General features: G+C 70.1%; 35 protein-coding genes, 3 tRNA genes and 1 pseudogene. 34 read left to right on the top strand and 5 right to left on the bottom strand.

Features of this window, described 5'->3' with window-relative positions; genetic code table 11:
* A pseudogene (locus E2C05_RS09115) lies at window positions 1–732 on the bottom strand (hypothetical protein); the annotation flags it as partial.
* 444 nt (window positions 733–1,176) lie between these two features.
* Between E2C05_RS09115 and E2C05_RS09110 the strand changes: the two are divergent.
* On the top strand, window positions 1,177–3,582 hold the full coding sequence (locus tag E2C05_RS09110) for a 1-deoxy-D-xylulose-5-phosphate synthase N-terminal domain-containing protein (RefSeq protein WP_456306487.1): 2,406 nt from the start codon (window positions 1,177–1,179) through the stop codon (window positions 3,580–3,582).
* A 7-nt stretch (window positions 3,583–3,589) separates the two neighbouring features.
* On the opposite strand, the gene E2C05_RS09105 is transcribed toward E2C05_RS09110, so the two are convergent.
* Both E2C05_RS09105 and E2C05_RS09100 read right to left on the bottom strand, forming a co-directional pair.
* Complete coding sequence (locus E2C05_RS09105; RefSeq protein WP_158292028.1) at window positions 3,590–4,006, bottom strand: type II toxin-antitoxin system VapC family toxin; 417 nt, start codon at window positions 4,004–4,006, stop codon at window positions 3,590–3,592.
* Window positions 4,007–4,010: 4 nt separating this feature from the next.
* The gene (locus E2C05_RS09100; protein WP_133219296.1) at window positions 4,011–4,271 is read right to left on the bottom strand and encodes a type II toxin-antitoxin system Phd/YefM family antitoxin; all 261 of its coding nucleotides are present in this window, start codon (window positions 4,269–4,271) and stop codon (window positions 4,011–4,013) included.
* Between the two features lie 121 nt (window positions 4,272–4,392).
* On the opposite strand from E2C05_RS09100, the gene E2C05_RS09095 reads away from it, so the two are divergent.
* From E2C05_RS09095 to E2C05_RS08950, 30 genes are all read left to right on the top strand, one after another.
* Window positions 4,393–4,477 (top strand) — tRNA-Leu (locus E2C05_RS09095).
* Between the two features lie 38 nt (window positions 4,478–4,515).
* A complete protein-coding gene (gene tig, locus E2C05_RS09090; protein WP_133219295.1) occupies window positions 4,516–5,865 on the top strand; it encodes a trigger factor in 1,350 nt (449 codons plus the stop codon).
* 335 nt (window positions 5,866–6,200) lie between these two features.
* The gene (clpP, locus tag E2C05_RS09085) at window positions 6,201–6,845 is read left to right on the top strand and encodes an ATP-dependent Clp endopeptidase proteolytic subunit ClpP (RefSeq protein WP_133219294.1); all 645 of its coding nucleotides are present in this window, start codon (window positions 6,201–6,203) and stop codon (window positions 6,843–6,845) included.
* Between the two features lie 232 nt (window positions 6,846–7,077).
* Entirely contained in the window at window positions 7,078–8,334 is a 1,257-nt protein-coding gene (gene clpX / locus E2C05_RS09080; protein ID WP_133219293.1) for an ATP-dependent Clp protease ATP-binding subunit ClpX, read from the top strand.
* A 168-nt stretch (window positions 8,335–8,502) separates the two neighbouring features.
* Entirely contained in the window at window positions 8,503–10,917 is a 2,415-nt protein-coding gene (lon, locus tag E2C05_RS09075; RefSeq protein ID WP_133219292.1) for an endopeptidase La, read from the top strand.
* A gap of 201 nt (window positions 10,918–11,118) precedes the next feature.
* Window positions 11,119–11,391, top strand: coding sequence for an HU family DNA-binding protein (locus E2C05_RS09070; protein ID WP_133219291.1), 273 nt, complete (start codon window positions 11,119–11,121; stop codon window positions 11,389–11,391).
* Window positions 11,392–11,515: 124 nt separating this feature from the next.
* Window positions 11,516–11,587 (top strand) — tRNA-Val (locus E2C05_RS09065).
* A gap of 113 nt (window positions 11,588–11,700) precedes the next feature.
* A tRNA-Asp gene (locus E2C05_RS09060) sits at window positions 11,701–11,777 on the top strand.
* A gap of 253 nt (window positions 11,778–12,030) precedes the next feature.
* On the top strand, window positions 12,031–12,399 hold the full coding sequence (locus E2C05_RS09055) for an NADH-quinone oxidoreductase subunit A (protein WP_133219290.1): 369 nt from the start codon (window positions 12,031–12,033) through the stop codon (window positions 12,397–12,399).
* A gap of 62 nt (window positions 12,400–12,461) precedes the next feature.
* Window positions 12,462–13,028, top strand: coding sequence for a NuoB/complex I 20 kDa subunit family protein (locus E2C05_RS09050; RefSeq protein ID WP_133219299.1), 567 nt, complete (start codon window positions 12,462–12,464; stop codon window positions 13,026–13,028).
* A 43-nt stretch (window positions 13,029–13,071) separates the two neighbouring features.
* Window positions 13,072–13,713, top strand: a complete 642-nt coding sequence (locus E2C05_RS09045; RefSeq protein ID WP_274607227.1) for an NADH-quinone oxidoreductase subunit C — start codon at window positions 13,072–13,074, stop codon at window positions 13,711–13,713.
* A gap of 14 nt (window positions 13,714–13,727) precedes the next feature.
* On the top strand, window positions 13,728–14,957 hold the full coding sequence (locus E2C05_RS09040; RefSeq protein WP_240046668.1) for an NADH-quinone oxidoreductase subunit D: 1,230 nt from the start codon (window positions 13,728–13,730) through the stop codon (window positions 14,955–14,957).
* Entirely contained in the window at window positions 14,957–15,592 is a 636-nt protein-coding gene (locus E2C05_RS09035) for a complex I 24 kDa subunit family protein (protein WP_133219288.1), read from the top strand. Before E2C05_RS09040 ends, E2C05_RS09035 begins: the two co-directional genes overlap by 1 nt.
* A gap of 4 nt (window positions 15,593–15,596) precedes the next feature.
* Complete coding sequence (gene nuoF, locus E2C05_RS09030; RefSeq protein WP_133219287.1) at window positions 15,597–16,910, top strand: NADH-quinone oxidoreductase subunit NuoF; 1,314 nt, start codon at window positions 15,597–15,599, stop codon at window positions 16,908–16,910.
* 6 nt (window positions 16,911–16,916) lie between these two features.
* Entirely contained in the window at window positions 16,917–18,965 is a 2,049-nt protein-coding gene (gene nuoG, locus E2C05_RS09025) for an NADH-quinone oxidoreductase subunit NuoG (RefSeq protein WP_133219286.1), read from the top strand.
* A 5-nt stretch (window positions 18,966–18,970) separates the two neighbouring features.
* The gene (nuoH, locus tag E2C05_RS09020; protein WP_133219285.1) at window positions 18,971–19,981 is read left to right on the top strand and encodes an NADH-quinone oxidoreductase subunit NuoH; all 1,011 of its coding nucleotides are present in this window, start codon (window positions 18,971–18,973) and stop codon (window positions 19,979–19,981) included.
* Between the two features lie 12 nt (window positions 19,982–19,993).
* Window positions 19,994–20,482 carry an NADH-quinone oxidoreductase subunit NuoI gene (gene nuoI, locus E2C05_RS09015; protein ID WP_133219284.1) on the top strand — a complete coding sequence of 163 codons (489 nt, stop codon included), beginning with the start codon at window positions 19,994–19,996 and terminating at the stop codon, window positions 20,480–20,482.
* A gap of 117 nt (window positions 20,483–20,599) precedes the next feature.
* Window positions 20,600–21,286, top strand: coding sequence for an NADH-quinone oxidoreductase subunit J (locus tag E2C05_RS09010; RefSeq protein ID WP_133219283.1), 687 nt, complete (start codon window positions 20,600–20,602; stop codon window positions 21,284–21,286).
* The gene (gene nuoK / locus E2C05_RS09005) at window positions 21,286–21,597 is read left to right on the top strand and encodes an NADH-quinone oxidoreductase subunit NuoK (protein WP_133219282.1); all 312 of its coding nucleotides are present in this window, start codon (window positions 21,286–21,288) and stop codon (window positions 21,595–21,597) included. The genes E2C05_RS09010 and nuoK overlap by 1 nt, the downstream gene beginning before the upstream one ends.
* A gap of 5 nt (window positions 21,598–21,602) precedes the next feature.
* Window positions 21,603–23,591: an NADH-quinone oxidoreductase subunit L gene (nuoL, locus tag E2C05_RS09000; RefSeq protein WP_133219281.1), complete on the top strand. Its 1,989-nt coding sequence runs from the start codon at window positions 21,603–21,605 to the stop codon at window positions 23,589–23,591.
* Window positions 23,592–23,593: 2 nt separating this feature from the next.
* The gene (locus tag E2C05_RS08995) at window positions 23,594–25,108 is read left to right on the top strand and encodes an NADH-quinone oxidoreductase subunit M (RefSeq protein WP_133219280.1); all 1,515 of its coding nucleotides are present in this window, start codon (window positions 23,594–23,596) and stop codon (window positions 25,106–25,108) included.
* A 2-nt stretch (window positions 25,109–25,110) separates the two neighbouring features.
* Window positions 25,111–26,532, top strand: a complete 1,422-nt coding sequence (nuoN, locus tag E2C05_RS08990) for an NADH-quinone oxidoreductase subunit NuoN (protein WP_133219279.1) — start codon at window positions 25,111–25,113, stop codon at window positions 26,530–26,532.
* Window positions 26,529–27,326 (top strand): biotin--[acetyl-CoA-carboxylase] ligase, encoded by a 798-nt coding sequence (locus E2C05_RS08985; RefSeq protein WP_240046666.1) that lies wholly within the window; start codon window positions 26,529–26,531, stop codon window positions 27,324–27,326. The genes nuoN and E2C05_RS08985 overlap by 4 nt, the downstream gene beginning before the upstream one ends.
* On the top strand, window positions 27,310–28,110 hold the full coding sequence (locus tag E2C05_RS08980) for a type III pantothenate kinase (RefSeq protein WP_133219278.1): 801 nt from the start codon (window positions 27,310–27,312) through the stop codon (window positions 28,108–28,110). The genes E2C05_RS08985 and E2C05_RS08980 overlap by 17 nt, the downstream gene beginning before the upstream one ends.
* 291 nt (window positions 28,111–28,401) lie before the next feature.
* The gene (locus E2C05_RS08975) at window positions 28,402–30,078 is read left to right on the top strand and encodes a ribonuclease J (protein WP_408901614.1); all 1,677 of its coding nucleotides are present in this window, start codon (window positions 28,402–28,404) and stop codon (window positions 30,076–30,078) included.
* An 86-nt stretch (window positions 30,079–30,164) separates the two neighbouring features.
* On the top strand, window positions 30,165–30,425 hold the full coding sequence (locus E2C05_RS08970; RefSeq protein ID WP_133219276.1) for a DUF1467 family protein: 261 nt from the start codon (window positions 30,165–30,167) through the stop codon (window positions 30,423–30,425).
* A gap of 533 nt (window positions 30,426–30,958) precedes the next feature.
* Window positions 30,959–32,272 (top strand): proline--tRNA ligase, encoded by a 1,314-nt coding sequence (gene proS / locus E2C05_RS08965; RefSeq protein ID WP_133219275.1) that lies wholly within the window; start codon window positions 30,959–30,961, stop codon window positions 32,270–32,272.
* Window positions 32,273–32,282: 10 nt separating this feature from the next.
* On the top strand, window positions 32,283–33,536 hold the full coding sequence (locus E2C05_RS08960) for a lipoprotein-releasing ABC transporter permease subunit (RefSeq protein ID WP_133219274.1): 1,254 nt from the start codon (window positions 32,283–32,285) through the stop codon (window positions 33,534–33,536).
* On the top strand, window positions 33,529–34,794 hold the full coding sequence (locus E2C05_RS08955; protein WP_133219273.1) for a lipoprotein-releasing ABC transporter permease subunit: 1,266 nt from the start codon (window positions 33,529–33,531) through the stop codon (window positions 34,792–34,794). The genes E2C05_RS08960 and E2C05_RS08955 overlap by 8 nt, the downstream gene beginning before the upstream one ends.
* The gene (locus E2C05_RS08950; protein ID WP_133219272.1) at window positions 34,787–35,473 is read left to right on the top strand and encodes an ABC transporter ATP-binding protein; all 687 of its coding nucleotides are present in this window, start codon (window positions 34,787–34,789) and stop codon (window positions 35,471–35,473) included. The genes E2C05_RS08955 and E2C05_RS08950 overlap by 8 nt, the downstream gene beginning before the upstream one ends.
* Before the next feature lie 3 nt (window positions 35,474–35,476).
* On the opposite strand, the gene E2C05_RS08945 is transcribed toward E2C05_RS08950, so the two are convergent.
* Window positions 35,477–35,899: a hypothetical protein gene (locus tag E2C05_RS08945; RefSeq protein ID WP_133219271.1), complete on the bottom strand. Its 423-nt coding sequence runs from the start codon at window positions 35,897–35,899 to the stop codon at window positions 35,477–35,479.
* Window positions 35,900–35,997: 98 nt separating this feature from the next.
* On the opposite strand from E2C05_RS08945, the gene dnaE reads away from it, so the two are divergent.
* Window positions 35,998–39,453, top strand: coding sequence for a DNA polymerase III subunit alpha (gene dnaE / locus E2C05_RS08940; RefSeq protein ID WP_133219270.1), 3,456 nt, complete (start codon window positions 35,998–36,000; stop codon window positions 39,451–39,453).
* A gap of 55 nt (window positions 39,454–39,508) precedes the next feature.
* Here dnaE and E2C05_RS08935 read toward each other — a convergent pair whose 3' ends face one another.
* On the bottom strand, window positions 39,509–39,763 hold the full coding sequence (locus tag E2C05_RS08935) for an Lrp/AsnC ligand binding domain-containing protein (RefSeq protein ID WP_133219269.1): 255 nt from the start codon (window positions 39,761–39,763) through the stop codon (window positions 39,509–39,511).
* A gap of 216 nt (window positions 39,764–39,979) precedes the next feature.
* On the opposite strand from E2C05_RS08935, the gene E2C05_RS08930 reads away from it, so the two are divergent.
* Together E2C05_RS08930 and E2C05_RS08925 are read left to right on the top strand one after the other, a co-directional pair.
* Complete coding sequence (locus E2C05_RS08930; RefSeq protein ID WP_133219268.1) at window positions 39,980–41,071, top strand: methionine ABC transporter ATP-binding protein; 1,092 nt, start codon at window positions 39,980–39,982, stop codon at window positions 41,069–41,071.
* Window positions 41,068–41,733: a methionine ABC transporter permease gene (locus E2C05_RS08925; protein ID WP_133219267.1), complete on the top strand. Its 666-nt coding sequence runs from the start codon at window positions 41,068–41,070 to the stop codon at window positions 41,731–41,733. Before E2C05_RS08930 ends, E2C05_RS08925 begins: the two co-directional genes overlap by 4 nt.
* Window positions 41,734–41,864: the final 131 nt, after the last annotated feature.

The following is a 41,864-nucleotide window of genomic DNA, read 5'->3' as shown; positions in this document are numbered from 1 at the left end:
GCAGGCGGCGAGGCCGAGCAGCGGCGCCCGCCGCGGCGCCGGCAGCCGGCCCAGCAGCGCCGCGCCGGTCCCCAGCGCCAGCAGCGCCGCCAGGGTCAGCAGGTGGCTGGCATGCGCCATGGCGGCGAAGGCGGTCAGCAGCAGCAGCGCCAGCCGCTCCCCCTGCCGCAGCGCGCCCCAGAAGCCGAGCAGCAGCCCGGCGCCGAGGATGCCGAGGGCGGCGAAGAGGTCCGGCATGACATAGGCGATGTAGAGGGGCAGGGGGGTGGCGAGGGTCAGCCCGGACAGCGCCCCGGCATACCAGCCCGGCCCCAGCCGCAGCAGCCGGAGCAGCAGCAGGTCGAGCAGCCAGGCGACCAGCGCCGCCTGGAGCACCACCAGCCCCCAGAAGCCGCCGGCGAACCAGCCGAGATAGGCGAGGCTGCCCCAGTAGATGGACCGCCCGGCCTCGATATGGCGCTCGGCCTTCTCGGCGGGGGTGGCGGCCGGGGGCGCCGCGACCGGCGGGGCGACCGGCGCGGGTGCCGCGGCCGCCGTTTCGGAGGCGGGCGGGCCCATGCGGGACCAGGCATTCTGGAAGCGCGGGCCGCCGGCCTGGGCCAGCAGCACCGCCGGGCCGCGCAGATAGGCGAAGATGTCCTCGTAGAGCAGCGGCTGCCGGTTCAGCATGGCCGGCGCCGCGAGCAGCAGGGTGCCGAGGAGGAGCCGGACCAGCAGGCCGGGATGTCGCATGCGATACACAATTCCCTGGAAGCGCGCGGGACGATAGCGGCGCGGTCCCGGGCCCGGGATGACGTCCCGTTTGCCTGACCCCCCTGTGATGGGCCGCGATGGGGCGCGGCGGCAATGGCCCGGCCAGGCGGCGGCGGGTCGGGGGCGCCGAGCGGGCCTGCGCCGCGACGGGGCGGAAGCCGCCTCCGGGGGGGGTGCCGGCATGCCGTTCGTCGCGCCGCGCGCCGGGGACGCCCCCGCCGTGGCGGCCGGATGTACCGCTGCCGCTGCCGCCGCGTCCCGCGCCGGCATGCCCGCATGGCGCGGGGCGCGCCTGCCCGCCCGGCAGCGGCCAGGGCCGGAGGGCCCCTGGCGACGCGGGCCAGGCAGCGGGCGGAGGGGCCTTGCGGGCTGGCCCAAGGCCGGGCCACAAGCCATGCCAAGACGTGTCGTGGGAGAAGCAGGGTGAACGTCCTGACCTCGAGCGGGCCCGGGCCCGTCACCAATCCGGACGACCGCGACCCGGAGGCGCCGCGCCTCCGCCTGCTGCATGCCATCGAGCGCAAGCTGCTCTGGCTCTCGGCCTGGATGATCCATCACGCCAACCACATCCGGCCGAACCGGGACGGGCTGAAGGTGGGCGGCCATCAGGCCTCCTCGGCCTCCGTCGTCTCAATCATCACGGCGCTCTACTTCGAGATCCTGAAGCCGCAGGACCGCATCGCCATCAAGCCGCATGCCGGCCCGGTCTTCCATGCGGTGAACTACCTGTTCGGCCGGCAGCAGCGGGAGAAGCTGGAGACGCTGCGGCAATTCGGCGGCATCCAACCCTATCCGTCGCGGGTCAAGGACGGGACGGAGGTGGATTTCTCCACCGGCTCCGTCGGCCTCGGCGTCGCGCTGACCAGCTTCGGCAGCCTGGTGCAGGACTATGTGAAGCTGCACGGGCTGGGCCGGCCGGAGATCCCGGCGGGGCGCCATGTGGCGATCGTCGGCGACGCCGAGCTGGATGAGGGCAACATCTACGAGGCCCTGCTGGAGGGCTGGAAGCACGACATCCGCAATGTCTGGTGGATCATCGACTACAACCGCCAGAGCCTGGACAGCGTGGTGCAGGACCGGCTCTTCGGCCGGATCGAGGGCCTGTTCCGCGACATGGGCTGGAATGTCGTCACCCTGAAATACGGGCGGCGGCTGGAAGCGGCCTTCGCGCGGGAGGGCGGGGAGTCGCTCCGCCGCTGGATCGACGACTGCCCGAACAGCCTCTACTCCGCGCTGACCTTCCAGGGCGGCGCCGCCTGGCGCGCGGCGCTGCTGACCGACCTGGGGCGGGAGCCGGGGATCCGCGCCATCATCGACCCGCTGTCGGATGACGAGCTGGGCGCGCTGATGACCAACCTGGGCGGCCAGGACGTGGCAACGCTGCTGGAGGCCTTCCGCGCCCAGGACGCCGCGGGCGACCAGCCGACCTGCTTCATCGCCTACACCATCAAGGGCATGGGCCTGCCCTTCGCCGGGCACAAGGACAACCATGCCGGGCTGATGACCCGGGAGCAGATGGCCGTCTTCAAGGCGGAGATGCGCATCCGCGACGGGCATGAATGGGACCCCTTCGAGGGCCTCGACATCCCCGAGGCGGAGATGCGCGCCTTCGTGGACGGCGTGCCCTTCGCCCGCCCGGTCGCGCCCGAGGGGCGGCGGCTGCAGGCCGACCCGGTGCCCGTGCCGGGCGCCGGCTTCCCGGTGCCGCGCGTCGCTGCCGGGCGGAAGATGTCCACCCAGCAGGCCTTCGGCGAGGTGCTGGCCGAGCTGGGCCGCGGCCATGGGGAGGCGGCGGCGCTGGCCCGGCGCATCGTCACCACCAGCCCGGACGTGACGGTCTCGACCAATCTCGGCCCCTGGGTGAACCGGCGCGGCATCTTCGACCGGCACCTGAAGAACGACGTCTTCCGGGATGCCAAGCTGGCCTCGGCGCAGCGCTGGGGCATGTCGCCCGAAGGCCAGCACATCGAGCTCGGCATCGCCGAGCAGAACCTGTTCCTGCTGCTGTCGGCGCTGGGCCTCGCGCATGACCTGTACGGGGCGCGGCTGCTGCCGATCGGGACGGTCTACGATCCCTTCGTCAACCGCGGCCTCGATGCGCTGATCTATGGCTGCTACCAGGATGCGCGGTTCATGCTGGTCAGCACGCCCTCCGGCCTCACCCTGGCGCCGGAGGGCGGGCAGCACCAGTCGCTGAACACCCCGCTGATCGGCATGGCGCAGGACCGGCTGGCGAGCTTCGAGCCGGCCTTCGCCGACGAGGTGGCGGCGCTGATGCGCTGGGGCTTCGGCCATATGCAGGCGCCGGACGGCTCCTCGGTCTGGCTGCGGCTCTCGACCCGCGGGCTGGAGCAGGCGCCGCGGCCGCTGGACGCCGAGGCGGTGGTGGCGGGCGGCTACTGGCTGGTGCCGCCGGCGCCGGGCGCTCGCATCGCCATCGCCTATCAGGGCCCGGTGGCGCCGGAGGCGATGGCCGCCTTCGAGCAGCTGCGGGAGGAGGAGCCGGGGGCCGGGCTGCTGGCCATCACCTCCCCCGACCGGCTGCATGCCGGCTGGCTGGCGGCGCGGCGCAAGGCGCGGCAGGGCTTCGGCGGGCCGTCCTGGGTGGAGCAGCTGCTGGCGCCGCTGGCGCCGGACGCCGCGCTGGTGACGGTGCTGGACGGCCACCCGGCGGCGCATGCCTGGCTGGGCGCGGTGCGCGGCCAGAAGGTGGTGCCGCTGGGCGTGGACCATTTCGGCCAGGCCGGCGACATCCCCGACCTGTACCGGGAATACGGGCTGGACGTGGACGCCATCCTGGATGCCTGCGCCCAGGCGCTTCTGGGGTGATGCAGCGTCAGGCCGGTTGCAGCGCCACGCCCTCGGCCGCGGCGGCCCGGCGCAGGGCCGCGTCCAGGGTCGCCAGGGCAGCGCCAAGCCGCAGCGCGAGTTCGAGATAGGTTGCGTCGTAGAGGCTGAGGCGATGCCGTTCGGCCAGGGCCGTCGTCGCCGTCCAGGCGAACAGCCGTCCCTCCGCATCGGTCTCGATCGGCAGCCGGGCGAGGCGCGCCAACCCGTCGCGTCGCTCCGCCTCCGTCATCCGGCCGTGGCGAACCGCCTGCAGGGCGGCGTGTCCCACCTCGATCCACCAGAGTTCCGGGACGGTCAGGCCGAGCACCGCGGCTCCGGCCAGCGCCTCGCCCGGCAGCGGCTGTGCCTCGTCGGGCAGCATAAAGGCGAGCGCGAAGGAGGCGTCGAGGACGACCCCCGGCATGGCGTCAGCGCCGCCCGTCTTCGATCCAGCCGCGGATCTCCGCCCGGGTGACCTGCGCGCCCTTCGACCGCAACGCTTCCCGGAAGGCGAGGAGGGAGGCGACGGCCTGCGCCGCATCCGGCGCCGCCTGCGCCGCCTCCACCGGCACCAGCCGCGCGACCGGCCTGCCGTTGCGCGTGATGGTCAGGCTCTCGCCCTTCTCCACCCGGTCGAGCAGGGCGGAGAGATGGGTCTTCGCCTCATAGGCGCCGATGCTGCCGTCCATGGCGGATAGACTAGTCGGCCGACCAGTCGGCTGCAACCGGCATGGTCGCCGCCCCGCCCTCCTTTCAAACCCGCCATGCCTGCGCTACACGCGGCCCCTTCGATCTTCGCGGGCTGGCCGCGCGGGCGTGGTGGAATTGGCAGACACGCTGGATTTAGGTTCCAGTGGCGCAAGCCGTGGGGGTTCAAGTCCCTCCGCCCGCACCAGGCTGCCTGTCCTTCTCTGGGCTGATGGAAACGATACGATGCAGGTGACCGAGGTCGCGAACGAGGGTCTGAAGCGGGCCTTCACGGTGGTGGTCCCCGCCGGCGACATCGCGGCCGAGCGCAGCAAGCGCCTGGCCGAGCTGGGCCGCGACCTCCGCCTGCCCGGCTTCCGCCCCGGCAAGGTGCCCGCCAAGGTGGTGGAGCAGCGCTACGGCCAGGCGGTGATGGGCGAGGTGCTGGAGCAGTCCGTCAACAAGGCGACCGACCAGGTCGTCACCGACCGTGGCCTGCGCCCGGCCCTGCAGCCGAAGATCGAGCTGGTGAATTTCGCCCCCGAGGCCGACCTGGAGTTCAAGGTCGAGCTGGAGGTGATGCCCGACATCGCCATGCCCGACTTCGCCGGCATCGCGGTGGAGCGGCTGAAGGCCGAGGCGTCCGAGGAGCAGGTGCAGAAGGCGCTGGAGACCATCGCCTCCCGCAACCGCAAGCTCGAGGAGGTGGCCGAGCCGAAGCCGACCGAGAAGGGCGACATCCTGGTCTGCGACTTCGTCGGCCGCATCGACCCGGCCGAGGGCGAGGAGGGGCCGGGCGAGGCCTTCCCGGGCGGCACCGCGACCGACATGCCGGTCGAGGTGGACGGGCCGGGCTTCATCCCCGGCTTCACCGAGCAGCTGGTCGGGATGAACATCGGCGACGAGCGGCTGGTGAAGGTGACCTTCCCGGAGGACTACGGCTCGAAGGACCTGGCCGGCAAGGCGGCGACCTTCACCGTGACCGCCAAGGCGCTGAAGCGCGCGGTGACGCCGCCGGCCGACGAGGAGTTGGCGAAGTCGATCGGCTTCGAGACGCTGGACGCGCTGAAGGATGCCGTGAAGGGCAGCCTGCAGCAGGAATACGACCAGCTGGCCCGGCTGAAGGTGAAGCGCGCCCTGCTGGACGGGCTGGCGGAGAAGGCCGATTTCCCGGTGCCGCAGGGCATGGTGGAGGCGGAGTTCGGCCAGATCTGGCAGCGGGTGGAGCAGGACCTGAAGGCCGGCCGCCTGGACGACGACGACAAGGGCAAGGACGAGGAGACGCTGAAGGCGGAGTACCGCGGCATCGCGGAGCGCCGCATCCGGCTCGGCCTGCTGCTGTCCGAGATCGGCCGGACCAACAACATCACCGTCACCGGCGACGAGCTGGCCCGCGCCATGCGGCAGGAAGCCGCGCGCTACCCGGGGCAGGAGCAGCAGGTGATGGAGTTCTTCCGCAAGAACCCCGAGGCGGCGAACAACCTCCGCAGCCCCATCTTCGAGGAGAAGGTGGTGGATTTCATGCTGGAGCTGGCCCAGGTCACGGACAAGCAGGTCTCCCCCGAGGAGCTGACGGCGCCCCAGACCACCGCTTGATGCCGGGGGGCGCTGCTTCCCCGGCGACCCCCGGCCGGGGGCCGAAAGGCCCCCCGAGATCCGCGAGTCCCCGCCCGCCGGGCATTCCCCGGCGGGCGATTCGTCCCGGCCGGCGGGCCGCGTGGCCCGGGGCGCCGGGCGGTGCGGCGGCCGCCCCGCCCTGAAGCGGCAGCGGTTCAGTTTCCAGCCACCCCGGCATGCGACCCCCGCCGAACGGCCGGGGCTTCCGGCGGCGGTGCCGATGCACCACATTAACCCCTGCCGGTTAGCCTTGCCCGCCGGCCGGCATCGGTTGCCATCGCCGTGTCGAGCCTTTGAGTCGAAGAGGAATTCCCATGCGGGATCGTGATCCGGTCGAGGTCTACAACAACACCCTGGTGCCGATGGTCGTCGAGCAGACGGCGCGGGGCGAGCGGGCCTTCGACATCTATTCGCGCCTGCTGAAGGAGCGGATCATCTTCCTGACCGGCCCGGTCTTCGACCAGGTCTCGGCCCTGATCTGCGCCCAGCTGCTGTTCCTCGAGAGCGAGAATCCGAACAAGGACATCGCCTTCTACATCAACAGTCCGGGCGGCGTGGTCTCCTCGGGCCTCGCGATGTACGACACCATGCAGTATATCCGCAGCCCGGTGAGCACGGTGTGCATCGGCCAGGCCGCCTCCATGGGATCCCTGCTGTTGACCGCCGGCGCCAAGGACAAGCGCTTCGCCCTGCCGAACAGCCGCATCATGGTCCACCAGCCCTCCGGCGGCGCCCAGGGCCAGGCGACGGACATCGAGATCCAGGCGCGCGAGATCCTGAAGCTGCGGCAGCGGCTGAACGAGATCTACGTGAAGCACACCGGCCAGCCGATCGAGGCGATCGAGCGGAAGCTGGAGCGCGACACCTACATGTCGGCCGAGGAAGCCCGGGATTTCGGCCTGATCGACCAGGTGGTCGAGCAGCGGCCGGCCGCCCCCGGCGCCGAGACCAAGGCCTGATCCCGACCGGCCCCGGTCGCCGGCCCGGGCGGCATCCTGACGCGATGTTGCCGTCCCGGTTGCGACCGGCGGCCGCCGGCGCCTGCCGTTATGCTTCCCCCCTGATGACAGGGGGGCTACAGTCCCACCCCAGGTCCCCCCTCGGCTACGGGGGTCGGAGCCGGGACCGGCTGCGCCTTCCCGACCCGGAAGGCCGCGGCGGCCCCGGTCAGCCCATCCAGGCGGAGTGCCCATGAGCAAGTCCGGCGACTCGAAGAACACCCTCTACTGCTCGTTCTGCGGCAAGTCGCAGCACGAGGTCCGCAAGCTCATCGCCGGACCCACCGTGTTCATCTGCGACGAATGCGTCGAGCTGTGCATGGACATCATCCGCGAGGAGCACAAGACGCACCTCGTGAAGTCGCGCGACGGCGTGCCGACGCCGAAGGAGATCTGCAAGGTCCTCGACGACTACGTCATCGGGCAGGACCATGCGAAGCGCGTGCTGTCGGTGGCGGTGCACAACCACTACAAGCGGCTGGCGCACGGCGCGAAGAACAACGACGTCGAGATCGCGAAGTCGAACATCCTGCTGCTCGGCCCCACCGGGTCCGGCAAGACGCTGCTGGCGCAGACCCTCGCCCGCATCCTCGACGTCCCCTTCACCATGGCGGATGCGACCACGCTGACCGAAGCCGGCTATGTCGGCGAGGATGTGGAGAACATCATCCTCAAGCTGCTGCAGGCCGCCGACTACAACGTGGAGCGCGCCCAGCGCGGCATCGTCTACATCGACGAGGTCGACAAGATCAGCCGCAAGTCGGACAACCCCAGCATCACGCGGGACGTCTCCGGCGAGGGCGTGCAGCAGGCGCTGCTGAAGATCATGGAGGGGACCGTCGCCTCCGTCCCGCCGCAGGGCGGCCGGAAGCACCCGCAGCAGGAATTCCTGCAGGTGGACACCTCCAACATCCTGTTCATCTGCGGCGGCGCCTTCGCCGGGCTCGAGCGCATCATCGGCGCCCGCGGCAAGGGCTCGGGCATCGGCTTCGGCGCCGAGGTCCGTTCCCCGGACGACCGCCGCGCCGGCGCCATCCTGCGCGAGGTCGAGCCCGAGGACCTGCTGAAATTCGGCCTGATCCCCGAGTTCATCGGCCGCCTGCCGGTGATCGCCACGCTCGAGGACCTGGACGAGAAGGCGCTGATCGAGATCCTGACCAAGCCGAAGAACGCCCTGGTCAAGCAGTACCAGCGTCTGTTCGAGATGGAGGGGACGAAGCTCACCTTCACCGAGGACGCGATGCGGTCGGTCGCCACCCGCGCCATCCAGCGTAAGACCGGCGCGCGCGGCCTCCGCTCCATCATGGAGACCATCCTGCTGTCGACCATGTTCGACCTGCCGGGCATGGACGACGTGGACGAGGTCGTCGTGAACCGCGAGGTGGCCGAGGGCCGCGCCACCCCGCTCTTCATCTATGGCGAGCGGGCGGCGGAGCAGTCCTCCGCCTGAGCCTGCCAGCCGCAATGCCGGACCGGGGCGGCCGATGCACGGCCGCCCTCCATTTCAAGGGATTGTTGGGGACTGCCGGGTTCCCATCTCATCGGCAATCCCGTGACGCCTGGCAGCATGCCGAATGCGGGTGGTGCCGGCGTCGACTGTCCTTCAGCGAGGTCCACAATGGCGGAAAAGCCTGAAACCCTCCGCGGCGAATTGCTCCCCGTGCTGCCGCTCCGCGACATCGTCGTCTTCCCGCACATGATCGTCCCGCTCTTCGTCGGGCGCGAGAAGTCGGTGCGCGCCCTGGAAGCGGTGATGCGCGACGACAAGCAGATCCTGCTGGTCGCCCAGAAGAATGCCGCCCAGGACGACCCGGGCGCGGACGACCTCTTCGCCGTCGGCACCGTCTCCACCGTGCTGCAGCTGCTGAAGCTGCCGGACGGCACCGTGAAGGTGCTGGTCGAAGGCGGCCGCCGCGCGCGGATCGCCGGCTGGAAGGAGACCCAATCCCACTTCGAGGCCTATGCCACCCCGCTCGAGGAGCCGGCCGGCCAGGCGTCGGAGACCGAGGCGCTGGCCCGCACGGTGGTCGGCCAGTTCGAGCAGTACATCAAGCTCAACAAGAAGATCGCGCCGGAGGTGCTGGTCTCGATCAACCAGATCGACGACCCGAACAAGCTGGCCGACACCGTCGCCGCCCATCTCTCGCTCAAGATCCCGGAGAAGCAGGAGCTGCTGGAGACGGCGGCGACCTCCGCCCGGCTCGAGCGGGTCTTCGCCCACATGGAATCCGAGATCGGCGTCCTGCAGGTGGAGAAGCGGATCCGGAACCGCGTGAAGCGGCAGATGGAGAAGACCCAGCGCGAGTACTACCTGAACGAGCAGCTCAAGGCGATCCAGAAGGAGCTGGGCGAGGGCGAGGACGGCAAGGACGAGGCCGCCGAGCTGGAAGCCCGGATCAAGGCCACCAAGCTGAGCAAGGAGGCGCGCGAGAAGGCGATGGCCGAGCTGAAGAAGCTCCGGACCATGAGCCCGATGAGCGCCGAGGCGACGGTGGTGCGCAACTACCTCGACTGGATGCTGAGCATCCCCTGGAAGAAGCGCAGCAAGATCAAGAACGACATCATCGAGGCCGAGAAGGTGCTCGATGCCGACCACTATGGCCTGGAGAAGGTCAAGGAGCGGATCATCGAGTACCTGGCGGTGCAGTCGCGCTCGCCGAAGATCAAGGGCCCGATCCTCTGCCTCGTCGGGCCGCCCGGCGTCGGCAAGACCTCGCTCGGCAAGTCGATCGCCAAGGCCACCGGCCGCAACTTCGTGCGCATGTCGCTGGGCGGCGTGCGGGACGAGGCGGAGGTGCGCGGCCACCGGCGGACCTATATCGGCTCCATGCCCGGCAAGGTCATCCAGGGCATGAAGAAGGCGAAGACCTCCAACCCGCTCTTCCTGCTGGACGAGATCGACAAGCTCGGCGCCGACTGGCGCGGCGACCCGTCCTCGGCCCTGCTGGAGGTGCTGGACCCGGAGCAGAACGGCACCTTCGCCGATCACTACCTCGAGGTCGACTACGACCTGTCGGACGTGATGTTCGTGACGACCGCCAACAGCCTGCGCATGCCGCAGCCGCTGCTGGATCGCATGGAGATCATCCGCATCCCCGGCTACACCGAGGATGAGAAGGTCGAGATCGCCAAGCGCCACCTGTTCAAGAAGCAGTCCGAGGCTAACGGGCTGAAGGATGGCGAGTGGAGCGTGAGCGAGGACGCCGTGCGCGACCTGGTCCGCTACTACACGCGGGAAGCCGGCGTCCGTAACCTCGAGCGCGAGATCGGCGGCTTGGCCCGCAAGGCGGTGCGCGAGATCGTCTCGAAGAAGGCGAAGAAGGTCGCGATCAACGTCAAGAACCTCGACAAATTCGCCGGCGTGCGGAAGTTCCGCTACGGCGAGGCCGAGGCGGAGGACATGGTCGGCGTGGTCACTGGCCTGGCCTGGACCGAGGTGGGCGGCGAGATCCTGACGATCGAGTCGATCACCGTACCCGGCAAGGGCAAGGTGCAGCACACCGGCAAGCTCGGCGACGTGATGCAGGAGAGCGTGTCGGCGGCGATGTCCTATGTCCGGTCGCGCGCGACTAGCTTCGGCCTGAAGCCGACCCTGTTCGAGAAGCGCGACATCCACGTCCATGTGCCGGAAGGCGCAACGCCGAAGGATGGACCGAGCGCGGGCATCGCCATGGCGACCAGCATCGTCTCCGTCCTCACCGGCATTCCGGTGCGCCGGGACGTGGCGATGACGGGGGAGATCACGCTGCGCGGCCGCGTCCTGCCGATCGGCGGCCTGAAGGAGAAGCTGCTGGCGGCGCTGCGCACCGGCACCACCACGGTCTTCATCCCGAAGGACAACGAGAAGGACCTGGCGGAAATCCCCGACAATGTCCGGAAGGGGCTGACCATCATCCCCGTCTCGCATGTGGACGAGGTGATCTCGAAGGCGCTGGTCCGACCGCCGGAGGCGATCGACTGGGAAGAGCCGGCGGAACCGACGGCGCCGCGCGCCGCGGATGGCGACGGGGCGAAGCCTGCGCTGGCCCACTGACCGCCGGCGCAGCACGGAACCTTGGAACGGGGCGGGCCTGCGGGCCCGCCCCGTTTCGTATTGCGGGCGCCACAATCAACCGTGAAGCGCCGGCGGCCAGCCTCGCTCGCGTTGACGCGGGCGACCCCGCTGCACAGATTCGAATCGACAGGAGGCGCCCGGCCGGACGCGGCCAGGGCCGCCCGAGCGAGGGGCTGTCCGATGAACAAGCATGATCTTATCGCGGTGGTGGCGGAAGCCGGCGACCTGCCCAGGGCCAAGGCGGGCGAGGTGGTGGACGCCATGTTCGCCGCCATCACCGGGTCGCTGAAGCGGCAGCAGGATGTGCGGCTGGTGGGCTTCGGGACCTTCTCCACCTCGACCCGCAAGGCCGGCAAGGGCCGCAATCCCCGCACCGGCGAGGAGATGGTGCTTCCGGCCAGCACGACGGTGCGATTCAAGGCCGGCAAGGGGCTGAAGGACGCGGTGGGCTGACCCGCCGGGCATGGGCCGCGGCATCGCCGGCGCTTTGCCTTTGCCGCGCAACGGCGGCATGCTGGGCTGCCGGGGCAGGGCCCCGGTACAACATCCCGCGCCGGCAGGCCGGGTGGTTCGCGGCGGGCGCTTAGCTCAGCGGTAGAGCGCTTCGTTTACACCGAAGATGCCGGGGGTTCGAATCCCTCAGCGCCCAGTCCCCGCAGCGGCGAACCCCGCCGCCATTCATCCTCCCGCCGCCTGCGAAGAATCTGCCGGCGGGCGTTGACACCCCTGGGTCCGCGGCATACACCCCGCGTCACGTCGCAAGCGGGTGTAGCTCAGTTGGTTAGAGCGCCGGCCTGTCACGCCGGAGGTCGCGGGTTCGAGCCCCGTCACTCGCGCCAAGCGACGAACCCAGCGGAAGGCCAGAAGCCGTATACGGTTTCTGGCCTTCGCCGCATTTTGGGCCCTTTTCGTTCTGCAAAAAAATCACCACCTCGCTCTTGAGTAGGACGCTTCGGCCTCTATGCGAAGCGCGCGCGCCGTGGCTAATGTCCGCCCGCGCTGCGCTGCGGCAAGAGCCGGGGCGGGGCCTGCCGCGGGGCTCTGCGGGCCCCTGCATGGCAGGCTGAGGGCGCCACGACAGGCGGAGCAAGCATGACCCAGCCGCTGCTGGCCGAGTATTTCCCGATCCTGGTCTTCCTGGTGATCGCCGGGGTGATCGCGGCGGCGATGGTGGGCGGCAGCCTGCTGGTCGCGCGGCAGAAGCCGAACCCGGAGAAGCTTTCGGCGTATGAATGCGGGTTCGAGCCCTTCGACGACACCCGCCGGCGCTTCGACGTGCGCTTCTACCTGGTCGCGATCCTCTTCATCATCTTCGACCTCGAGGTGGCCTTCCTCTTCCCCTGGGCCGTCGCGCTGGGCGACATCGGCTGGTTCGGTTTCCTGTCGATGATCGCTTTCCTTGGCGTGCTCACGGTCGGCTTCATCTACGAATGGCGCAAGGGCGCCCTGGACTGGGAGTGACGGCCGCGCCGTCGCCCCGACCGGAGAGCATCATGAGCGGAAACACCGACAGCGTCGCGCCGATGGGATCCACCCCCGGCGCGCCAGGCACGATCGCCTGGAACCGCGACCACCTGCCGCCTGGTTCGGCACAGGATGCGGTGGTGAAGGGCATCACCGGCGAGATCGAGGAGAAGGGCTTCGTCGTCGCCAACCTCGACAAGGTGGTGAACTGGGCGCGCACCGGCAGCCTGTGGCCGATGACCTTCGGCCTGGCCTGCTGCGCGGTGCCGATGATCCATGCCTACATGGCGCGCTACGACCTCGACCGCTTCGGCATCATCCCGCGCGGGTCGCCGCGGCAGTCGGACGTGATGATCGTGGCCGGCACGCTGACCAACAAGATGGCCCCCGCGCTGCGCAAGGTCTACGACCAGATGTCGGAGCCGCGCTGGGTCATCTCCATGGGCAGCTGCGCCAATGGCGGCGGCTACTACCACTATTCCTACAGCGTGGTGCGCGGCTGCGACCGCATCGTGCCGGTGGATGTCTATGTGCCCGGCTGCCCGCCGACGGCGGAAGGCCTCGTCTACGGCATCCTGCAGCTGCAGAAGAAGATCCGGCGGACGGGGACCATCCTGCGTGGCTGATACGACCGAGACGCAAGCGGCGGCCCCGACCCGCGCCGAGGCGCTGCAGGCCCTGGGCGAGGCCGTGCGCATGGCGCTGCCCAATGGCACGGTGGAGGCGATCGCGGTGGAGCGCGGCGCCGAGCTGGTGTTGCGCATCCGCCGCGACGGGCTGCTGGACACGATGACGCTGCTGCGCGACGCGCCGCACCTCGCCTTCGAGCAGCTGATGGATCTCTGCGGCACCGACTGGCCGGAGAAGCCGCTGCGGTTCGAGGTGGTGTACAACCTGCTGTCGCTGTCGCTGAACCAGCGCATCCGCGTCGTCGTCGCGACCGATGCGGCGACGCCGGTGCCCTCCGTCGTGCCCATCTGGCCCTGCGCCACCTGGTACGAGCGCGAGGCCTGGGACATGTACGGCATCGTCTTCGAGGGACAGACCGACCTGCGCCGGCTGCTGACCGACTATGGGTTCGAAGGCCATCCGCTGCGCAAGGACTTCCCGCTGACCGGCTATGTCGAGGTGCGCTACGACGAGGAGCGCAAGCAGGTCGTCTACGAGCCGGTGACGCTGACGCAGGATTTCCGCAATTTCGACTTCCTCAGCCCGTGGGAGGCGATGACGACGCTTCCGGGCGACGAGAAGGTGCATCTGAACCGCATCGAGGGGCCGAAGCCCCCGGCGGATAAAGGAACCCAGCCATGAGCGGCAGCTCCGCGATGGCGTCCGAGGCCGGCCCGCTGGCGGCCGCCGCGGAACCCGCCACCCGCACCGTCGAGGTGGACAGCCACACCATCAATTTCGGCCCGCAGCATCCGGCGGCGCATGGCGTGCTGCGCCTCATCCTCGAGATGAAGGGCGAGGTGGTGGAGCGCGCCGATCCGCATATCGGCCTGCTGCATCGCGGCACCGAGAAGCTGATGGAGTACAAGACCTACCTGCAGGCCATGCCCTACATGGACCGGCTCGACTATGTGAGCCCCATGTGCATGGAGCACAGCTTCGTCCTGGCGGTGGAGCGGCTGCTGCGGATCGAGGACCAGATCCCCGAGCGGGCGCGGGTGATCCGCACCATGTTCGCGGAACTGACCCGCATCCTGAACCACCTGCTGAACGTCACGACCTATGCGCTGGATTGCGGCGCCATCACCCCGGCGCTTTGGGGCTTCGAGCAGCGCGAGCACCTGCTGGAATTCTACGAGGCGGTGGGCGGCAGCCACTACCACGTGAACTACTTCCGCGCCGGCGGCGTCAGCCGCGACATCCCGAAGGGGCTGGAGGACCGCATCGGCAATTGGTGCCGGCAGTTCCCGAAATTCCTCCAGGACCTCGAAGGGCTGCTGACCGAGAACCGGATCTTCAAGCAGCGCACCGTCGATATCGGCGTCATGACCGCCGAGATGGCCATGGAATGGGGCTTCTCCGGCCCCTGCCTGCGCGCGTCCGGCGTGCCCTGGGATTTGCGCAAGGCGCAGCCCTACGAGATCTATGCCGATCTCGACTTCGACATCCCCGTGGGTCGCCACGGCGACTGCTATGACCGCTACCTCATCCGCATCCAGGAGATGAAGCAGTCGCTGCGGCTGGTGGAGCAATGCCTGGCCCGGCTGAAGCCCGGCCCGGTGAAGATCCTGGACAACAAGATCGTCCCGCCGAAGCGGGGCGAGATGAAGCGGTCCATGGAAGCGCTGATCCACCACTTCAAGCTCTACACCGAGGGCTATCACGTGCCGGACGGCGCGACCTACACGGTGACCGAGGCGCCGAAGGGCGAGTTCGGCGTGTACATGGTGGCCGACGGCACCAACCGGCCCTATCGCTGCAAGATCCGCGCGCCGGGCTTCGCGCATCTGCAGGCGATGGAGGTGCTGTCGAAGGGCCATATGCTGGCCGATGCGGTGGCGATCATCGGCTCGCTCGACATCGTCTTCGGGGAGATCGACCGCTGATGACCGAGGACGTCTCGACCAGCAACGAGATCCCGCAGCCCGAGAGCTTCGCCTTCGATGCGGAGAGCGAGGCGGCGATCGGGACCATCGTCGCCCGCTACCCGGCGGGCAAGCAGGCCAGCGCGGTGATCCCGCTGCTCTATGTGGTGCAGCGGCAGATGAAGCGGCAGACCGGCAGCGCCTGGGTGCCGCTGAAGGGCATGGATGCGGTGGCGGAGCGCCTGGGCATGCCGCCCATCCGCGTCTACGAGGTCGCCACCTTCTACTTCATGTTCAACACCAAGCCGATCGGGCGCTTCCACCTGCAGGTCTGCGGCACCACGCCCTGCTGGCTGCGCGGGTCGGACGACGTGGCGCGCGCCTGCCGCGACGCCGCGCATGTCGCCGGCTACGGCCAGACCAGCGCGGACGGCATGTTCACGCTGAGCGAGGTGGAATGCCTCGGCGGCTGCGTGAACGCGCCCATCCTGCAGGTGGATGACGACTACTACGAGGATCTCGACTACGAGGGCACGGTCCGGCTGATCGAGGCGCTGCGGCGCGGCGAGCGGCCGAAGCCGGGCTCCATGATCGGCCGCCAGACCAGCGCGCCCGCGGGCGGGCCGCTGACGCTGCTCGACGTGCCGGGAGAGTGACACCATGGCGCTGAGCGACAAGGATCGCATCTTCACCAATCTCTACGGCCAGCAGGACTGGCGGCTCGACGCCGCCCGCCGCCGCGGCCAATGGGACGACACCAAGGGCCTGATCGGGAAGGGCCGCGACTGGATCATCGAGGAGGTCAAGAACAGCGGCCTCCGCGGCCGCGGCGGCGCCGGTTTCCCGACCGGCCTGAAGTGGTCCTTCATGCCGAAGCAGAGCGACGGGCGGCCGCACTACCTCGTCGTCAACTCGGACGAATCCGAGCCTGGCACCTGCAAGGACCGCGACATCCTGCGGCATGACCCGCACACGCTGGTGGAGGGCTGCCTGATCGCCGGCGTGGCGATGGGCGCGCATGCCGGCTACATCTATGTCCGCGGCGAGTACTACAACGAGCACCTGGTGCTGCAGGCGGCGATCGACGAGGCCTATAAGGCCGGGCTCCTGGGCAAGGATGCCTGCGGCGCCGGCTGGGACTTCGACCTCTACGTCCATCGCGGCGCCGGCGCCTATATCTGCGGCGAGGAGACGGCCCTCATCGAATCGCTGGAGGGCAAGAAGGGCATGCCGCGGCTGAAGCCGCCCTTCCCGGCGGCGGTCGGGCTGTATGGCTGCCCCACCACGGTGAACAATGTCGAGACCATCGCGGTGGTCCCGACCATCCTCCGCCGCGGCGCCGCCTGGTTCGCCGGCTTCGGCCGGCCGAAGAACAGCGGCACCAAGATCTTCTGCATCCAGGGCCATGTGAACAAGCCCTGCAATGTGGAGGAGGAGATGTCGATCCCGCTGCGCGAGCTGATCGAGAAGCATGCCGGCGGCGTGCGCGGCGGCTGGGACAACCTTCTGGCGGTAATCCCCGGCGGCAGCTCCACGCCGATGCTGCCGAAGCATATCTGCGACGACGTGCTGATGGATTTCGACGCGCTGCGGGAGCATCGCAGCGGCCTCGGCACCGCTGGCGTCATCGTCATGGACAAGTCCACGGACCTGATCAAGGCGATCGCCCGGCTGTCCGCCTTCTACAAGCATGAGAGCTGCGGCCAGTGTACGCCCTGCCGCGAGGGCATGGGCTGGGTGAAGCGTATGATGGACCGCATGGTCGAGGGCCGCGCCGAGACGGCGGAGATCGACGTGCTGGAACAGGTGACGCGGCAGATCGAGGGGCACACGATCTGCGCCCTGGCCGATGGCGGTGTCTGGCCGGTGCAGGGGCTGATCCGGCATTTCCGGCCGATGATGGAAGAACGCATTGCCGCCTACAAGGCACGCAAGGGCTCGCCGCAGCCCACGCTGCCCATGGCGGCGGAGTAGGCCGCGATGGCGAAGGTCACGGTGGACGGGATCGAGGTGGAGGTGCCGAATGGCGTCTCCGTCCTGCAGGCCTGCGAGGCGGCGGGCAAGGAGATCCCGCGCTTCTGCTACCACGAACGCCTGTCGGTCGCCGGCAATTGCCGCATGTGCCTGGTGGAGGTCGAGAAGGCGCCGAAGCCGATCGCGTCCTGCGCCTATCCGGTCGCCGACGGCATGAAGGTCTTCACGGACAGCGAGATGGTCCGCAAGGGCCGCCGCGGCGTGATGGAATTCCTGTTGATCAACCACCCGCTGGACTGCCCGATCTGCGACCAGGGCGGCGAGTGCGACCTGCAGGACCAGGCGGTCTCCTACGGCCTCGACCACAGCCGCTATCTCGAGGAGAAGCGGTCGGTCAAGGACAAGTATATGGGTCCCCTGATCAAGACGATCATGACCCGCTGCATCCAGTGCACCCGCTGCGTGCGCTTCGCCACCGAGGTTGCCGGCGTGCCGGAACTCGGCGCGACCAACCGCGGCGAGGGCATGGAGATCGGCACCTATGTCGAGAAGGCGCTGACGACGGAGCTGTCGGGCAACCTGATCGACATCTGCCCGGTCGGCGCGCTGACCTCGCGGCCCTATGCCTTCGTCTCCCGCCCGTGGGAGCTGCGCAAGACCGACAGCGTGGACGTGCTGGACGCGACCGGCACGAATATCCGCGTCGATGCCCGCGCCGGCGAGGTGCTGCGCATCCTGCCGCGCACCAATGACGACGTGAACGAGGAATGGATGGCCGATCGCGGCCGCTTCGCCTTCGACGGGCTGAAGCGCCGCCGCCTCGACCGTCCCTGGCTGCGGCAGGATGGCAGGCTGCGCCCGGCCACCTGGGCGGAGGCCTTCGGCGCCATCGCCGCCCGGCTGAAGGGCCTGCCCGGCGACCGCATCGGCGCCGTCGCGGGCGAGCTGGCGGATGCCGAGGCGATCCTGGCCCTGAAGGACCTGATGGCCGCGCTGGGCAGCCGCAACCTGGACTGCCGCACCGATGGCGCGGCGCTGGATGCGACCCGCCGCGACTTCTACACCTTCAATACCGGCATCGCCGGGATCGAGGAGGCGGATGCGCTGCTGATCATCGGCAGCGATGTCCGGCGCGAATCGCCGGTGATCAATGCGCGCATCCGCAAGCGGGCCGCGGCCGGCAACTTCCCCATCGGCCTGGTCGGGCCGCAGGGGCTCGACCTGACCTACCGGCATGAGTGGCTGGGGGAGGGGGGCGCGACCCTGCGCGCCCTGGCCGAAGGCAGCCACGCCTTCAACGAGGTGCTGCGCAGCGCCAAGCGGCCGATGCTGGTCCTGGGCCGCGGCGCCCTGGCCCGGCCGGACGGCGCGGCGGTGCTGGCGGCCGCCTGGCAGGTTGCGGCGCGCTGCAACATGCTGCAGGCCGACTGGCACGGCTTCAATGTCCTGCATCATTTCGGTGGCCAGGTGGCCGCGCTCGATCTCGGCTTCCTGCCGCCGCAAGGCGGTGCCGCCATCGCGCCGCAGATCCAGGCGCTGTGGCTGCTGGGGGCGGAGGTGGATCCGGCGGCGATCCCGCAGGGCGCCTTCGTCATCTACCAGGGCCATCATGGCGAGCAGGCGGCGGCGCGGGCCGATGTCATCCTGCCCGGCGCGGCCTATACCGAGAAGGACGCCACCTGGGTGAACACCGAGGGGCGGGTGCAGCGCGGCCGCCTCGCGGTCCATCCGCCGGGCGAGGCGCGGGAAGACTGGAAGATCCTCCGCGCGGCGTCCGAGGCGCTGGGCAAGCGGCTGCCCTATGACTCGCTGGATGCGGTGCGGGCGCGGCTGGAGGCGGCGAACCCGGTCTTCGCCGGGCCGGAATTCGTCCCGCATGGCTGCGCCGACCAGGCCGGCCCGGCGGGCGATGCCGGCGCGGTCTCGGATGCGGCTTTCGTGCTGCCGCTGGCGAATTACTGGCAGGCGGACCCGGTCAGCCGCGCCTCCGCCACCATGGCGGAATGCGCCGAGGTCTATCTGCGCAGCCCGCAGAAGCAGCTGGCGGCGGAGTAGCTGAGATGGACGGCTTCCTCTCCACCCCCATCGGCATCCTGGCCATCACGCTGGCGCAGACCCTGGCGCTGCTGGTGCCGGTGCTGATCGGCGTCGCCTATCTGACGCTGGCCGAGCGCAAGGTGCTGGCCGCCATGCAGATGCGGCGGGGGCCGAACGTGGTCGGGCCCTTCGGCCTGCTGCAGCCCTTCGCCGATGCGCTGAAGATGCTGATGAAGGAGACCATCGTGCCCTCGGGCGCGAACCGGTATCTCTTCCTCTTCGCGCCGATGCTGACCTTCATGCTGGCGATGCTGGCCTGGGCGGTCATCCCGGTGAACGAAGGCTGGGCGATCGCCGACATCAATGTCGGCATCCTCTACCTGTTTGCCATCTCCTCGCTCGGCGTCTACGGCATCATCATCGCGGGCTGGGCCAGCAACTCGAAATACGCCTTCCTCGGCGCCCTGCGCTCCGCCGCGCAGATGGTCAGCTACGAGGTCTCGATGGGCTTCGTCATCGTGACCGTGCTGATGTGCGTGGGGTCGCTGAACCTGACGGCCATCGTCAAGGCGCAGGAGACGGTGTGGTTCTTCATCCCGCTCTTCCCTATGTTCGTCATCTTCTTCATCAGCACGCTGGCGGAGACGAACCGGGCGCCTTTCGACCTGCCGGAGGGCGAGAGCGAGCTGGTGGCCGGCTTCTTCGTCGAATACAGCTCGATGAGCTTCGCGCTGTTCTTCCTCGGCGAATACGCCAACATGATCCTGATGTCGGCGCTGACCACCATCCTGTTCCTGGGCGGATGGCTGCCGCCGATGGACATCGCGCCCTTCAACTGGGTGCCCGGGCCGATCTGGTTCATCCTGAAGATCTGCCTCTGCCTCTTCACCTTCATCTGGGTCCGCGCGACCTTCCCGCGCTACCGCTACGACCAGCTGATGCGCCTGGGCTGGAAGGTCTTCCTGCCCTTCAGCCTGCTCTGGCTGGTGATCACGGCGGCGGTGCTCAAGCTGGCCGGCTGGCTGCCGGCGTAAGGACGACGCACGATGCCCACCCTCGACCGCGCCGCGCGCAGCCTGCTGCTTTCCGAACTGGTGGCGGGCATGGCGCTGACCCTGAAGTACTTCTTCAAGCCCAAGGTCACGATCAACTACCCCTACGAGAAGGGGCCCATCGGCCCGCGCTTCAAGGGTGAGCACGCGCTGCGCCGCTACCCGAACGGCGAGGAACGCTGCATCGCCTGCAAGCTGTGCGAGGCGATCTGCCCCGCCCAGGCCATCACCATCGAGGCCGAGCCGCGCGAGGACGGCAGCCGCCGCACCACGCGCTACGACATCGACATGGTGAAGTGCATCTATTGCGGCATGTGCGAGGAAGCCTGCCCGGTGGACGCGATCGTGGAGGGGCCGAATTTCGAGTTCAGCACCGAGACGCGCGAGGAGCTGCTCTACGACAAGGACAGGCTGCTGGCGAATGGCGACCGGTGGGAACCGGAACTCGCCAAGCGGCTCGAGCTCGACGCCCCCTACCGCTGATCGACCTTCCCGGGCCGCCCCCAAGGCGGCCCGGTTCCAGTCTCACGCCCCGCTGCATGCCCCTTGGGGGCGCCAACCGGACGACGCCATGATCCAGCACCGGCCAGGAGGCACGCGATGATCGCCGCGCTCGCCTTCTATCTCTTCGCCGCCATCCTGATCGCCTCCGCGGTCATGGTGGTGACGGCGCGCAACCCCGTCCACAGCGTGCTGTTCCTCATCCTCGCCTTCTTCAACGCCGCGGCGCTGTTCCTGATCGCGGGGGCGGAGTTCCTGGCGATGATCCTGGTCATCGTCTATGTCGGCGCCGTCGCGGTGCTGTTCCTGTTCGTCGTCATGATGCTGGACATCGACTTCGCGCAGCTGCGGGAAGGCTTCCAGCGCTACGCGCCCTTCGGCGCGGTCATCGGCGGCATCCTGTTCCTCGAGCTCGCCTTCGTGCTGGGCAGCTGGAGCTTCGCCGACAGCGCCGACGACCTGCGGCTCTCGCCCAATCCGGGCGCCGGCGTGACGAATGCCGAGGCGCTGGGCCGCATCCTCTACACGGACTATGTCTACCTGTTCCAGGCGGCGGGCATGGTGCTGCTGGTCGCCATGATCGGCGCCATCGTGCTGACCCATCGCGACCGGCCGGGCACCCGCCGGCAGAGCATCGCCGACCAGGTGGCCCGGGCCAACTCCATCAGCCTGGAGAAGGTGCCGGTCGGCGCCGGGGTGAAGGAACTCGGCATCCGCCGCCCGCCGGAGCCGGCGGCCGAGCCGCCCAGGGTCACGCATGACGCCGGCCACGGGGGGCACCACTGATGCTGACCATCGGCCTCGCCCACTACCTCACCGTCGGCGCCATCCTGCTGGTGCTGGGCATCTTCGGCATCTTCCTCAACCGGAAGAACGTCATCGTCATCCTGATGAGCGTGGAGCTCATCCTGCTCTCGGTGAACCTGAACTTCGTCGCCTTCTCCGCCTACCTGGACGACCTGGCCGGCCAGGTCTTCGCCATGTTCGTGCTGACCGTCGCCGCGGCCGAGGCCGCCATCGGCCTCGCCATCGTCGTCATCTATTTCCGCAACCGCGGAAGCATCGAGGTCGAGGGCATCTCGACCCTGAAGGGCTGAGCGGCATGTTCGTCGGCGCCATCTTCTTTCCCCTGCTGGGGGCCTGCCTCAGCGGCTTCCTGGGCCGCTGGATCGGCGACCGGGCCGCGCAATGGTCCAGCGTCGGCTGCATGGCGCTGGCCGCGCTCTGCGGCATCGCCGCCTTCGCCCAGGTCGCGCTCGGCGGCCAGCCCACCACCGTGCCGATCGTCACCTGGATGGATGTCGGCGGGCTCGAGGTCTCCTGGGCGCTGCGCTACGACACGCTGAGCGTGGTGATGGTGGCCATGGTCACCTTCATCTCGACGCTCATCCATCTCTACTCCATCGGCTACATGTCGCACGACGCGACGCCGGCGCGGTTCTTCGCCTATCTGTCCCTGTTCACCTTCATGATGCTGATGCTGGTGACGGCGGACAACCTGGCGCAGCTCTTCTTCGGCTGGGAAGGCGTCGGCCTGGCGAGCTACCTGCTGATCGGCTACTGGTACGACCGGGACAGCGCGAACCGCGCGGCGATGAAGGCCTTCATCGTCAACCGGGTCGGCGACGTCGCCTTCATGCTGGGCATCGCGCTGACCTTCCTCACCTTCAACAGCATCGAATTCGCCACGATCTTCGCCTCGGTCGAGGCGCATGCGCATGACACCTTCCTCGGCATCAATGCCATCGAGCTGATCGCGGTGCTGCTCTTCCTCGGCGCCTGCGGCAAGTCGGCGCAGCTCGGCCTGCACACCTGGCTGCCGGATGCGATGGAAGGGCCGACGCCGGTTTCCGCGCTGATCCATGCCGCCACCATGGTCACCGCCGGCGTCTTCCTGGTCTGCCGCATGTCCCCGGTGTTCGAGGAAGCGCCGGCGGCGCTCACCCTCGTCACCCTGGTCGGCGCCAGCACGGCCTTCTTCGCCGCGACGATCGGCTGCGTGCAGAACGACATCAAGCGGGTGATCGCCTATTCCACCTGCTCGCAGCTCGGCTACATGTTCTTCGCCGCCGGCGTCGGCGCCTACCAGGTGGCGATGTTCCACCTTTTCACCCATGCCTTCTTCAAGGCGCTGCTGTTCCTCTCCGCCGGCAGCGTCATCCACGCCATGTCGGACGAGCAGGACATGCGCCGGATGGGGGGGATCTGGAAGAAGATCCCGGTGACCTATGCGGTGATGTGGATCGGCAACCTGGCGCTGGCCGGCATCCCCTTCTTCGCCGGCTACTATTCCAAGGACGCCATCCTGGAAGCCGCCTTCGCCAGCCACAGCGCGGTGGGCTTCTACGCCTTCCTGATGGGCATGGTCGCGGCTTTCCTGACCGCCTTCTATTCGTGGCGGCTGCTGATCCTGACCTTCCACGGCACGCCGCGGGCCGACCACCACACCATGGCGCATGTCCATGAGAGCCCGTTGGTCATGCTCGTCCCGCTGCTGCTGCTGGCGGTGGGCGCGGTGCTGACCGGCGCTGTCTTCGCCCCGCTCTTCGTGGGCGAGCACGAGCAGGCCTTCTGGAACGGGGCCATCGTCAACGGCGCGCACAACCATATCATGCACGCGATGCATGAGGTGCCGGGCTGGGTGCCGCTGGCCCCGACCGTGATGGGCGTGGCCGGCATCGCCCTGGCCTATGCGCTGTACATGTTCGCGCCGGGCCTGCCGACGCGGATCGCCCAGCGCTTCAGTGCCCGGCCGGAGACGGTGCGGACCCTGGCGCCGGTGCCGGCCGAGGGCGCCGAGCAGCGGACGGAGCAGGACCCGGGCGGGCTCTACGGCTTCCTGCTGAAGAAGTGGTACTTCGACGAGCTCTACGACCGCATCTTCGTCCAGCCGGCGCGGCGCCTTGCCGCGGTGTTCTGGAAGGTGGGCGACGCCCGCATCATCGACGGCATGCCGAACGGCGCGGCGGACCTCGCGGTCCAGGCCTCGCGCGGCGCGGTGCGCATCCAGACGGGGCGGGTGGCCAACTACGCCTTCGCCATGATCATCGGCCTCGTCGCCTTCGTCTCCCTCTTCCTGCTCGGGCGCTGAGAATGAACGCCGCCGGTTTCCCGCTTCTCTCGCTCCTCACCTTCCTGCCGCTTGCGGGCGCGGCCATCATCCTGTCGGTGCGGGGGGAGGAGGCGGTCGTCGCCCGCAACGCCCGCTGGACCGCGCTCTGGACCAGCCTGATCGTCTTCCTGCTCAGCCTGATCCTCTGGGTGCGCTTCGACGCCTCCTCGGCCGGCTTCCAGTTCGAGGAGAAGCTGGCCTGGCTGCCGGAATTCGGCGTCGGCTACCACATGGGCGTGGACGGCATCTCCGTCCTCTTCGTCCTGCTCTCCACCGCCCTGACGCCCATCTGCATCCTGGCGTCCTGGGAGGCGATCGAGACCCGCGTGCGGGAATACATGATCGCCTTCCTGGTGCTGGAGACGATGATGGTGGGCATGTTCTGCGCCCTCGACTTCATCGTCTTCTACGTCTTCTTCGAGGCGGTGCTGATCCCGATGTTCCTGATCATCGGGGTGTGGGGCGGGGCGCGGCGGGTCTATGCCGCCTTCAAGTTCTTCCTCTACACGCTGCTGGGCAGCGTGCTGATGCTGCTGGCCATCCTGTACCTGTGGTACAATGCCGGCACCACCGACATCCCGGAACTGTTCGAGCAGGCGGTGCCGCGCGCCGCGCAGACCTGGATCTTCTTCGCCTTCCTGGCGTCCTTCGCGGTGAAGGTGCCGATGTGGCCGGTGCATACCTGGCTGCCGGATGCGCATGTGGAAGCGCCGACGGCGGGCTCGGTCATCCTGGCCGGCGTGCTGCTGAAGATGGGCGCCTATGGCTTCCTGCGCTTCACCCTCCCGCTGCTGCCCGAAGCCTCGGCCGATTTCGCGCCGCTGATCTTCGTGCTGTCGGTCGTCGCGGTGGTCTACACCTCCCTCGTCGCCCTGGCGCAGGAGGACATGAAGAAGCTGATCGCCTACAGCTCGGTCGCCCATATGGGCATCGTGACGATCGGCATCTTCTCGCTGAACCACCAGGGCCTGTCGGGCGCGCTCTTCACCATGCTGGCGCATGGCGTCGTCTCCGGCGCGCTCTTCCTCTGCGTCGGCGTGCTGTACGACCGCGTCCATAGCCGTGAGATCGCGCGCTACGGCGGCATGGCCAGCATCATGCCGTCCTACGGCCTGGTGTTCCTATTCTTCACCATGGCCTCGGTCGGGCTGCCGGGCCTGGCGAATTTCGTCGGCGAGTTCCTGGTCATCATCGGCGCCTGGAAGGTCAATGCCTTCGTCGCCTTCGGCGCGGCGCTCGGCATGGTGCTCGGCGCGGCCTACATGCTCTACCTCTACAAGCGGGTCGGCTTCGGCAAGGTGACGCGGGACGACCTGAAGCGCCTGCTGGACCTCAGCCCGCGGGAATACGCGGTCTTCGCGCCGCTGGTGCTGCTGACTCTCTGGATGGGCGTCTACCCGCAGTCCTTCCTCTCCTTCTTCGAAGCCTCCGTCGCCAACCTGGTGGCGCGGCACGAGGCGGCGCTCGGCGCCGCCCGCCTGGCCGGGATCAACTGACCATGACCTGGACCCTCGCCCTGCCGGAGCTGGTGCTGGCCGTTTCCGCCCTGGTCATCCTGGTGGCCGGCGTCATCCCGAAGCAGGACACCTTCTTCCCCGTCTCCATGGCCTGCATCGGCGCGCTGCTGCTGACCGCCGTGCTGGTCCTCGGCCAGACCGAGGGCACGGCGCTGAATGGCCATTATGTCGCGGATGCCTTCAGCGGCTTCATGAAGGTGCTGGCGCTCGGCGCGGCCGCGGTCGGCATCCTGCTCAGCCTCGACTTCAACGAGAAGGAAGGGCTGGCGCGGTTCGAATTCCCCATCCTCATGCTGCTGGCCACGCTCGGCATGCTGGTGATGATCTCGGCCAACGACCTGCTCGCGCTCTATCTGGGGCTGGAGCTGCTGTCGCTGCCGCTCTACGTCATCGCCGCCTTCAACCGCGACAGCGGCCGTTCGGCGGAAGCGGGGCTCAAGTATTTCGTCCTCGGCGCCCTGGCCTCCGGCCTGCTGCTCTATGGCAGCTCCCTGGTCTATGGCTTCGCCGGCACCACGAATTTCGACCGGCTGGGGGAGGCCTTCTCGGCCGCCGAGGGCGTGTCGCCCGGCGTCATCGTCGGCGTGGTCTTCGTCATCGTCGGGCTGGCCTTCAAGGTCTCGGCGGTGCCCTTCCACATGTGGACGCCGGATGTCTACGAAGGCGCGCCGACGCCCGTCACCGCCTTCTTCGCCTCGGCGCCGAAGGTGGCGGCCATCGCGCTGCTGGCGCGCGTCCTGCTCGGCCCCTTCGGCGACCTGGTCGGGCAGTGGAGCCAGGTGATCACCCTGATCTCGCTCGGGTCGATGACCCTCGGCAGCTTCGCCGCCATCGGCCAGCGCAACCTGAAGCGGCTGATGGCCTATTCCTCCATCGGCCATGTCGGCTATGCGCTGATGGGCCTCGCGGTCGGCACCGATATCGGGCTGCGCGGCCTGCTCGTGTACATGGCGATCTATGTGTTCATGAACCTCGGCACCTTCGCCGTGCTGGTGGCGATGCGCCGGCAGGGTCGGGCGGTGGAGGGGGTCGAGGACCTGGCCGGACTCGGCCGCACCGATCCAGGCATGGCGCTCTGGATGGCGATCTTCATGTTCAGCATGGCCGGCATCCCGCCGCTCGCGGGCTTCTTCGGCAAGCTCTATGTCTTCCTCGCCGCGGTGCAGGCGGGCTTCTGGACGCTGGCCGTGGTCGGCGTGCTGACCAGCGTCGTCTCCGCCTACTACTACCTGCGCATCGTGAAGGTGATGTATTTCGATGCGCCGGCCGGCAGCCTGGACCGCGCCCCCACTAGCCTGGCGGTAGTGATGGCGGGCACCGGGCTCTTTACCGCCCTCTTCGCCCTCTGGCCGGCGCCGATGCTGGCGGCGGCGCAGTCGGCGGCCGCGGCGCTGCTGGGGTGAGCGGGTCGGGGTCGGGCGGCGCCGCCCCCGCGGGGCCGGCACCGGCCCTGCCGCCGGGCTGGGTGCTGGAAGCGCATGACAGCCTGCCGAGCACCAGCGCCCTGCTGGCGCGGCGCGCCGAAGCCGGGGCGCCGGAAGGCCTGGCGATCCTGGCACGGGAACAGACCGCAGGCCGCGGCCGGGCCGGGCGCGTCTGGGCCTCGCCGCGCGGCAACCTCTATCTCTCCGTGCTGCTGCGGCCCGAAGGCCCGGCGCGGGAAGCGCCGCAATGGAGCCTGCTGGCCGGGGTGGCGCTGGCCGAGGCGGCTGCCGCGGTGCTGCGCGACCCCGCGGCGCTGCGGCTGAAATGGCCGAACGACCTGCTGCTGGGCGGCGCCAAATGCGCCGGCATCCTGGCCGAGACCGCGCTGCTGCCCGGCGGCGGCCTGGCCTGGCTCAGCCTGGGCATCGGGGTGAACCTGGCGCGGGCGCCGGCGCTGCCGGACCGCCGGACCGCCTGGCTGGATGCCGGCCTGTCGCCCGACGCCTTCGCGCCGCGTCTGCTGGCGCGGCTCGGCCATTGGCGGGCGGTGCAGCGGGCGGAAGGCTTCGCGCCGGTGCGGGCGGCCTGGCGCCGCTTCGGCCCGGCGGTGGGCGAGGCGATCACCCTGCATGGCCTGGATGCGCCGGCGCGCTTCGTCGGGCTGGCCGAGGATGGCAGCCTGCTGCTCGAGGTCGCGGGGACATGCCGGGCCATCCCGGCCGGCGAAGTCCTGTCCCAGGGAGGGGTTGCATCCCATGCTGCTGGCGATTGATGCGGGCAACACCAATGTCGTCTTCGCGGTGCATGACGGCACGGAATGGCGCGGCCGCTGGCGGATCGCCACCCGGCCCGATCGCACCTCGGACGAATACGCGGTCTGGCTGCTGGCGCTGTTCCAGCACAGCGGGCTGAAGCCGGCGCAGATCGACCGCTGCGCCATCGGCACGGTGGTGCCGGCGGCGCTCTACAACCTGCGGCGCCTGTCGCGCGAATGGTTCGAGGTGGAGCCGCTGATCGCCCGGTCCACGGTCCATTGGGGCTTCGACATTCGGGTGGAGCGGCCGCAGGAGGTCGGCGCCGACCGCCTGCTGAACTCGCTGGCGGCGCACCACCACTACCGGGGGCCGCTGGTGGTGATCGATTTCGGCACCGCCACGACCTTCGACGTGGTGGATGCCGATGGCGGCTACCTGGGCGGCGTGATCGCGCCGGGGATCAATCTCTCGCTCGAAGCGTTGCACAAGGCGGCGGCGCGGCTGCCGCGGATCGGCATCGGCCGGCCGCAGGCGGTGATCGGGCGGGACACGGTGGCGGCGATGCAGTCGGGCATCTACTGGGGCTATGTCGGGCTGATCGAGGGCATCATCGGCCGGATCAAGGCCGAGGCGGAGCGGGCGCTGAAGGTGGTGGCGACCGGCGGCCTCGCCCCGCTATTCGCCGAAGGCACGACCGTGATCGAGACGATCGACCCGGACATCACGCTGGAAGGGCTTCGCCTGTTGGCGGAGCGCAACCCGGTGCCCATCTTGCAGAAGCCGGTGCGCGAGATCCCCTGACGGGACCGGCGCCGGGGGCCGGCCCTGGGGCGGTGCCCGGGGCGCCGGCCGGGGCACGAGTATCCAGGCGACGTGCCGGAGGGACGTGCCCATCGAGGATCGAGGCGCCGGGCCGGGGCATCACCCCGCCCGGCCGCGATCCGGCGCCCGGCCCCCGCACCCGCGGGCGGCCGGGCCCCGCATCGCGCGAGAGCGGGTTGCCGTGGCGCCGGGCTGGTGCCGCGGGGCGACCCGTTCCGCCACGCCGGCTGAACAACGACAAAAGGCCGGGGCCGAAATCCGCCCCGGGACATGGTGATGGACGATTACTCGGCAGCGGCCGGACCCGATCCGGCCGGCGACCTCGCCTTCATCCCGCTCGGCGGGACCGGCGAGATCGGAATGAATCTCAACGTGTACCGCTGCGACGGCAAGCTGCTCGCGGTGGATTGCGGCATTGGCTTCGGCGGGCCGGAGAACCCCGAGGTCGAGGTTATGGTCCCCGACCCGACCTGGCTGGCGGAACGGCGCGACCGCCTAGTCGGCCTGGTGGTGACCCATGCGCATGAGGACCATGTGGGCGCCGTCGCGCATCTCTGGCCGCAGCTGCGCTGCCCGATCTATGCCGGCCCCTTCGTCTCGGCGGTGCTGCGGCGCAAGCTGGGCGAGGCCGGGCTGCTGGGGGAGGCGAGGATCGTCACCATCCCGCTCGGCGGCCGCTTCGCCGCCGCGCCCTTCGACCTGCAATTCCTCCGCGTGGCGCATTCGGTGCCGGAGGCGCAGGCGCTGGCCATCCGCACCCGGCATGGCCTCGTGCTGCATACCGGCGACTGGAAGCTGGACCCGGAGCCGCTGATCGGCGAGCCGACCGACGAGGCCGCCTTCGCCGCCCTGGGCGAGGAAGGCGTGCTGGCCATGGTCTGCGATTCGACCAATGCGCTCGTCGAAGGGCATTCGGGGTCGGAGGCGGAGGTGCGGCGGAACCTCGCCGCCATCATCCGCGGCCTGCGCGGCCGCGTCGCCGTCACCTGCTTCGCCACCAATGTCGCGCGGGTCGAGAGCATCACCCGCGCCGGCATGGCGGCTGGGCGGCAGGTGGCGCTGTTCGGCCGCAGCCTGCGCAACGCGGAGGCGGCGGCGCGCGAATGCGGCTACCTGACCGACATCCCGCCCTATGTGCCGGAGGAGGAGGCGGGATACATCCCGGACGACAACCTCCTCATCATCTGCACCGGCAGCCAGGGGGAGCCGCGCTCCGCCCTGGCGAAGATCGCGGCCGATACCCACCAGCAGATCGCGCTGGGGGAGGGCGACACGGTCATCTTCTCCTCCCGCATGATCCCGGGCAACGAGCGGGGCATCCTGCAGATGCAGGACCTGCTGGCGCGGCGCGGCTGCCGGGTGATGACCGCCGACGACCACATGGTGCATGTCAGCGGCCACCCGGCGCGGGACGAGCTGAAGCGGCTGTACCAGCTGGTGAAGCCGAAATACGCCGTGCCGGTGCATGGCGAATGGCGCCACCTGACCGAGCACGCCGCCCTGGCGCGGGCGCTGCAGACCACCCCCGTGCTGGTCGAGGACGGGGATGTGCTGCAGCTTGCCCCGGGCCGGCCGGAGGTGGTGGAGGGCGTGCCGACCGGCCGCCTCGCGGTCGACAATGGCCGCCTTCTGCCGCTGTCCGGCGGCGTGCTGGCGGCGCGCAAGCGCATGCTGTTCAACGGCGTGGTGATGGCCTCGCTCGCGGTGGACGGGGCCGGGCGGGTGCAGGGCACGCCGCAGGTCTCCGCCCCCGGCCTGCTGGACGGCGACGAGCCGCTGGGCCCGCAGCTGGCGGCCGAGCTGGCGCGGGCGGTGATGGACCTGCCGAGCGCCCTGCGCCGCGAGGACGATGCGCTGCGCGAGGCCGCCCGCGGCATGCTGCGCAAGGCGGTGGGCCGCCGGCTGCGCAAGCGCCCCTCGGTCGAGGTGCATCTCCTGCGCGTGTAAACTCTTGGTTTCCAAAGGCCCTTCGGCCTTTGGCGGAGGGAGTTTGAGGGAGGCTGAGCCTCCCTCGATGTGTCTTTGGAGCGGGCATGGGCTGGGTCAGCGGCACGGTGGTCTTCTTCCTGATCTGGTGGACGGCGCTCTTCGCCATCCTGCCGATCGGGACGCAGCCGAATCCGGATGGCGATCCGGAAACCGGCTGGCGCGGCGTGCCGGAACGCCCGCGCCTGCTGCGCAAGCTGCTGCTCACGACTCTGGTGACGGCGGTGCTGTGGCTGGGGGTGGAGGCGGTGATCGCCAGCGACTGGCTCAGCTTCCGGACCGGCTGGCTGGCAATGCCGGAAAAATAAGCGGCTTTCCGGCAATCGGGGCAGGGGCCGCTTTTTTCCTGTGCAACACGGCGTCGGGCGCCGTTTTTTTCGTCTTTTCCCGCAGCCTTTGCGGTTGTCGGGTGTTGGGTGTCCGCGGCACCATACTGGCAGAGAGAGGGTTGGTCCTCTCTCTGCCGTGTGACTGGCGTTTCCTCCCTAAACTCGGGCCGTGCCCTGCGGGTACGGCCCCTTTTTTTGTCCGGCGCCCGCCGATCCGGCACCGCCGCGCCCGAAGACGCGACCTGTGCCGCCATGGCGGGGCCGGAGCCAGCCTGCGCCGCTTGGCCGACGCATCGCAGCTGTAGCCGAAGGCCAAGCTTAACAAAAGCCTTTTTAAGCTTTTCCGGCAAAGATTCGTGTGGGTTCGTGCGCTCCTGCCGGGCTTTACGACAGAAAATTTCCCACGCCCGCACCCGCCGGGACGGGCAAGCGACCCGCCGCAGCCGGGGCGTTTCCGCGGCCCGGCGATCTGCTCTAAAGGGGGGGGACGCCGCCCGATCCAGGAGCCTGCCTTGCGCCTTTCCCGCGCCTTCCTGCCGACGCTGAAGGAAACGCCCGCCGAGGCGCAGATCGCCTCCCACCGCCTGATGCTGCGGGCGGGCATGGTCCGGCAGACCAGCGCCGGCATCTATGCCTGGCTGCCGCTGGGCTGGCGCGTGCTGCGGAAGGTCGAGCAGATCGTGCGGGAGGAGCAGGACGCCGCCGGCGCGCAGGAGGTCCTGATGCCGACGATCCAGGCGGCGGATCTGTGGCGCCAGTCCGGCCGCTACGACGCCTATGGCCCGGAGATGCTGCGGCTGAAGGACCGGCATGAGCGGGACATGCTGTTCGGCCCGACCAACGAGGAGATGGTCACCGACATTTTCCGCACCTACGCCAAGTCCTACCGCGACCTGCCGCGCAACCTGTACCACATCCAGTGGAAATTTCGGGACGAGATCCGGCCGCGCTTCGGCGTCATGCGCGGGCGGGAATTCCTGATGAAGGATGCCTACAGCTTCGACCTGGACCATGCCGGCGCCACCCGCAGCTACCGGCAGATGTTCACCGCCTATCTGCGCACCTTCGCCCGCATGGGGCTGAAGGCGATCCCGATGCAGGCGGATACGGGCCCGATCGGCGGCAACCTGTCGCACGAGTTCATCATCCTGGCCGAGACCGGCGAGAGCCAGGTCTATCTCCACAAGGACCTGCTGGAATTCGACGTGCTGTCCCAGCCCGTCGACTACGATGGCGACCTCTCGCCCGTCGTCGACTTCTGGACCAGCCGCTACGCCGCCACCGACGAGAAGCATGACGAGGCGGCCTGGGACGCCATCCCCGAGGCCGACCGGGTCTCCGCGCGCGGGATCGAGGTGGGGCACATCTTCTATTTCGGCACCAAGTACAGCGCGCCGATGGGGCTGCAGGTCAGCGGCCCGGACGGGAAGATGGTGAACCCGGAGATGGGCAGCTACGGCATCGGCGTGTCGCGGCTGGTCGGCGCCATCATCGAGGCGAACCATGACGAGACCGGCATCCGCTGGCCGGAGGCGGTGGCGCCCTTCAAACTCGCGGTGCTGAACCTGAAGGTGGGCGATGCGGGGACCGATGCGCTGGCGGCGCGGCTCTACGCCGCCTTCGACCCCGATGCGGTCTATGACGACCGGGACGAGCGGGCGGGCGTGAAATTCGCCGACGCCGACCTGATGGGCTACCCGTGGCAGGCCATCATCGGCCCGCGCGGCGCCGCCGCCGGCAAGGTGGAACTGAAGCGCCGCGCCACCGGGGAGCGGGTGGAACTGTCCGTCGAGGATGCCATCGCGCGGGTGAAGGGCGGCGGCTGAACCGCCACCCATGTTCACCGCCTTCGAGCGCATGGTGGCCTGGCGCTACCTGCGCGCCCGCCGCGGGGAGCGCTTCGTCTCCATCACCGCCGCCTTCTCCCTGCTCGGCATCGCGCTCGGCGTCGCCGCGCTGATCATCGTGCTGGCGGTCATGAACGGCTTCCGGCAGGACCTGATCGGCCGGATCATCGGGCTCAACGGGCATCTCACGGTCGCGCCGGCCAGCGGCCGCGCCCTGCCGGACTGGCAGGCCCTGGCCGAGCGCCTGGGCGGCCTGCCCGGCGTGGAGCAGGCGGCGCCCATCGTCGAGGGCCAGGTGCTGCTGACCGGGGAGGGCGGCGGCGCCGCCGCCGGCCTGGTGCGCGGCATCGCGCCGGAGGATCTGCGGGACCGGCCGGTCATCGCCCGCGGCATCCGCCGCGGCAGCCTGGAGCAGTTCGGCGAGGACGATACGGTGGTGGTCGGCCTCCGCCTCGCGGCCAGGATGGGGCTACGCCTGCAGGACCGGCTGACGCTGGTGCTGCCGCAGGCCCGCGGCGGCGACTTCTCGGCGGCGCCGCGGCAGCGGAGCCTGCGCGTGGTGGCGATGTTCGAGATCGGCATGCCGGAATACGACAACCGCAACCTCTTCGTCCCGCTGGCGGCGGCGCAGGCACTGTTCGGGCTGGAGGGCGCGGCGAGCCAGATCGAGATCATGGTCGCCGACCCGTCCCAGGTGGCGCCGGTGACGGCCGAGGTCCGCCAGGCGCTGGCCGGAAGGCCGCTGCGCGTCACCGACTGGCAGGGCGCCAACAGCAGCGTCTATGCCGCCGTGGTGGTGGAGCGGAACGTGATGTTCCTGATCCTGACGCTGATCGTGCTGGTCGCCGCCTTCAATATCATCTCCTCGCTGACCATGCTGGTGAAGGACAAGGGGCGGGACATCGCCATCCTGCGGACCATGGGCGCGGGGAGCAGCGCGGTGCTGCGCATCTTCCTGCTCTGCGGCGCGACGGTGGGCTGCGGCGGCACGCTGATCGGCTTCCTGCTCGGCCTCGGCATCGCGCTCAACTTCGACACGCTGCGGGCCGGGATGCTGGCGCTGCAGGGCACGCCGCTGTTCCGGCCGGAACTGCTCTATCTCACCCAGCTTCCGGCGGTGGTGGACTGGCGGGAGGTGGCGCAGGTGGTCGGCATGGGACTCGGCCTGTCGCTGCTGGCGACGCTCTATCCAAGCTGGCGGGCGGCGCGGATCGACCCGGCGCAGGCGCTGCGCAATGGCTGAGGGCCGGGCATTCGGGCCCTTCGAGCGCGCCATCGCCGGCCGCTACCTGCTGGCCCGCAAGGGGGAGCGCTTCGTCTCCGTCATCGCCGGCTTCTCCCTGGTGGGCATCGCGCTCGGCGTCGGCACGCTGATCGTGGTGCTGTCCGTCATGGGCGGCTTCCGGCAGGAATTGCTGGGGCGGATCCTCGGGCTGAACGGCCATCTCGGCGTCACCGCGGCGCAGGGGCTGCTGACCGACTATGCCCCGCTGGCGGCCCGGCTGCGCGCCCTGCCGGCGGTGGCGCAGGCGGCGCCGGTGGTGGAAGGGCAGGTGCTGCTGACCACCGATGCCGGCGGCTCGGCCGGCGGCCTCCTCCGCGGCATCGCGCCGGAGGATCTGCGGGCGCGGGCCCTGGTCGCCGGCAACATCAAGGCCGGCAGCCTGGACGCCTTCCAGGGGGAGGATGCCATCGTCATCGGCACCGGCCTGGCGCGGCGGCTGGAGATCGGCATCGGCGACCGCCTCACCGTGGTCTCGCCGCAGGGCCGGGTGACGGTCTTCGGCACGGTGCCGCGGCTGCGCGCCTACCGCGTGGCGGCGCTGTTCGAGGTGGGGATGCAGGAATACGACGGCGGCTTCGTCTTCCTGCCGCTCGCCGCCGCGCAGCTCTTCTTCCAGATGCCGAACGCCGTCAGCCAGGTGGAGGTCTTCCTGCAAGACCCCGGCCGGTCCGGCGACGCCGCCTACGAGATCCGCCGCGCCCTGGCGGACCGCCCCGTCCGCATCGCCGATTGGCAGGATGCCAACAGCGGCTTCTTCGAGATCGTGCAGGTGCAGCGGAACGTCATGTTCCTGATCCTGATGCTGATCATCCTGGTCGCCGCCTTCAACATCATCTCCTCCCTGACCATGCTGGTGAAGGACAAGGGGCGGGACATCGCCATCCTGCGGACCATGGGTGCGGGGCGGGGCGCGATCCTGCGCATCTTCCTGCTCTGCGGCGCGGCGGTGGGCGGCGTGGGCACGCTGGCCGGGCTCGGCCTCGGGCTGCTGTTCTGCGCCAATATCGAGAGCATCCGGCAGGCGCTGATGCAGGCGACCGGCACCACCGTCTTCGACCCCGAGATCTACTTCCTGACGCAGATCCCGGCGGTGGTGGATGCGGCGGAGGTGGCGCAGGTCGTCGGCCTCGCCTTGTTGCTGTCGCTGCTGGCGACCTTGCTGCCGAGCTGGCGCGCCGCGTGGCTCGACCCCGTGGAGGCGCTGCGGAATGAGTGAGACCGAGGCCCCGCTGCGCCTGGCCGGCGTGGAGCGGCGCTACCGCACCGAGGCGGGGGAGCTGCCGGTCCTGCGCGGCGCCGACCTCGTGCTGGCGGCGGGCGAGATCGTGGCGCTGGTCGCACCCTCCGGCACCGGGAAATCCACGCTGCTGCACCTGGCCGGGCTGCTGGAACGGCCGGATGGCGGGGAGGTGTTCGTGGCCGGGCGCGCCGCCGGCACGCTGTCCGATGCCGGGCGCACGGCGATCCGCCGCGGCACCATCGGCTTCGTCTACCAGTTCCACCATTTGCTGCCGGAATTCACCGCCGAGGAGAATGTCGTCCTGCCGCAGCTGGCCGCCGGCGTGGCGCGCGGCGCGGCGCGGGACAGGGCGCGGGCGCTGCTGGCCGGCTTCGGGCTGCGGGGGCGGGAGCATCACGCGCCCGGCCGGCTTTCGGGCGGGGAGCAGCAGCGCGTCGCCATCGCCCGCGCCCTGGCCAACCGCCCGCGCATCCTGCTGGCGGACGAGCCGACCGGGAACCTGGATGTCGGCACCGCCGGCCTGGTCTTCGAGGAGCTGCTGGCGGCGGTGCGCGGCCAGGGTCTGGCCGCCCTGATCGCCACCCACAACCCGGAACTGGCGGCGCGGATGGACCGCACCGTCACGCTGCGGGACGGGCGGGTGGTCGAGGGCTGACGGCTACTCCGCCGCCATCGGCCGCAGCGCCGGCTCCGGCTCCGCCGCCGGCAGGCCGCGCCACAGCAGCATGACCAGCCGCGCCAGGAACAGCAGCGCGCCGGCCATCCACACCATGGCGGCGGCAATGGCCAGCAGCGGCGACTGGTGCTCGATGGACAGGTAGATGCCGGCCGGGAAGGCGAAGGCGGCGCCGGCCGAGAGCAGGTACTGCGTCGCCGCCGCGACCTTGTTCTCCGTCAACTCGGGCCAGGCGCGGAAGGTCAGCCCCATCAGCGCCAGGGATGTCCAGCCCAGCAGGTTCAGATGCGCATGCACCGGCGCCAGGTGGAAATCATGGGCGATGCCCATGGCGATGCCCATGGAGACGCCGATGACGAGGCAGAGGGCGGCCGAGGCGAGGAAGAGCAGGGGCAGGCGGGACATGCTTCGGGTCTCCATGGTGTCGCCGCCCGATTAGGCCCGGCCCCGCCACGGGTCTGTGCGACGCCGCACATGGCGGCGCCCGTGCTATCCTCCGGGCCATGAGCAGCGACTCGGCCGGCGGCAGCTTCGTCCACCTCCATGTCCATTCCAGCTATTCGCTGAGCGAAGGCGCCATCAAGGCGGAGAAGCTGGCCACCCTGGCGAAGGACGCCGGGATGCCCGCCGTGGCGCTGACCGACAGTGCCAACCTGTTCGGCGGGCTGGAATTCGCCCAGGGCTGCGCCGGCAAGGGCGTGCAGCCGATCATGGGCTGCCAGCTGTTCCTCTCCCGCACCGCCGTGGATTCGCGGCCAGAGGCGGAGCGGCTGCCGCCCGACCCCATCGTCGCGCTGGCCATGGATGCGCGCGGCCTCGACAACCTGCAGCGCCTCTCCTCGCGCAGCTTCCTGGCGGGCGATGCCTCCGGCCGGCCCTGCCTGCGGCTGGAGACGCTGGAGGAGCATGCGGAGGGGATCTTCCTGCTGACCGGCGGGACCTTCGGCCCGATCGGGCGGCTGCTGGCGGAAGGCCGCCGCGCCCCGGCCGAGGCCCTGCTGCGCCGCCTTTCCGCCGCCTTCCCGGACCGGCTGGCGGTGGAGCTGAACCGGCACGGGCTGCCGGTGGAGCAGGCGATCGAGCCGCCGACCCTGGCGCTCGCCGACGAGCTCGGCCTGCCCATCGTCGCGGCGAACGACGTCTACTTCGCCACGCCGGCGATGCACGAGGCGCATGACGCGCTGCTTTGCATCGCCGAGGGGCGGACACTGGCCGAGGAGGATCGCCGCCGCGTCACCGCCGAGCACTGGTTCAAGCCAGCCGCCGCCATGCGCGCGCTCTTCGCCGACCTGCCGGAGGCCTGCGACAACACCCTCGCCATCGCCCGCCGCTGCGCGGTGATGGCGGAGACGAAGAAGCCGGAGCTGCCGGTCTGCCCCAAGGTCGGCCCCGGCATGACCGAGGCGGAGACGGTCCGCGACATGGCGGTGCGCGGGCTGGAGGCGCGGCTGGACGCGGCGGCGATGCCGGAGGCGGAGCGCGCCACCTACCGCACGCGACTCGACTACGAGCTCGGCGTCATCGAGCAGATGGGCTTCTCCGGCTATTTCCTCATCGTCGCCGACTTCATCCAGTGGGCGAAGGCGCAGGCCATCCCGGTCGGGCCGGGGCGTGGCTCGGGCGCCGGGTCGGTCGCCGCCTGGGCGCTGCAGATCACCGATCTGGACCCGCTGCGCTTCGGCCTGCTGTTCGAGCGCTTCCTGAATCCCGAGCGCGTGTCGATGCCCGACTTCGACATCGATTTCTGCCAGGACCGGCGCGACGAGGTGATCAACTATGTCCGCCGGGAATACGGCGCCGACCGCGTCGCGCAGATCATCACCTTCGGCAAGCTGCAGGCCAAGGCGGCGGTGCGCGATGTCGGCCGCGTGCTGGGCATGCCCTATGGCCAGGTCGACCGCATCGCATCGCTGATCCCCTTCAACCCGGCCAAGCCGGTGACGCTGGCGCAGGCGATCGAGGGCGAGCCGCGGCTGCAGCAGATGCGCGACGGCGACGAGCAGGTGGCGCGGCTGCTGGAGATCGCCAACCAGCTGGAAGGCCTGTACCGCAACGCCTCCACCCATGCCGCCGGCGTCGTCATCGGCCGCAAGCCTCTCATCGAGATCGTGCCGCTCTACCGCGACCCGCGGTCGGAAATGCTGATCACCCAGTACTCGATGAAATATGTCGAGCAGGCCAGCCTGGTGAAGTTCGACTTCCTCGGCCTGAAGACGCTGACGGTGATCGAGAAGGCGCTGGCCATCCTGAAGGCGCAGGGGCTGGAGGTGGACATCAACGCCATCCCGCTGGACGACCAGAAGACCTACGAGATGCTGCGCAAGGGCGACGCGGCCGGGGTGTTCCAGTTCGAAGGCCAGGGCATGCGGGACTGCCTGCGGCAGATGCGGGTGGACCGGTTCGAGGACCTGATCGCCGCCGTCTCGCTCTACCGGCCGGGCCCGATGGCGAACATCCCCGCCTATTGCCAGCGCAAGCATGGCGAGCCCTGGGAGAGCCCGCACCCGAAGATCCACGACATCCTGGCCGAGACCTACGGGATCATGGTCTACCAGGAACAGGTCATGCAGATCAGCCAGGTGCTGGCCGGCTACAGCCTGGGCGGCGCCGACCTGCTGCGCCGCGCCATGGGCAAGAAGATCGCCAAGGAGATGGAGCAGCAGCGCGCCAGCTTCACCGAAGGCGCGGTCCGCAACGGCATCGAGCCGGCCAAGGCGACCGAGATCTTCGACATGATGGCGAAATTCGCCGAATACGGCTTCAACAAGTCGCATGCCGCCGCCTATGCGCTGGTCAGCTACCAGACCGCCTGGCTGAAGGCGAACCACACCGTCGCCTTCCTCGCCGCCTCCATGACGCTCGACCTCGACAAGACCGAGAAGCTGGCGAGCCACATGCAGGAGGCCTCGCGCCTCGGCATTCCCGTCCTGCCGCCGGACGTGAACCGCTCGGGCGCGGAATTCCTGGTGGAGACCGCCGAGGATGGCCGCGCCGCCATCCGCTTCGCCCTCGCCGCGGTGAAGCGCGTGGGCGCGCAGGCGATGCAGGACCTGGTGCGGGCGCGCGACGCCCGGGGGCCCTTCACCTCGGTCGCGGAATTCGCCCACCGGGTGGACCCCAAGCTGCTGAACAAGATGCAGATCGAGAACCTGGCCAAGGCCGGCGCCTTCGACCGGCTGGAGAAGAACCGCGCCCGGCTGGTGGCCGGCGCCGAGGTCATCCTCCGCCGCGCCCAGGCGGCGGCGGAGCAGCGCGAGAGCGCGCAGATCGCGCTGTTCGGCGGCGCCGATGCCCGGCCGGAGCCGCTGCGCCTGCCGGAGATGCCGGACTGGCCGCAGCTCGAGAAGCTGTCCTACGAGGCGGAGGCGGTGGGCTTCCACCTCTCGGCGCATCCGCTGGACACCTACAAGTCGGTGCTGCAGCGGCTGGGCGTGGTGCCCTCCTCCAGGATCCAGGACCGCGCCAAGGCCGGCGCGGCGCGGCTCAAGCTCGCCGGCACGGTGGTCGGCAGCAAGGAACGCCCGACGCGGACCGGCAGCCGCATGTGCTGGCTGAACCTGTCGGATGCCGCCGGCAGCTACGAGGTGACGCTGTTCTCCGAGGTGCTGTCGCGCACCCGCGACCTGCTGGCCGAGGGCACGGCGGTGCTGGTGACGGCCGAGGTGCGGCTGGATGGCGAGATGCTGCGGCTGACCGCGCTGGAGCTGGAAGGGCTGGAGAAGGCGGCGCAGCAGGTGGGCCAGGGCATCCGGCTGTGGCTGGAGGGCGAATCGGGCGTGCCGCTCATCCGCACCCTGCTCGAGCGCGAGGGCCGCGGCCGCGGCCGGGTGGTGGTGGTCGCGCGCACCGGCCAGGGGCAGGAGGTGGAGGTCGCCCTGCCCGGCGGCTTCAACGTCTCGCCGCGGCTGATGCAGGCGATGAAGGTGCTGCCGGGCGTCGCCGAGGTCGAGGCGGTCTGAACCCGCGGCGGCGGCGCCGCGCCGGCCGCGAGGGGCCGCGCAGGGCCCCGCCGCGCTACCCCTTCACGGCGGAGAAGGCGTTGAAGGTCTGCAGCGTGTAGGTGTCCTTCACCCCCGGCACGGTCTGCAGCGTCTCCACCACGAACAGGCCGATATCCTGGTCCGCCTCCAGGTAGAATTTCCCCATCAGGTCATACTGGCCGGAGATGGAGTGCATCTCCGAAAGCTCCGGGATGGCGTCCGCCATCTGCCGCGCCACGCCATAGGCCTGGCCCATCTCGCACTTGATCATGACGAAGATCGCCCGCATGGCCTCTCCCCTGCTGTGCCGTCCGGCGGTGACCCTGCACCGGGGCGGGCCGATGGGGAAGCATCCCCGGACCGGGGCGGCGCAGCCCCGAAGCAAATGCGCATCACCCATGCGGTGAAACAGCTTAACAGCGCGTCATGATCGTGTATTTAGCTCGGGCCGCGATTTGACCGCGTCGGAACCCGCGATGTCCCCCGCGCTTCCGGACCAGGGATAATGCTCGACCAGACCGCCACCGCGCTGGCCCCGGCCCCCGCCGCCGCCGCGCCCGCCATCCGCCTGACCGGCCTGACCCGCCGCTTCCCCGGCGCGCCGGCGCCGGCGCTCGACGGAGTGTCGCTGGAGGTGGCGGCGGGCGAGGTCTTCGGCGTCATCGGCCGCTCCGGCGCCGGCAAATCCACCCTCATCCGCTGCGCCAACCTGCTGGAACGCCCGGATGCCGGCCGGGTGGAGGTGCTGGGCCGCGACCTGACGGCCGAGGACGAGGCGGGGCTGCGCGCCGCCCGCCGCGGCATCGGCATGGTGTTCCAGCATTTCAACCTGCTGGCCTCCCGCACCGTCGCCGGCAACATCGCCTTCCCGCTGGAGGTCGCGGGCGTCCCGCGGGCCGAGCGCGAGGCGCGCGTCGCCGAGTTGCTGCCGCTGGTCGGCCTGGCGGAGAAGCGGGACGCCTATCCCGCCCGCCTGTCGGGCGGGCAGAAGCAGCGGGTCGGCATCGCCCGGGCGCTGGCCAGCCGCCCCGGGGTGCTGCTCTGCGACGAGGCGACCTCGGCCCTCGACCCCGATACGACGGCCGAGATCCTGGCCCTGCTGGCCGATCTCCGCGCCCGGCTGCGGCTGACCGTGCTGCTGATCACGCATGAGATGGCGGTGGTGAAGGCGCTCTGCGACCGCGTCGCGGTGCTGGAGGCGGGGCGGGTGATCGAGCAGGGGCGCGTCTTCGACGTCTTCACCCGGCCGCAGGCGGCCACCACCCGCCGCTTCGTGGCCGAGGTGATCGGCGACGAGATCCCGCCCGGCACCCTCGCCGCCCTGCCGCCCCCCGGGCCGGGGGAGGCGCGGCGCCTGCTGCGGGTGCTCTTCGCCGGGCCGCACAGCACGCGGGCGGTCGTCAGCGAGGCCTCGCGCCGCTTTGGCCTCGACCTCAACATCGTCTCCGGCCGCATCGACGCGATCGGCGCCGAGCCCTTCGGGATCCTGGCGCTCGCCGCCTATGGCGCGGCGCCGGCGGTGGAGGCGGCCATCGCCTGGATGCGCGGCCTCGGCCTGGCGGTGGACGACCTGCCCTGGGCGGAGGGCGGCGCATGATCCCCTGGCTGCCGCCGATGCTGGAGGACCTCTTCCTCGAGGCCGCCTGGCAGACGCTGTTCATGGTGGGCGCCGCCGCCGGCATCGCCGTGCTCTTCGGCCTGCCGCTCGCGCTGCTGCTGCATGCGACCGCGCCGGGCGGCCTGGCGCCGAGCGCCGCCGTCAACCGCCCGCTCGGCCTGCTGGTCAATGCCGTGCGCTCCACGCCCTTCATCATCCTGATGGTGGCGATCGTGCCCTTCACCCGGCTGGTCGCCGGGACCTCCATCGGCACCGGTGCCGCCGTGGTGCCGCTGGCCCTGGCCGCCACCGCCTTCGTCGCCCGGCTGTTCGAGAATGCGCTGCGCGAGGTGGATCGCGGCGTGGTGGAGGCGGCGCGCGCCATGGGGGCGACGCGGCTGCAGATCGTCGCCAAGGTCCTGGTGCCGGAGGCGCTGCCGGGCCTGCTCGCCGCCGTCACCGTCACCCTGGTCTCGCTGGTCGGCTATTCCGCCATGGCGGGCGCGGTCGGCGGCGGCGGCCTCGGCGACCTCGGCATCCGCTTCGGCTACCAGCGCTTCATGCCGGAGGTGATGGCGACCGTCGTCCTCCTTCTCATCCTCTTCGTCCAGGGGCTGCAATCCCTGGGCGACTGGCTGGTGCGGCGCCTCGGCCGCCGCTGAACGACACGGGAGACCCTCGCATGACCCGCCTAACCCGCCGCGCCGGCCTCGCCGCCGCGCTGCTCGCCCCCGTCCTGCCCGCCGCCCCGGCGCCGCGCGCCCAGGGCGCCGGCATCGGCACCGCCGCGCGG

It is taken from the genome of Paracraurococcus ruber (genome assembly GCF_004353985.1).
GTDB classification, from domain to species: Bacteria; Pseudomonadota; Alphaproteobacteria; order Acetobacterales; family Acetobacteraceae; genus Paracraurococcus; species Paracraurococcus ruber.
The sequence above is the reverse complement of the archived record's forward strand: the minus strand, read 5'-3'. Positions and strand labels throughout refer to the sequence as shown.

Coding starts and splice junctions, on each gene's coding strand:
- clpP (WP_133219294.1), top strand. CDS start 6,201: ATGCGGGATCGTGATCCGGTCGAGGTCTACAACAACACCCTGGTGCCG.
- E2C05_RS09100 (WP_133219296.1), bottom strand. CDS start 4,271: ATGGACGGCAGCATCGGCGCCTATGAGGCGAAGACCCATCTCTCCGCC.
- nuoH (WP_133219285.1), top strand. CDS start 18,971: ATGGACGGCTTCCTCTCCACCCCCATCGGCATCCTGGCCATCACGCTG.
- E2C05_RS08930 (WP_133219268.1), top strand. CDS start 39,980: ATGCTCGACCAGACCGCCACCGCGCTGGCCCCGGCCCCCGCCGCCGCC.
- E2C05_RS08945 (WP_133219271.1), bottom strand. CDS start 35,899: ATGTCCCGCCTGCCCCTGCTCTTCCTCGCCTCGGCCGCCCTCTGCCTC.
- E2C05_RS09035 (WP_133219288.1), top strand. CDS start 14,957: ATGACCGAGGACGTCTCGACCAGCAACGAGATCCCGCAGCCCGAGAGC.
- E2C05_RS08935 (WP_133219269.1), bottom strand. CDS start 39,763: ATGCGGGCGATCTTCGTCATGATCAAGTGCGAGATGGGCCAGGCCTAT.
- E2C05_RS09010 (WP_133219283.1), top strand. CDS start 20,600: ATGATCGCCGCGCTCGCCTTCTATCTCTTCGCCGCCATCCTGATCGCC.
- clpX (WP_133219293.1), top strand. CDS start 7,078: ATGAGCAAGTCCGGCGACTCGAAGAACACCCTCTACTGCTCGTTCTGC.
- E2C05_RS08970 (WP_133219276.1), top strand. CDS start 30,165: ATGGGCTGGGTCAGCGGCACGGTGGTCTTCTTCCTGATCTGGTGGACG.
- E2C05_RS08995 (WP_133219280.1), top strand. CDS start 23,594: ATGAACGCCGCCGGTTTCCCGCTTCTCTCGCTCCTCACCTTCCTGCCG.
- E2C05_RS08975 (WP_408901614.1), top strand. CDS start 28,402: ATGGTGATGGACGATTACTCGGCAGCGGCCGGACCCGATCCGGCCGGC.
- nuoK (WP_133219282.1), top strand. CDS start 21,286: ATGCTGACCATCGGCCTCGCCCACTACCTCACCGTCGGCGCCATCCTG.
- nuoG (WP_133219286.1), top strand. CDS start 16,917: ATGGCGAAGGTCACGGTGGACGGGATCGAGGTGGAGGTGCCGAATGGC.
- E2C05_RS08950 (WP_133219272.1), top strand. CDS start 34,787: ATGAGTGAGACCGAGGCCCCGCTGCGCCTGGCCGGCGTGGAGCGGCGC.
- nuoL (WP_133219281.1), top strand. CDS start 21,603: ATGTTCGTCGGCGCCATCTTCTTTCCCCTGCTGGGGGCCTGCCTCAGC.
- dnaE (WP_133219270.1), top strand. CDS start 35,998: ATGAGCAGCGACTCGGCCGGCGGCAGCTTCGTCCACCTCCATGTCCAT.
- E2C05_RS09070 (WP_133219291.1), top strand. CDS start 11,119: ATGAACAAGCATGATCTTATCGCGGTGGTGGCGGAAGCCGGCGACCTG.
- nuoI (WP_133219284.1), top strand. CDS start 19,994: ATGCCCACCCTCGACCGCGCCGCGCGCAGCCTGCTGCTTTCCGAACTG.
- lon (WP_133219292.1), top strand. CDS start 8,503: ATGGCGGAAAAGCCTGAAACCCTCCGCGGCGAATTGCTCCCCGTGCTG.
- E2C05_RS09040 (WP_240046668.1), top strand. CDS start 13,728: ATGGCGTCCGAGGCCGGCCCGCTGGCGGCCGCCGCGGAACCCGCCACC.
- E2C05_RS09055 (WP_133219290.1), top strand. CDS start 12,031: ATGACCCAGCCGCTGCTGGCCGAGTATTTCCCGATCCTGGTCTTCCTG.
- E2C05_RS09050 (WP_133219299.1), top strand. CDS start 12,462: ATGGGATCCACCCCCGGCGCGCCAGGCACGATCGCCTGGAACCGCGAC.
- E2C05_RS08980 (WP_133219278.1), top strand. CDS start 27,310: ATGCTGCTGGCGATTGATGCGGGCAACACCAATGTCGTCTTCGCGGTG.
- E2C05_RS08925 (WP_133219267.1), top strand. CDS start 41,068: ATGATCCCCTGGCTGCCGCCGATGCTGGAGGACCTCTTCCTCGAGGCC.
- nuoF (WP_133219287.1), top strand. CDS start 15,597: ATGGCGCTGAGCGACAAGGATCGCATCTTCACCAATCTCTACGGCCAG.
- E2C05_RS08955 (WP_133219273.1), top strand. CDS start 33,529: ATGGCTGAGGGCCGGGCATTCGGGCCCTTCGAGCGCGCCATCGCCGGC.
- E2C05_RS08960 (WP_133219274.1), top strand. CDS start 32,283: ATGTTCACCGCCTTCGAGCGCATGGTGGCCTGGCGCTACCTGCGCGCC.
- E2C05_RS09105 (WP_158292028.1), bottom strand. CDS start 4,006: ATGCCGGGGGTCGTCCTCGACGCCTCCTTCGCGCTCGCCTTTATGCTG.
- nuoN (WP_133219279.1), top strand. CDS start 25,111: ATGACCTGGACCCTCGCCCTGCCGGAGCTGGTGCTGGCCGTTTCCGCC.
- tig (WP_133219295.1), top strand. CDS start 4,516: ATGCAGGTGACCGAGGTCGCGAACGAGGGTCTGAAGCGGGCCTTCACG.